This is a genomic window from Dolichospermum sp. UHCC 0406, assembly GCF_009712025.1.
GTDB lineage: Bacteria > Cyanobacteriota > Cyanobacteriia > Cyanobacteriales > Nostocaceae > Dolichospermum > Dolichospermum lemmermannii.
Genome location: NZ_VILA01000001.1, coordinates 237,760 through 295,430 on the forward strand (window position 1 = coordinate 237,760; position 57,671 = coordinate 295,430).

Here is a 57,671-nt window from a genome sequence, read left to right on the forward strand (position 1 = left end):
TTCCCCTGCTTCCCCTGCTTTCTTCACTGTCACCTGTCACCTGTCACCTGTCACCTATTTCGGTCCTAAACCAACAGTACCAGCATAGACGGCGCGATCGCCTAATTCATGCTCAATGCGGAGGAGGCGATTGTATTTTGCTACCCGTTCACTGCGACACAGAGAACCGGTTTTAATTTGACCGGCGCGAGTAGCTACAGCTAAATCAGCAATTGTTGTATCTTCAGTTTCACCAGAACGATGGCTAATTACTGAACGGAAACCGTTGCGAGTGGCTAAATCAATGGTTTCCAAAGTTTCAGTTAGAGAACCGATTTGATTCAATTTAATCAAGATTGAGTTAGCGGCTTTTTCTTGGATACCTTTTTGTAAGCGGGTAGCGTTAGTTACAAATAAATCATCACCCACTAATTGTACTTTTGAGCCGATTTTCTGAGTTAGTAATTGCCAACTTTGCCAATCTTCCTCATGTAAACCATCTTCAATAGATACAATGGGATATTGGTCAACCAACTGACCTAAATAATCAATAAACTCAACAGGACTATGGGGTTTACCATCATAAACATATTGTCCATTTTTGTAAAATTCACTTGCAGCCACGTCTAAGGCTAAAGCTACTTCTTCACCGGGTTTGTAACCAGCTTGTTTAATTGCAGCTACCAACAATTCTAAAGCCACTTGGTTAGATTCTAGGTTAGGTGCAAAACCACCTTCATCACCCACACCAGTCAGCAAACCTTTATCATCTAACACTTTGCTGAGAGTTGCAAACACTTCCGCACCCCAACGCAAAGCTTCTTTAAAAGAAGGCGCACCGATAGGAACAATCATAAACTCTTGAAAGTCTACGTTATTGGCTGCGTGCGCTCCACCATTGATCACATTCATTAAGGGGACTGGCAATAAATTTGCCAAAGGTCCACCCAAATAGCGATAGAGAGGAATATCTAAAGCTGCTGCACCTGCTTTGGCTGCTGCTAAGGAAATACCTAAAATGGCATTTGCGCCTAAATTAGATTTGTTAGGTGAACCGTCTGTAGCAATCATTGTCCGGTCTAACAATTCTTGGTTGAGGACATCCAACCCTAATAATTTGGGTGCTAATATCTCATTGGCGTTTTTTACCGCCGTGAGGACTCCTTTACCACCATAACGGCTTTTATCCCCATCCCGCAGTTCATGGGCTTCAAATGTGCCTGTAGAAGCCCCGCTAGGAACTTGTGCGAGTCCGACTGCACCACCAGCTAAATGTACTTCCGCTTCTAGTGTAGGTCTTCCCCGTGAGTCGAGGATTTCGCGGGAGACAATGGCTTCAATAGCGGTGTCTAGAAATTTAGTCATTCGTGGTTTGTCCTTGATTTTGAGTATGTCGTCAGGGTTAACCTTTACAGTTTACTAATAACCCAATCGCTAGTTTATGTGTTTCTGGGGGAAAATCGGCTGACATTAAAGAAGATTTCCAATCGTGACGGGTGATAATGCTCGCTGAGTATGGAAGGAAACATGGAATTTGTCAGAATCAGGATTTTTAGGATTAAAGGATGTACAGGATTATTTATTGATACTTTATTTTGTCAGAATCAGGATTTCTAGGATTAAAGAATGTACAGGATTCTTTATTGATAGTTTGCTTGTTTTGAATACATAAATTGCCATTTTTAATATTTATGTACAAAATTCTGTAAATCCTCACATCCTGGACATCCTGATTCAGACAGATATTCCTAAATCGGTATTTTGTCAATAAGATTTAGATGCGTTTCCCCTGGGTTTTATTGGGAAGTTTGAAAGCAGTAGATATGTGGTGTCATGTAACTGCTGTAGGGTTAACGGTAGCAGCTAATTCTGTTGCTGTCAGACAAACTAGCCTATTGATGGGTGTAGGATTCGGTTATCTGATATTTAAGGAAAAAAACATCAGAACAAGGTTGTTCGGTAGTGCAATTATGGTGTTAGGAATTTGTTTATTAACTTTCTCCTAATCTGTATCTTGTGGATTTAAAGCGATCGCTCTTGTTCAAGAGGGTGATGTGCCTAGCTCACCGAAGGAATCATATTTGAACCTACATTTCCATTTCACAAATATGGATATATTATGCACAAACAAAATTTTACAGATAACCTAAAAAAATTAATTGGAATGGCTTTTGAGTATCTTTTAGAAAGTAATAAAAATGCAAAAACTGGAAATACAATAGATCCAAAACCTACTAATGATTTATTTTGTTTGAATTGTGGTAGTACCAGCGTAAATCTTCACCCAAAACAAGGGGCAGAAAAATACACAGCAGACTGTAGAACTTGTCGACATCAAACACACATAAACTATTGCTGAAAGTGTCATACACAACTATTTAAACATGGCTATTATTGGGACTATCATAAAACATCTGTTTGGAGTAGCTTTGATATTCATTGTCCCAATTGCGGTATGGCATTTGCAGATAAACCGTGAAATTTGCAGATGAACTGATTTTTGACATCTGACGCACCGTAGTAATGGCTGTGTTCTAAGCCACAGAAAAATCTGTAAACTGCCGATATTCAGGACGAATAAACCCTAAAATAATATCATCCTTTCCTACTCCTAATTCCAATAATTCCGCAGTTATACCCCTTTCCGTACCATCCCATTCAATGCAGATTTTCCCATCAATAATTCGCAAATGAAACACCACTGCATGAACTCTACCTGTTTTATCCCAACCTGTATCCATTAACAAATAATTATCAGATTCTTGATCACAAATACATAAAGCCTCAATTTTTCCATGACTAGGTTTATACTTAGCGTGATTTCCAACAATACTAATTATAATTCTTCTGTATTTTTCTAACTTATCCATTGTACAATTACCTCCTGAATTGGATCGAAAATAATGTAATTAATCTGCTGTTGATCACTTAAAATATCTTGAATAGCTGGTTTAAGAAAAAAGTCTTGATAAGCAGCTTCAGGAATCGCTAAATATAATTTACGTTCTGGATTGATTCTTTTTATTAAACTAACATAAATATTATATTGTCCTAATGTTTTTTCTAATTCTGTAATTAAAGAAGGACTATTAAAAACTTTTATCTCAATCACAATCTTTTGCTGCATTTTCTGAGCAGCAAATAACTTTTCTGCTCCTAAATCAGCATATAAACGCAAGCCTTTATATTCTAGTATAAAGGGATCATCTGTAATTACCCATCCATCTTTGGTTAGAGCATTTTTAACTTGATTGTGATATAAATCGTACTGTGGCATTACTAAATCAAAAATATTAACTTTAGCTTAACAAAAACCACCTTCATCACCCACACCTGTCAGCAAACCTTTATCATCTAACACCTTGCTGAGAGTGGCAAATACTTCCGCACCCCAACGCAATGCTTCTTTAAAAGAAGGCGCACCGATAGGAACAATCATAAACTCTTGAAAATCAACGTTATTAGATGCGTGCGCTCCACCATTGATCACGTTCATTAAGGGGACTGGCAATAAATTCGCCAAAAGTCCACCCAAATAGCGATAGAGAGGAATATCCAAAGCTACTGCACCTGCTTTGGCTGCTGCTAAAGAAATACCTCAAATGTGCCTGTAGAAGCCCCGCTAGGAACTTGTGCGAGTCCCACTGCACCACCAGCTAAATGTACTTCTGCTTCTAGGGTAGGTCTTCCCCGTGAGTCAAGGATTTCGCGGGAGATAATGGCTTCAATAGCGGTGTCTAGAAATTTAGTCATTCGTGGTTTGTCCTTGATTTTGAGTATGTCGTCAGGGTTTAACCTTTACAGTTTACTAATAACCCAATCGCTAGTTTATGTGTTTCTGGGGGAAAATCGGCTGACATTAAAGAAGATTTCCAATCACGACGGGTGACAATGATCCCTGATTCTGACATATATTTCTACATTTTTGTATGTTATAATTTTCAGAAAATAGCAAAGATTATTTATGAATACAGTAGAAATTCGTCAACAAATTCAAGAATATGTTGATAAACTGTCACCAGAAAGATTATTAGTGGCTGTTGATTTTTTGGCGTATTTGGCAGATAAACAAGATAATGATGCTACTGAAGAGTTATTGAAAATTCAAGGATTTAAAGAAGATTTTGCTAAAGCGAAAGAAAATGTTAAAGAAGGTAAGGTAATTTCTGTTAATCAACTTAAACGAAAATATTAACTATACGGTTGTTATTGGCATTGATGCTCAAGATTTTTTTGAATCTGCTTCTGCTACTTTACAAAAGAAGTTAGACAGATGTTTTGAAATTTTAAAGATTGAGCCGCGTAATTATCCTAATATAAAAGCACTGAAAGGTGAATTCTCAGGTTATTATCGTTATCGAGTGGGTGACTATCGAGTGATTTATGAAATTGATGATAATTCAAAGCTGGTAACTATTTTGCTGATTGCACATCGAAGTAAAGTTTATGAGTAGTTGCAATAAATATTCGTCCCTTCCCACCGTAACTTATCTCATTTGTAAATACTCTTTAAATACAGCAGATAAATTAAATAAAACTTTTTCTTGGACAACTGTTTTCAGTAAATATTGAATGTGAGATAATTCTTCATCTTCAAAGTCCATATCTGCACATTTTTCTTGAGTGATTAAAATTAAACTACTTTGATGTTCAACTTCTGTTATCATTGTGAAAAAATTTTGATAATTTTTATATTCATTTTGATAACTTCCTGCAAATTGACCACTAGCAAAAATATTTTCCAGATTATCAATTAGGTATAAGTGCGATTACAGCAGAACAAGTAATTACTGTCAGGTCTGTACGTCAGAGACTAGGAGGAAAAACAACATCTGTACCAAGTTCTAATTTTGAGAATTCAGTTCCATCTTCTTCATCTTCTTTAAGTTATAAAACCGATGATAAAGCAGTAAAGAAGCTGTAGCCAAATTATTCAATCCGATTAGAAAATTAGATGCAGAAAAAACCCCTATCGCGTTGATATATAATTCTGAAAAATGCTATGATATAAGCCAATCCCAAGCATTGTTATCAATTTAATTACTACCAAATTTTCCCCATATTCAAAACAAACCCTGGTAAAACAGATTCAAAACTCACAGTGTCAGGATTTTCTAAACACTCTTCTATTTGTCCAGGACGATAAATATAAACTCGGCGATTTTTGCGGTCAATTAATAACCCTAATTGGATTCCTGGTTCTTGCATATATTCCTGCATTTTCTCTTTTAAAGGCTGCAAATTATCAGAATTTGACCTTAATTCAATGACAAAATCAGGACAAATAGGTGCAAATTTCTGTTGTTGTGCAGGTGTAAGTTGATTCCATCTTGCTAACTTCATACAGGAAGCATCAGGAGAACGTATTGCACCTGTGGAAAGTGTAAATCCCGCACTGGAAGAAAAGCCAATTCCTGAACCATTTTCATCTGACCAAATTGCTAACTGTCCAATAATATGAAATTCTCGATTTCCCGTTTCTGAATCAACAGGTGGCATAATTAATATATTTCCGAATTCATTCCTCTCAATGCGTAAATCACGGTTTTCTTGACAGAAATCAAAAAATTCTTCATCTGTCATTTGCATTGATGAGGGAAAATGTAATATCAAAGGTGATGAAATCATAATTATTTCCTCCATCTGAAATTAAAATCAATTTTATCACAATCTCTTGCTGAAATTGGTCAAGATAGAATTATCAACGATTTGGCAATCAAAAGCAGGATTAAACGCAAGTATCGTGAAAATTCCTGATCAGATATAAGATATAAAATATAAGAATTGAATAAAGGGTAAATATGCGATTACTACATACAATGCTGCGGGTAGGTAATTTAGAAGAGTCCTTAACATTTTACTGTGATGTACTGGGAATGAAGTTACTCCGTCGGAAAGATTATCCAGCGGGAGAATTTACCCTGGCTTTTGTCGGTTATGGAGAAGAAAGTGATCATTCAGTTTTAGAACTCACCCACAACTGGGGCGTAGAAAAGTATGATTTAGGTAGTGCCTATGGTCATATCGCCTTGGGTGTGCATAATATTTACGCTACCTGTGAGACCATTGGACAACTGGGTGGTAAAGTAGTCCGAGAACCAGGACCAATGAAACATGGTTCAACGGTAATTGCTTTTGTGGAAGATCCAGATGGTTATAAAGTTGAATTGATTCAATTAAAAACTCCAGAATAATTTAGGGTAGAGGGTAGGAAGATAACTTCTTTATCCATTACCCAATTCCCCCCTAAACTTAAATTACAAGTCTAAAATCTAAAATTTTACAAATGCAGCCTACAGATCCTGATAAATTTACTGATACAGCCTGGGAAGCGGTAACAAAATCCCAAGACGTGGTTCGTGCTTATAAACAACAACAATTAGAAGTTGAACATTTAATTCTCGCCCTTTTAGAAGAACCTACCAGCCTAGCTACAGCCATTCTCACCCGTGCGGAAGTTGATTCAGTCCGATTCAAACAACAACTAGAGGCTTTTACCCAACGTCAACCCAAGGTTGGAAAAAGTGATCAACTTTACCTGGGGCGAAATTTAGATTTACTTTTAGATAAAGCCGATGAAATTAGAGCCAAAATGAGAGAGGAGGAAATCTCAGAAGGGCATATAATTTTAGCGTTTGGTAATGATGAACGGGTTGGTAGAAGATTATTTAAAAGCTTAAATATAGATATTGCTCAAGTAGAACTTGGGGTTAAATCTGTTCGCGCTACTCCCAAAATCAAAGCATCTCCAAAAGCAGAAGCGGATGTGCAAGAGGAAGCTTTAAAAAGATTTGGACGAGATTTGACAGAACAAGCCAAAGCAGGAAAATTAGATCCTGTGATTGGGAGAGATGATGAAATTCGCCGGGTAATTCAGGTATTGTCTCGACGTAGTAAAAATAACCCTGTGTTAATTGGTGAGCCAGGAGTTGGCAAAACTGCGATCGCTGAAGCATTAGCCCAAAGAATGGTAAATGGCGACGTTCCTGAGTCTTTAAAGAATCGCCAATTGATTTCCTTGGATATCGGTAGTTTGATTGCAGGAGCAAAATACAGAGGTGAATTTGAAGACCGTTTAAAAAATGTCCTCCGTGAAGTTACGGAATCAAACGGGCAAGTAGTTTTATTTATTGATGAACTGCATACCGTTGTTGGGGCTGGTTCTAATCAACAAGGGTCAATGGATGCCGGAAATTTGCTTAAACCTATGTTGGCGCGGGGTGAATTGCGTTGTATTGGGGCAACTACCTTAGATGAATATCGCAAATTTATTGAAAAAGATGCAGCATTAGAAAGACGTTTTCAACAAGTATATGTAGATCAACCAACAGTAGAAAATACAATTTCGATTTTGCGAGGTTTGAAAGGGCGTTATGAAGTGCATCATAACGTCAAAATTTCCGATTCCGCTTTAGTGGCTGCCGCAACTTTATCAGCGCGTTACATTGCTGATAGATTTCTACCAGACAAAGCTATTGACCTAGTTGATGAAGCCGCAGCGAAATTAAAAATGGAGATTACATCCAAACCTGCGGAATTAGAAACCATTGACCGGCGCTTAATGCAGCTAGAAATGGAAAAGCTGTCATTATCTGGAGAAGAACAGAGTATTTCTCCAACTAGAGAACGATTAGAACGAATTGAACAAGAAATTGCCAGTTTAACAGTTAAACAGCAAATATTTAATGAACAATGGCAAGGGGAAAAGCAGATTTTAGAATCTATCAGCGGGTTAAAGAAAGAAGAAGATGCCATGCGGGTGCAAATTGAACAAGCAGAACGAGACTATGATTTAAACAAAGCCGCTCAATTGAAGTACGGTAAGTTAGAAGGTGTGCAACGAGAACGAGAAGTTAAAGAAGCGAAACTTTTAGAAATGCAAACCCAAGGTTCGACTTTGTTGCGCGAACAGGTCACCGAAGCCGATATTGCCGAAATTGTCGCTAAATGGACAGGAATCCCTGTAAATCGCCTTTTGGAATCAGAACGGCAAAAATTACTGCAATTAGAAAGTCATTTGCATGAACGGGTAATTGGTCAAGAAGAAGCCGTTTCCGCCGTCTCTGCGGCTATCCGTCGCGCCCGTGCGGGGATGAAAGACCCCTCACGTCCTATTGGTTCATTCTTGTTTATGGGACCAACTGGCGTGGGTAAAACCGAACTCGCCCGCGCCTTAGCTCAATTTCTCTTTGATTCGGATGATGCTTTGGTGCGTTTGGATATGTCCGAGTACATGGAAAAACATTCAGTTTCCCGCCTTGTGGGTGCGCCTCCCGGATATGTGGGTTATGAAGAAGGGGGACAACTTTCCGAAGCGATTCGCAGACATCCTTACTCGGTGGTGCTGTTAGATGAAGTGGAAAAAGCCCACCCCGATGTATTTAATATCTTGTTGCAAGTTTTAGATGATGGTAGAGTTACTGATTCCCAAGGACGGGCTGTAGATTTTCGGAATACTGTCATAGTCATGACTAGCAACATCGGCAGTGAACATATTTTGGATGTATCTGGGGATGATTCTAAGTATGATTTGATGCGTAATAAGGTGATGGAAGGTTTGCGAAGTCACTTCCGTCCCGAATTTCTCAACCGCATAGATGACTTAATTCTTTTCCACGCTCTTAATCGTTCAGAAATGGGGCATATTATCCGTATTCAACTCAAACGGGTGGAAAATCTGCTCAAAGAACAGAAAATCTCTTTCGAGATATCCCAGTCCGCTTGTGATCATCTTGTGGAAGCTGGTTATGATCCAGTTTATGGCGCACGTCCATTAAAACGGTCAATTCAACGCGAGGTAGAAAATCCTCTGGCTACGAAGTTACTGGAAAATACTTTTGTTTCTGGTGATACTATCATCATTGATAAGGTTGAAACTGGGTTAAGTTTTAGTAAAAAACTTTAAGCATTTTCATTAGTAAATAGGGGGCTTTCTATGGAATTGATTTCTTCTTTAGGGATTACAAGTTCGCAATATCTTTCCAAGGAAAGATTTATTAGTTATCATCATCAGTCGCGGTTATTGTTTTCCTTGGGTAGTCAAGTTAAAAATGTTCTAGAAATTGGTATTTTTAATTCTTTGCTTACAGAAATACTCCGACAAAGTAATTATAATGTAACTACGGCGGATATTGATCCTAGTCTCAAACCAGATATAATGTTGGATTTGACGGCGGACTTTATACTACCAAAAGATAAGTTTGATGCAATTGTTCTGTTTCAGGTATTAGAACATTTTCCTTATGAAAAATCTGAATTAGCATTGCAAAAACTCGCCGCAATTACTAAGAAATATTTGGTGATTTCGATTCCCAATGCTACTGAATATCTATCATTGCAAATCAAAACTTCTTTTCTACTTAAAGCCAGACATTTACTCTGGGAAATTCCCCAATTTTGGAGTACAACACCACTTTGTGATGAACATTATTGGGAATTGGGATTGAAAGGATATCCCAAAAAGCGGTTTTTGGAATCTGTTGCTAAAGCTGGTTTGATAGTGAGGGAAGAATATGTTGATCCTACTTTCCCATATCACTACTTTTTGATCTTAGAAAAAATATAAGTGCGATCGCTTGTCTAATACCAATTCTGTATAAAGATGCCCCAAATTTAGAAAGGAACGAACCACAGAGGCACAGAGAACACAGAGGAGGAAAAGACAAGGTTACAAAATTCAACGCAGCTTCATAAAGAAATGGTATAAGATCATGAGAATATCCTACTCGGTTTTCTTTTTGGTGGGACGTTTCCGTTCTGATTTCTTCTTGAAACCTACTGCTTGGGCTGCATCACTATCTGAACCAAATTGACCTTTTACTGCTTCTTTCATGGCTAAAACAGCATTATGGAACTCCCATTCTGCTTGTTTGGCTGCATCTGCGGAGGCTTTAAATAATGCTTGTTTTTCGGTTTCTTCTTGTTGTCTTGTCACCATTTCTGCATAAGCTTTTTGTAATGCTTCTGGTGTGGCTGCTACACGAGCAGTGGTATAACCAGTTACGGCTTTGAGTCCGTTGTAAGAATCTATATCTTGCTGGAGGTTGCTAGGGGTGATGCGGCGACTAGTATCTGGAGCTGGCATGATAACTTTGTTGTTAAAAATATTTGTATCAGTTTACTATACAATGTGTATTTATGGCAATACGTTATTTAGATTTTTTATTTGAGTAGATTTGGATTGCTAAACAATGCTTATGTATTGATATCTAATATTTTTGTTTTTTATGCAATGCTTAAAGAATAGATGACAATGGTTTAAAATTACAATTTAATCTTTTTAGCATTGTTAACATTAAGTCATCAGCTATCTGTTTATTGTGGTTTCTGTTGCTTTAACCAGGTTTCTAAATCAGCAACTTGTGAAAAATCTAACAAAGCATCTGCTAAATTTTCCAGTTGTTCTATAGACAATGATTGAATTTGCTCGATTAATGATAATTTAATTTCACCAAATCGGCGAATTGGTCATGGATAAAGCGGGTCACAATTGGTTCTATTTAGATTCTGAAGATAGATTTTGTTGATTAAGTTTACAATAACAGGTATTAAATCATAAAATAAAAACTATAATTAAGTAAGACTACAAATAAAAACAATCCTTAAATTACTATACAATAAACAGGTACTAAAAATAAAATGCCAAAAACAAACATCATTAATCCAGAACAGTCTTATACTTTTGCTGATTATTTTAAACTTAACTTTGCTCCACAAGATATTTTAGCTTATTTTAATGTTTCTCTTCAACGTCGCTCTTTAAAATTACCTCAATCTACTCATACTTTTGATCGTTTAACTGATCTAAAAGCACGTATTGAAGAAGTTTTACCTCGTCTTAGTTTGACTAGTGAAATGGCCAGAAGGGAATTTCTTATTGCTCCAGTTTTAACGGACGTACTGCACTATACTCAAGCTACGCTTAATATTGAATATCCGATTGTTGTTAATAATCAATTAAAAGGTTCTTTAGATTATTTAATGCAAAATTGCCAAGTTTTTCTAGTTGTTGAAGCTAAAAATGAAGACTTAGAAAAAGGTTTTTTGCAATTAGCAATTGAACTAATTGCTCTTGATCAATGGATTGAATCAGACAAGAATATTTTACACGGTGCAGTTTCTACAGGCAATATTTGGCAGTTTGGGCAATTTGATCGTCTGTCTCGTACAGTAACTCAAGACCTTGATTTATATCGTGTTCCGGCTGACTTGGAGGATTTATTACGAATTTTAGTGGAAATTTTGGAATCTTAATGATTTTTATACTACTTCATTTTAAAAATTATTTAAGATGGTTCTTCCTTGTCAAGTTCAGGATAACATATTTTAAATGAGATGTCAATAAGTTTATTACCTTTTTTCGGGAGTTAATGTTTTATTGTTTTGGTGTATTGGTTGATGATTTTTTTCGCGCAAAGTCGCAAAGGAGCAAAGGGTTATTTTGTCTATTTGCAAAATGGTTCTTCCTTATCAAGTTCAGGATAACATATTTTAAATGAGATGTCAATAGGTTTATTACCTTTTTTCGGGAGTTAATGTTTTATTGTTTTGGTGTATTGGTTGATGGTTTTTTTCGCGCAAAGTCGCAAAGGAGCAAAGGGTTATTTTGTCTATATTTATTTAACTCAAGCATAAGCTTATTCAGGATTTTAGTAATTTACCAAGCATTTTGACACTTACAATCCTGTAAATCCTTAAATCCTGGATATCCTGATTCAGACAATTTCATGATTGCATTACAAACCTGTTTTTATGTATTGCCATCAGATACTTCTGTTTGTTGTTGCAAAGACTCTCGAATAGATGACAATAGCTCAGGATTGCTTTCTATCATTTATAGCAAGGATAATGCTGTTTTTGTATTTAGTTCGGGAAAGTCTGCTTATTGAACTAACCTTTCAGCATCATTGTACTTTCCTTGAGATTCATACAATGCTGCTAAATTATTAAGACTAGTAGCGACGGAAGGATGGTCATCACCAAGTTGGCGTTTTTTGATATCTAAAGATTGTAAAAAAAGAAGTTCAGCATCATTATAGCGTCCTTGAGATTCATACAATCCTGCCAAATTATTGAGACTAGAAGCGACGGAAGGATGGTCATCACCAAGTTGGCGTTTATAGATATCTAAAGATTGTAAAAAAAGAGGTTCAGCATCATTGTACTTTCCTTGAACTCTATATAATGCTGCCAAATTATTGAGACTAGAAGCGACGGAAGGATGATCATCACCAAGTTGGCGTTTTTTGATATCTAAAGATTGTAAAAAAAGAAGTTCAGCATCATTATAGCGTCCTTGAGATTCATACAATCCTGCCAAATTATTTAGACTGGTAGCAACATCGGGATGATCATCACCTAATTGGTGTTTTCTGATATCTAAAGATTGCAAATAAAGAGGTTCAGCATCGTTGTAACGTCCTTGAGACTCATACAATCCTGCCAAATTATTTAGACTGGAAGCAACAAAGGGATGATCATCACCTAATTGGTGTTTTCTGATATCTAAAGATTGCAAATAAAGAGGTTCAGCATCGTTGTAACGTCCTTGAGACTCATACAATCCTGCCAAATTATTTAGACTATTTGCAAGAGCATCTTGTTGTTGAAATTGAGTTTGTAAAACTATTGCTTGATTCAAATATTTTTGAGCTAGTGCTAATTCCCTTTCTCTATCTGCTGATTTTCCTGATTTTACTCTTGCAGCATACAAATTACCTAGCTGGCTATAGAGAGTTTCTAGTTTGCTACTATTTGCTCCCCATTGGTTAATCGCTTCAGCTAAAGATGCTTCTAATTGTTCTGGGGAAAAAATCGAACTTGCTTGATTATCTAGAATTACCTCAGAATTGCAATTGATTAATAACTCATTTGTCACTAAAGACGGTTCAAGCTGAAAATGAAATACACCATTACGCCAACTCCAGAAATCAGGTGCTTGCTTGGCAATTTGAGCATAAATGCGTGATGGTATCCATAAAATAATCGGCATTTTTAGTTCTCGCAATGCTTCTCGCGTCCATTGCAAATAACCAAAAAACTTTTTCAACAATTCATCTTGATTGAATGATCCTAATTTTTCTGCACCTAATACTGTGGCTATGGCATTTTCTTTTAATGTAACTTGTTGTGTGATAGCTTGCTTTAAACTAGGTTCTTGACTATCAAGATAAACTCGATAAATATTGTCAATATATGCTAATTCTTTTTCATAATTAGCTATAATATTTTCACGCTGACGATCTGCATCACACACAGCAATGAAAATCTGTAACATCCCAATGCCAGCTTCAATTGAAACTAACAAACTTATATAAGTCTGTTCATTTGCTTTGATAATGGATTCATTGGTTAAGGTGTTCATTAAATTAACTCTTCTAACTTTAACTGTTGAATTACAAGAGGATGAAGATCATACCAACTCTCAGCATTTCTATATTCAATCACATAAACATTGTGGAGCAAATCAAGAAATTCTTGCTGTTTAGGATCATCAGGGCGATAATTCGTATATGTTTGTTGTAAAATCTCCCGGTCAGTTTTGCTCAAAGTAATTGTCATATCATTTCGCAAAATATCAAGTGCTTGCTGCAAAATTGTCGCATCAATTTGCACATCATCAATCGGTTCTAGCTTTCTGGCTTTTTTTCTTAACTCTACTAATACTAAACTACAACATTTTATCTCGTTCCCAATCTCAGACTGGGAATGCCATCATCGAGGCTCTGCCTCTGATATTATTGAAGTCAGAGACTTCTAGATTCATTCCCATACAGAGTATGGGAACGAGAAGACGAGAAATAGGAACGAGAAAATTATTGTTGTCTATATGACATTTTCTAAGATTAAAGCAATAGCCTGTTGTAATATCATTTCTTTATCTACCATTGCTGCTAATTCTTCAGTTTCATATTTACCTTCAAATGCTTCTTTGGCTGCACCATTTAATGACAACTCATAGGCATCTTCTAGGGTTTCTCGCAATTCTTCAGTTGTAAAGTACATTCCCCCAGATTTACGACGTTTGTTTGTGCGTTGAATTTCTTTCACTGCATTAGCAATAGACAAATTCCATGATCTAGTTGTTCGGTTTTCCGCAGCTTGCTTAATTAGATGCAGAAGAATAATTTTGCCAAAACTAAAAATCTTATTCAGTTTATCATCTTTGCTCATTTCAGTCATCTCTTCAACTAGCAGCAATGCACCAGGAATATTGCCATTAATCAGCAATTGTTGAAGTTCTAGTAATTCTTCCATAACTCAAACCTCCTGAATTAAATTTCTCACTTTAAAACTTCTACCCCAATATGGGTTAGATAAAATTCCTCACCCCGCAAGGAACTCAAGTTCCTTACTAATAGCGAAAGTTGTCTTTTGATAACTAAACACTAGGAAATTATATTTAAAGATTGCAAATAAAAAGGTTCGGCATCATTATATTATGTTTCATTTCTCTATAACTCTGCCAAACCCCTATATGCTAAGTAGTATAATTTCATTGATATAATTAGTTGATGCCAGGTGGCAAGTACAGATCATCTGCTGGTAATCTTCTTTCCTGAATTTCTTTTCTGCTCTCAGCTAAAAACGGTTCTAATCTTTCACCAAATTTTTGGTTGTATTCTTCCTCTGTGCGTTTAAATTTAAAGGCTGTATCTGCTCGTCGTTCAATTGATTCTACCAGTGCAGCTTGGACAATCCCCTGTGCTATTAGATTACCTCTGATAGTATGGTAGAGCCAGTATGCTGTAGCTAGTTCTACAGGTACAGATTTGATATAGCCACCATATTCTTCTACCTCTAGTCCTTTTAATAAGTTTTTATTCTTGTATGGCAAAGCTTGTGGGGATTTTCCTGACAAAAAACTTCGTAAGTCATTATTAGGTTTACCAATAGCAGAAGTAATTGATTCAACGTATAGTTTATAACTACCATCCGGCATTTGATAAACATCCACAGGGATAGATCCTAGCTTTATAGTGGCTTTTACTGCGGTTACAGCTTGTTCAAATTTTGACATATTCTATTTGATTTATAATGTGTGATTTCTCATTTTTGCATAATATAACTTATCAGTATCTTTCATGTTTACTAACCTGCAAAAATCACACCTATAAACTTTATTTCCTAATCCCCAGTCCCTTGGTAGTGTAATCCGAATCATAATGAAGAGGTATTCCTGACCCCAAAAGCGATAAAATCACGGAAAATTGATTTTCATAAAATATATCTGCAAGTAAAACCGACGGATAACTATGTTAGAACAAGGCAATATCAGTATTCATACCGATAATATTTTCCCGATTATCAAGAAGTCTCTCTACTCAGATCATCAAATCTTCTTGCGGGAACTGGTATCCAACGCAGTAGACGCTATCCAAAAGTTAAACATGGTATCCCGTGCTGGGGAATACAATGGGGAAATTGGTGAACCAGAAATTACCATTAGCATTGATAAAGACAACAAAACCCTCTCAATAGCTGATAATGGCATTGGAATGACCGCAGAGGAAGTCAAAAAATATATTAACCAAGTTGCTTTCTCTAGTGCTGAAGAATTTATTCACAAGTATGAAGGTAAGGCAGATCAACCTATTATCGGTCATTTCGGTTTAGGTTTCTACTCTTCCTTCATGGTAGCGAAGCAAGTAGAGATTGATACTCTTTCCTATCAAGAAGGCGCACAAGCTGTGCGTTGGAGTTGTGATGGTTCACCCAAATTTGTTTTAGATGAATCTCCTCGCACCACTCGTGGAACTACAATTATTCTCACATTGGAAGGAGAAGAAGAGGAGTTTCTCGAACCAGCACGAATTAGGAATCTTGTCAAGACTTACTGCGATTTCATGTCAGTTCCCATTAAAATGGATGGGGAAGTTTTAAATAAACAACAAGCTGCATGGCGTGAATCTCCCAGTAATCTTAAAGAGGAAGATTATTTAGAGTTTTACCGCTATTTGTATCCTTTCCAAGAAGAACCCTTGCTGTGGGTGCATTTGAATACAGATTATCCCTTTGTGATTAACGGGATTTTGTATTTCCCGAAAATGCGTCCTGATGTAGATGTTACCAAAGGACAAATTAAATTATTCTGCAATCAGGTGTTTGTCAGTGATAACTGTGAGGAAATTATTCCCCAGTTTTTAATGCCCATGCGGGGCGTGATTGATAGCACTGATATACCTTTGAACGTTTCTCGAAGTGCATTACAAGGCGATCGCACTATTAAGAGAATAGGAGATTATATCGCCAAAAAAGTCGGCGATAGACTCAAAGAATTATACCGCGATAACCGCGAACAATACGTAACAGCCTGGAAAGACTTGGGAACATTCGTGAAATTTGGCGTTCTCAACGATGATAAATTCAAAAAACAAGTTGAAGACATCATCATCTTCCGCAGTACAGCCAAATTAGAAGCCCCTGTAGCCGACACCGCAGCCGTTGAAGTTCAATCTACCGATGGTGATGTTTGGCAAGATGTTACCCCAGCAAACGCGACTAGCATCCCCTACACCACCCTGAAAGAATACTTAGAACGGAACAAAGAACGTCACGAAAACAAGGTATTCTACAGCACCGATGCAGCTACTCAATCCACATACATAGAACTGCACAAAAATCAAGGTTTAGAAGTCCTCTTTATGGACTCCTTCATTGATACCCACTTCATTAACTTCCTAGAACAAGAATATCGGGATGTTAAATTTACACGGGTAGACTCTGACCTCGATAATACCCTCCTCGATGACAAAACCAGCGAAATTGTTGACCCCACCACCAACAAGACCAAAGGAGAAGTCATTAAAGAACTATTTGAGAAAGCCCTCAACAAGCCAAAACTCAACATCCGCACCGAGTCCTTAAAATCAGATGACCCACAGGGAACACCACCAGCAATGGTATTATTACCCGAATTTCTCCGGCGGATGCGAGAAATGAGTGCTATGATGCAGCAACAAAACGCTGAATTTCCCGAAGAACATATTTTACTAGTAAATACTGCTCACCCGTTAATTCAAAACTTGGTTAATCTCAGTCAAGGCAGTATTATTCAAGGTGATGGTGAATCCCCATCCAGTCAATTAGTTAATATGATGTGTCAGCACGTTTATGATTTGGCACTTATATCGCAAAAAGGCTTTGATGCAGATGGGATGAAATCCTTTGTCGAACGTTCTAATGACGTACTCACCAAGCTAACAGAACAAGCCAGCAAATAGAAATTACTCTCGATTATTTCAATGTAGAGACGTTTCATGAAACGTCTCTACTACATATTTTGCTCATTACCTTTTTCAATGATTTCCAGTCATCTAGCCTGGTTTGCAGATATAATAGGAAGGTTGTCTTTAAATAACACTCTAGGAGATACTTATTATGTCCCGTCGTTGTCAACTAACTGGTAAAAAAGCCAATAACGCTTGTTCCGTTTCCCACTCCAACCGTCACACCAACCGTCTACAACACGTTAATCTGCAAAACAAGCGGGTTTGGTGGGCTGCTGGTAACCGTTGGGTGAAATTGAAACTTTCCACCAAAGCTATCAAAACCTTAGAATTCAAAGGTTTAGACGCAATGGCAAAAGAAGCAGGAATCAACCTCAACCATTACTAAATAGCAGGGAATAGGGAACAGGGAACAGGAAACAGGGGAAGGAAAAGTTTTTTGATTATACTTCTTTTCTTTCTTCTTTCTAACTCCTGACTCCTGACTCCTGACTCCTTTCATTAAACACTTTTTAACTTAATTACACCCCGATCAAAAACGCGATTATTAGTACCAATAGCACTCACTTCCATTCTATCTGCATACACATCATAGGCCGCAAAACTCAAATCACTGGTTGAATATTCTGTCCATTGAGAACGGCCAACCGGACGATTACCGGCACCAGCGCCACAGATTAAATAGGTAGTTCCATTAATAGCGCGAGTTCGTTCATAATTATGTTCATGACCATTGATATAAAGCTGAACATTGTATTTTTTAAACAAAGGAGTAAAGGTTTTAATAAAACTTTTATTATTCCCATAATGACCAGATGAATAAATAGGATGATGACCAAAAACAACTTTCCAAGGGGCTTTACTCAGACTTAATTCTTGATCTAACCAAATTAATTGATTTTTCCAATCAGCATTACCATTAGTATCTAAAGCAAAAAACTGAACTTTATTTTGACTAAATGTGTAATAACGTCCCTGCATATTAAAACCAGGATATTTAACTTGGGGAACACCATTATCAGTGCGAATATCATGATTACCTAAACAAGCATGAAACTTGACACCATTTTTTAGTAAAGCTTGATAGGGACGTTCAAAAACTTCATTTATTTTCTCAATTTCCCCATTATTATAGATGTTATCACCAGCTAAAATCACCAAATTATAAGGATTTTGCTGATGATAAAAATTCATAGCATTAGCTACAGCATATTGTCCTTTTGTGCCAGTTCCCGTATCAGCAACGGAGACAAAACGCAATAATAAATCTTTTTTGACTGGTTTAGCGGCTATTGCTGATTCTATGAGAGAATTTGTATTTAATAATTTCCCACCCAAAAATCCAGATCCTATGGTGCTGATTCCACTTAAAAACAAAAATTGACGGCGGTTAATATTCATAATTCATTAAATGTCACAATAATTGATTATAGTCAAAATATGTTTTCTCTGTTTTTGATTTACTAATTTGGGTAAAAGTTCCATGTCAGGAGAAAAACGTAGAAAATCAAGAAATGAACCCGCAGCTATACTTTATCAAAAAAATCAACCAATTTGGAAAACGACAATTATCCAAGTTTTGCGGGGAACAATTGGTGTTTTAGAAACTACAGTAGTGAAACTGGAGACAGAAACACCCGCTGATACTCAGAAAAAAACTAATTTTTTATCGCGTTGGGATGGATTTTTAAGGACATTCCGCTTATTTTTACCATCAAATATATCTAACAATGTATCAGATACGGTGCTGACAGGAATTTTTGCTGTAATTTTTGTGGTGACAATAGGGATAAGTACATTTACATTTATTCCTAAATCTGCTGAAGTTGCAACTGTTCCCCCAGTAGAGGAAGTTATCCCCCCAAAATCAGTTATAGAACCGGAAGTAATACCAACCCCAGTTGTCGAACCGGAAGTAATACCAACTCCAGTTGTCGAACCGGAAGCAATACCAACTCCAGTTATAGAACCGGAAGCAATACCAACTCCAGTTATAGAAACTGAACCAACTCCAATTCCAGTTGTTGAATTAACACCTGAACAAGCTTTACTAGCAGCAATTGAAAATCAGTTTTCAGAAATTAGCGTTTCTGTTAAGAATACCAAAGACAAAAATATTATTTCTCAACTCATAAAACCTCTTCAAGCTAATTTCCGTACTAGTGATTTAACTGTGAAAATTAGTGATATTTGGTATAACCTGGAAAAATCCCAACAGGATAAACTAGCTGCGGAAATATTACAACGTTCTCAAGAACTGAATTTTATCCATTTAGAAGTTGTTGATTTTCAAGAGAAAATAATTGCCCGGAGTCCAGTGGTGGGTAATGAAATGATAATTTTTAACCGCTGAAATTTGATAGATGTTTGTTTTATTAAGAAATGTTAATATCACAAAACATTTCATCTTGATTTCATACTGCCATGAAAAGCTATAATTACAGTTAAACACATAACTGGGTGAAAGTATTTGCAATAGTTAGGTTTGATGACTTTTACTATTAAATCTTCATATTCTCAAAGAAAAACAAGTTATGAAAAGCAAAAATTTAATTTATGGTTTGATTGGGTTAGTAAGTAGTAGTGCTGTGAGTGGATTATTACTCGTCAGTAACACACAAGCACAAAGTCCCAATTCTGAACACAGTTCTCATCATTCATCTAAACAAGCTAATCCCCCCAAAAAAGGGATGATGATGCAAACAGATCAGCATTTTATCGAAATGATGATTCCACACCATCAGCAAGCAGTAGAAATGGCTGATATCGCATTCACTCGCGCACAACATCCAGAAATTAAGAACCTCGCGGTTGCTATTAAAAAAGATCAAACCAGCGAAATTGAACAACTGCGAACCTGGTATAAGAAATGGTACGGTAAAGAAGTACCTGTAATGGCTATGACTGATCAAGGAATGATGGCAAATCATGGAAATATGGGACAACAGATGAACCCAGACATGATGAAAATGCCGATGAATTGCAAAATGCAGTGCATGAATATGGATTTAGAAACATTAAAAAATGCACCAGATTTTGACCAAGAATTTATCCGTCAAATGATTCCTCATCATCGGATGGCTGTACAAATGTCGCAGATGATTGCTAAAAAAACTACCAAACCACAAATCCGTAATTTAGCCAAGTCTATCATTAAAAGTCAAACAGCGGAAATTAGGCAGATGGAACAATGGTATCAAAATTGGTATAAGTCCCAGCCTCTGTAAAACATTGTGAAAACCGGACTCGAAAATTTTAGGGTGTTTTCGACTCGATAATTGAGGTAAATTTGATAAAGTTTCATATCTGATTCACCCTAATAATTAGTATTATTAAATATACCTTTTATATATGCGGTTATTATTAGTTGAAGATGAACATGATTTAGGAACTAGTATTCATCATGCTCTTACCCAGCGTGATTATATAGTAGATTGGGTTGAAGATGGACAAACGGCTTGGGATTATCTGAATACAGTACCACAAAGGTATGAAATTGCAATTTTAGATTGGATGTTACCCAAGTTATCAGGATTGGAATTATGTCAAAGATTAAGAGGGCAAAAAAATCAATTACCAATTATGCTATTAACAGCTAGAGATAGCATGAATGATCGGGTTACGGGTTTAGATGCGGGTGCTGATGATTATCTTGTTAAACCTTTTGGGATGGCAGAATTATTGGCACGGGTAAGGGCATTACAAAGAAGATTACCAAATTTCCAACCACCGCAATTACAAATAGGTTCATTAATGTTAGATTATAGTAATTTTTCAGTTGTGAATTTAGGATTAGAACCTTCTTTACCAATTATCCTTACAGCCAAAGAATTTCAACTACTAGAATATTTAATGCAGCATCCTCAACAAATCCTAACTCATGAACAAATTCGCGCTAGATTGTGGGATTTTGAAAGTGATACAGTGAGTAATGTTGTGGCTGCACAAGTGAGATTACTAAGACGCAAATTATTAGAATGTGGTTTTCCTAAAGCTATTGAAACTATGCGAGGTTTTGGTTATCGTTTTTGTGGATAATGGATGGTGTGTTACCAGGGTTGAGATCCCCGACTTCTGACATTAATTGATAATTTATTAACAAGATAAAAAAAGAAGTCGGGGATCTTATATTTACAAAATATCAAATTAGATGAATAATAATTCAATCTTTAATAATTCTCGGTTAAAATTAGCCTTTACCTATGCTGGTGTGATGGGTGCAACTTTATTAATATGTGGTTATGTTGCTCATATTGTGATGATTCAAGCTTTTACTCGCACTGTTGATCGAGAGTTAGAAGTTTTTGGCAAGGTATTTGAGGATAAATTAAAGACAGAGTTAAAAGTTCCTGGAGAATTATCTATTACAACTCAGAAATCTTTGCCAGGAATTTGTTTTAAACAAAAATCTTGTTTACCAATTAAATCAGAATCAGAGTTACTGGGTTTATTATCAGAAGGATATTATCTCCGGTTTTTAACACTATCAGGAGAAGTAATTGCAGCTATTGGTAATAATCCCGATGAGTTTCCTCCTAATCTACAAATTCATCATTCTTACGATATTCAAAATCGCAATGGTGAACTATATCATTTACATTTAATGCCCTTAAAAATCAAAGGGAATCAATTGTGGGGATACTTACAAGTAGGGCGATCTATACAACGATTAAATGACTATATGAATAGTCTACATTGGTTATTAGGATTGGGTGTTCCCTTTTCTATGATCTTAATTGGTGGTGCTGGTTGGTGGTTAGCAGGTTTAGCTATGCGACCAATTGAAAAATCCTATCAACAATTACAAAAATTTACGGCTGACGCAGCCCATGAATTAAGAACTCCGATTACATCTTTACAAACAATTGTCGAAACAAATTCAATTAATCAAGAAACTCAAAAAGCTTTGGAGAGACAAATCAAAAGATTAGTAACTTTAACCCAGGATTTGTTATTATTGTCTAGGGTAGAAAGTGGTTTACAAGAAGCAAAATGGCAGGAAATTTGTTTAAATGATTTAGTGGCAGATGTGGAAGAAGAATTAATGCCAGTAGCCATGAATGCCCAAGTTTTATTATCTAGTAATATTCCGATTGAATCTTATTTCTATATTCAAGGTAATGAAGGTCAAATTTATCGAATGTTGTTGAATTTAGTTAGTAATGCTATTAAATACACTCCTGAATCTGGGGAAGTAAAAATTAATCTGACAACTAATGATCATCAAGGTTTAATTACTATCAAAGATACAGGTATTGGTATTCCTACTTCAGATATTCCCCACATTTTTAATCGCTTTTATCGAGTTCATGCAGATCGTTCTCGTCATACAGGAGGATCTGGATTAGGTTTAGCGATCGCTTTAGCAATTGTCCAAAATCACAAAGGCAAATTAGAAGTACAAAGTGATGTAAATAATGGCAGTACATTTACTGTAATTTTGCCACTCTTTTCCAAAGTAAACAGCTAATTTCAACTAACATAGATGTAATCATGGCAATAGCAGCGGCCATTGCGCCATTCATACCTTTGTTAATAGCAAAAGTGGAAATTATTAATAAAGTTCCTGTTCCCAACCATGTAGATAGATTCACATGACCTGTCCGATTTTCACTGACTAAAAACCCCTGAATTGCATTCTGTAAGGCCACAAATAATGGCACAATTGCACAAATCAAAAGTACAGGTTTAATACTTTTAGCTAAGGTAAGATCATTGCCGATAAAACTTTGGACAATGCGATCGCCGATAGGTGTTACACTCATTAATAATAGTAGGCTGGAACAAGCAGCACCCACACTCATAGCAAAAGTCAGTAATTGCTTATCGCTCACTTGATGACGATATTTAATCACCATTTGCTGTACCATCCGGGTAGAATTGGCAATTACCAGAACTAATCCCCAAGCCGCAGACCAAGCAGCAATAGCAATTGTCGAATCTTCAGCGCGGGCAAGAATGCTAATTAATATCGCCCTTCCGCCCCAAACCACCATCATCGAATTAGCTAGGGGGAGATAGAATTTCCATACCTGTGCTAAATTGCGGGGTAAATTAGGTTGTTCTATTTGTGGTGGTAAAATTGCCCCACTGCGACGGGCAAAAATTGTCACAACGATAGCCTCGACTATCACCCCGCCCATAAGTCCCAAGCCAGCAATTACGCCCCCAGATAGTTGGTAGAAAAACCCGAATGTGAGGATTACGGCTAAAGTCAATAACCTGCAAATACTAGCTTTAGCCACAGCACCGGACTGACCATGATAAATTAATAGTCCTTGAAAATAACGCCGCCAAGCGATCGCAAATGGCCAACCTCCCATTAGTAATAATACTTGACTAACTGTAGCTAACATTGCCGAGGGAATACCCAACAGACTCACACCGACAAAATTAAATATGATCGGTAGTCCCAACAAACTTAATAAAAAAGTTAATCCTCCACCTACCAATAATGTAAATCGCCACAATGCCTTGCGTGAATCTTGAGAACCCGCTAAAGCATTAGCAGCGTGCAAAATCATAATAATTGGACTTTCAAAAAATATCGCCAAAGATTTAGCAATACCTACAGCCGCTAAGTTAATTTGAGCATCAGGAAGATGAGCCAATGTAGTAGTCATCATCGGATCACCACAGGCCATAGTTACATCACTGAGGGATAAAGGCAAAAATTCCCGCCATAAAGTCCCTAAACTAACTGATTGAGATTCTTGTAATTTCACTCTTGACTCCTACCAACAATATCCAATGGTACAGGTAGAAGATTAGTAATTGCTGCGGTGAGATGGGAATGTTGAAGGATGTTGATATTTTGTGCTGTTAACCAATCGGCATTGTAAACTGTTTCCAAATAGCGATCGCCCCGGTCAGGATTAAGTAGTAACATAGTTTGGGGTTTAGTAAATCTTCGGGCATCTGCTAAAGCAGCAGCCACAATTGCACCAGTGGAAGCACCTAAAAGCATACCTTCCTGTTTAGCCAAACCATGACAAACAGAAAACGCCAAACCATCATCCACGCTATAAGCCGCGTCTAACATTTGCGGGTCAAAATTGGGGGGAACGAAAGATAAACCCAGTCCAGTCATCTTATAGGGGTGTCTGGGAGTCCCAAAAATTGCCGATCCTGCCACATCTACACCGATAATTCTTGTTTGGGGATAATACCGTTTAAAATAGCGACTGATACCGCCTAACTGTCCGGCTGTACTGACTCCAATCACTATAGCATCCGGCGCACCGCCAAAAGCAGCTTCAATTTCCCGCGCTGTCCAAATTGCATGGGCATCAGTATTACTAGGATTTTTATGTTGACAGGGATACCAAGCACCAGCAATATTTGCAGCTAATTCCTGGGCTTTTGCCATTCTTGCTACCTGCATTGAACCCTGACTATCAGCCTCACTCAAAGGCACTTCTACCAATTCTGCACCATAAGCAGTAAGCATTCTTCGCATTGTTACAGGGGTTTTGGCATCAATCACAATCATCACCCTGTATCCCTTAGTTGCGCCTACAATTGCTAACCCAATCCCAAAGTTACCAGAACTAGATTCAACAATTGTCCCACCTGAGCGCAATAAACCTTGTTTTTCGGCTTCATTCACCAGATAAGCCGCATTTTTTTCCTTAATACTCCCACCAGGATTACAAGATTCTAGTTTGAGATATAAATGATGATCTTCACAACTTGGGTGAATTCGATTTAATCGGACAATGGGAACTTTACCTAATGCTTCTGTCACCGTGGCAAATAGCGGTGATGCTGGTAAGCTAGTTTTCAGGGTTAGTTCTGGGGAGCAAGTAACCATCATTAATAACCAAATACTGTTCATCTCTAAGGATGCCAACCTTAGATGAAATAGAGATGAAATCAGACACGCCAGGGAATAACGAACCACAGAGGCACAGAGGTCACGGAGAAATGAGGGTTATCTCGTTCCCAGTCTCTGGCTGGGAATGTGGGCTAGAAGGCTCTGCCTTCAATAAGATTAGAGACAGAGCCTCATCAACTGCATTCCTAGTCAGAGTCTAGGAACGAGATATGGTAAAGATTTGAGCTTAAATTGACACCAATGAACATTGCTAAACTCTTACAGATACAGCAGTTTCCGCTCTTATGAGGTACAAAGTTGAATCATGAAACTCTTGTAGTGCGGGCATCTTGCCCGCTAGATATGTACCTCATAACACCGGGAAGTGCTGTAAGTTTAATTTTCTAATGTAGAAATATAAGCTTTAACTAACAAATCAATTCCGGTAATTGCCCCACCCACAACCACAGCATTAGCCCCCAAATCTAAGGCTTTTCTCGCCATTTCTGGTGAAGAAACACCTCCTTCACAAATCACAAAAGTATCAAGATTTTCGATGATTTGGGTGAGTAATTCCCAACCAGGAGGAGAGAAATTTTTAGTTTGGGCAGTATAGCCAAATAGAGTAGTTCCCACAAGATCTGCACCTGCATTCACAGCTAATTGTGCAGCTTCATAGGTATCTACATCTGCCATAACTGGCTGATTTAATTGCTGATGAATCAAATTAATAATATCTGCTAACTTTTCATCACCAGGACGATTTCTAGTAGTAGCATCTATGGCAATAATATCAGCACCTGCTTCAGCTACGGCCACAGCATGATGAAACTGTGGTGTAATATAAACATCAGAACCTGTGATTATTTGTTTCCAAAGTCCGATAATGGGAACTTGGACTTTTTTCCGCACCGCTTCGATATGAATAGGTGTGTCAATTCTCACTGCTACAGCCCCATTATTCACTGCTGCTTGTGCCATTGCGGAAATTACATAAGGATCATGTAATGGGGAGTTTACAGGCGCTTGACAGGAAACGATTAATCCTTTTGGTAAATTAGTCATGTTTGATATTGTCTAAAAGTTGTAATAAAATACTGTCAGTAATGCTTTATTTCTTGAATAATGCTGAGTAATTCAGTTGGACTATAAATAGGCAAACTAGCAGTTTTAAAATCCTTGCTATTTCGAGTTACAAAACCATCAACACCCGCATAAATGCCTGAATGATATAAAACAGCATCCTCAAAATCAGGAAAATCTGAATTTATCGCCGCTTTCAATATCACATCATTAACCTCCGATATCGCAAATAAATTAAGCAATTGATTAATAGAAACCTTGGCTGACTGCTTTCCTATTGATTTAGTTAACAAATAATCAATCGTAGTTATCGTTGTCGCACAAAGATAACCTTGAATAATTTGCTGCTCAACAGCATTAAATAAATTAATAGAGAAGCTAACGAAAGGCTCACGCTCTAGCAAAATATCAAGAACAATATTGGTATCAAATACAATTTTCAAAGATACTTCTCCTCTAAATGTTTTTTATAGTCTGCTACATCAACATGATAACCTTTCAATATACCAACTAGCGATCGCGTAATTGGCAAAATTTCATCATTGCTAGTTTGGTGTAACAATTCTCTCTGTTCAACTAATAAATCATGGGTGGCTCGTCTGCTTTGCTCTTCTAATAATATTTTTTCCACAGCTTTCTGTATTAATAGCTGCATATCAGGCATTTCCAAAAGTTGTTTTCCCAATTCATCAGGTAACTCAATTTTAACTTGCATAAAATCCTCCATTAAAACGGCGGTTTAATTCCTAATTCTTCACAGAATAATCCAATTATAGCATCTGTGACCTGACTTTCTTGTTCAATGGCTTCTTTAGGTTATGGGGGTATTCTGTATAGTTAAAGTTTACCCATTGTTGATCTAGACTGTGCGATCGCATTCTTTTAATGGCGCGACTCAGAAAGAATTAGTCTTCACCAAAGTACAAATATGCTGGCATAGTGGTATGTCAATTGTATTGTCGTACATGAACATAAGCTCTAAACCTACTATTTAAATTTTATTTCATTGTAAATACCTATTTTGTGTATTATTTATATAATAATCTCATCCTCTCTTGTATATGCCAGTAGAAGCTAAAGTTTATCGAGTTCTCATTGCTAGTCCCAGAGATGTTGAAAAAGAAGAAAAAATCATCAGAGAGCAAAGTTATAAATGGAATGCTGCCAATACTACGGGTATGAAAATAATTTTAATAGTTATTGGAGCTAATGATGTTTTTGATACTGAACTGGGAGAAATTATTAAATCCTCTAGCGTTCAAGGTCAATTTCTCAAACAAATTTACAAAGGTAAACAGGATGAGCTAGATGTAGATATTGAAACTGCTCTTCAAGAATACATTGGTAATCGCAACTTAGACCCTGATAAAAAACGTGGGAAAGCTTGGCGTTATCCCATTGGCACTACAATCACGCTTGGTTCTTATGAAAAACGCTATTTCCTAACTGCCTACGGATAGATGAGAAATAATTTAACAGTCAAGTCAAATTCTGATTATATTTCAACTTCGCTAGATAACCTCTGGCAAGAAGTTCGTCTGAAATCCCACGGGACAGATGTAGTAATACCAATTATAGGTTCTGATCTGGCTCGTAGTGGTTTTTCTCGAATGCAGCTATCTAAGCTGATAATAACTTCATTCGTAGTGGCATCAAAAAGAGAATTTATTACCAGAAAACTGACGTTAATGATTTATCCAAAAGATTTAGATTCTATAGATTTTTATGAACTTGAGGACTTTATTAAGTCAATTTGCTTTTGAGCTTTATATGTCCGAGATGCTTGTTCATTAAATTAATATCTATATAAATTATTCCCCCAACCAAAGGGGGAATACTAATGTGAAAGCAGAAGTTTAATTTCTTTGCATAAATTCCCGCAATTCATCAAGACTATTGACAGTTAAAATGCTCCTTTGGATGTTTTTTAACCGTTCTAAATCAGCAACCTGTGATATTTTGGGCATAAATTGTAAACCTTCTTGACTAAATTTTATCTCTAAACTTAGTTCAATAGATGACAGTATAGCTTGTCTTTCACCCCGTTTTTCACCTTCTCTGAAAATCTGTTGATACCAAGGAGACTCTTGTAATATTGCCATATCCCACCTCATAATTTGTTGAACTAAGGCGCTATCTAATACGAAGGTAGCAAAAAAAGCCATAACTGTTTCCAACTGGCTTAATTTTTCATCAGCACGAAGCATTTGCAATGCTTGTCTAACTGTTGATTCTTCTCCACCACCTTTGAGAATTGGTACAAAGGGAAGCAGCGAGGGAATAGGTTGACTCAAAGCTATTTTTACATCAACTTCCCAAAGATTTATCACATGATAGTCTTGTCGCGCTTGTAAGCCAGCAAACTCTGATTCATAGCGTTTGGGAATTTCTGTTTCACTTTCTTTGAGAATGTTAATTAATACAGGGTATGTGGGAAGATCATATTTTTCCTCTGCTAATGCCGCATAAGCCCGCATTCTTTTGGGCATTTCTGGCTTATACCGTAATTGTAACTCATTGAGAACAAGGAATTCGCCGTACTGGGGACTGGTGGCTTTGACTAATACATCACTTTCTCTGCTTATCCATTGAAATTCGGAATTAAGAATTTCTCCGGTGGTAATGTCGGGGATTTGTGTCACCCATTTTACCCAATTTTCGGGACTGAGGCTGATTAATTTTTTAGTGCTGATATCGGCTTTTTTGACCATCAGGGATTACTATAAATTACTGAGTATGGTTTTAAATTTATCAGATAAATTTGCAAGCTGTTATCAATGTTAAACTAATATTTACTGATGAATTTATTTATTGCCTTATTTAAAAATAACGTAAAAAAGCCCAAGTTTTAAACTCAAAATTTCCATTATTAATTACCAACTATGCACAGAATCAGCGCCACACCAGGCGGATTAAATCAGTCTGAAGGTTTATTTTTCCTCGAACAAACTCCCGCCCCTTTCGTGTTGATTACAGCAGCCGATACTGATATTCAAACCCTAGCGGCTGTAGTTCCCAAATTACCTAGAGAATTCCCTGAACTCCGAGTAGCCAACTTATTACAACTACAGCAACAAATAAGTATAGATGCTTATGGTGAGCAAGTTTTAGAATCTGCCCAAATAATTGTGCTTCGTCTCATAGGAGGAAGTTCCTACTGGGCTTATGGTTTAGAAGTAGTCCAGGAAATTGTCCAACGTAATGGCACAACTTTGATTGTGATGCCAGGGGATGACGGATTTGATCCTGATCTTATTTCCAAATCTACAGTTTCTCAAGAAATTGTTCAGAAAATTTGGCAATACTTTCAAGAAGGTGGCATAGAAAATTTCTTCAACGCGTTGCAATTTATCACTGATACAGTCCTATCAACAGCATTTAATCCACCAGCACCCCAATCTGTTCCCCGCGTGGGATTGTATGAGAGGAGTCAGGAGAAGAAAGAAGAAGAAAGAAAGAATCAGCCTAAAGTTGGGATTTTGTTTTATCGCGCTCATTATTTAGCAGGAAATACCAAAGTTATTGATGCTTTATGTAATGCTTTAATAGAGAAAAATTTACAACCTGTACCTGTTTTTGTTTCTTCATTACGTGAACCTGGTGTCAGCGATAAGTTATGTGAATTGTTTGCAGAAGAAAATAATAATCATGTTAGTTTATTGATGAATACTACTAGTTTTTCCCTAGCAAGTTTAGAAACAGAAACACCACAAACTGAAATTTGGGAAAAATTAAATGTACCTGTTTTACAAGTAATTCTTTCCGCTAGTTCCGTTGAACAATGGGAATCACAATCACAAGGTTTAACACCCCGTGATATGGCGATAAATGTGGCATTACCAGAAGTAGACGGGAGAATTATTAGCCGGGCTGTGTCTTTCAAAACTTTGCAAACTCGGAATCATAAACTAGAAACCGATGTCGTAGTTTATGAACCTGTGAGCGATCGCATTGAATTTGTCGCCCAACTGGCTGCAAACTGGGTACGATTGCGGGTAAAACAGCCCCAAGAACGCCGCATAGCCCTAATTTTAGCAAATTACCCCAACACCAACGGCCGCCTCGCCAACGGCGTAGGATTGGACACTCCTGCCAGTTGTGTAGAAATTCTCAAAGCTTTAAAATTAGCTGGTTATGAACTGGGAAATACTTGTACTGAGCGAAGTCGAAGTATTCCCGAAACCGGAGACGAATTAATTCAAATTCTCACATCCAGCGTTACCAATGATCCAGAAGGAAAAGATTGGAAACCAATCAACCAAAGTTTATCAACAACAGAATATAAAAACTATTTTTCTACCCTACCTATAAACATTCAAAAACAAATTATCGAACGTTGGGGAGAAAATTTTTCCCAATCACCAATCACCAATCACCAATCACCATTTCCCATTTCTGGAATTCAATTTGGTAATGTTTTCGTCGGTATTCAACCATCAAGAGGTTATGATCTCGACCCTAGTTTAAATTATCATGCGCCAGATTTAGAACCAACTCATAATTATTTAGCCTTTTATTATTGGGTACGAGAATCTTTTCATGCTGATGCCATAGTTCATGTCGGCAAACATGGCAACTTAGAATGGCTACCGGGAAAAAGTGTCGCTTTATCTAATACTTGTTATCCAGAAATTGCCTTGGGACCAATGCCCCATTTATATCCATTTATTGTTAATGATCCAGGAGAAGGTTCACAGGCAAAAAGACGCGCCCAAGCCGTAATAATTGATCATTTAACCCCACCAATGACCCGCGCCCAATTATATGGACCATTGCAACAGGTAGAAAACCTAATTGATGAATATTACGAAGCCGAAAGTTTAGATCCTTCCCGTTTACCAACAATACGAGATCGTATTCAAGAATTAGTCATCAAAGAAAACCTATATAAAGACTTAGGAATTACCAACCCCAAAGACATCACCAACTTTGAAACCTTAATCTTAAACTCCCTAGACGGTTACTTGTGCGAACTCAAAGAAGCCCAAATCCGTGACGGCTTACACATATTCGGCCAATGTCCCCAAGGAACACAACTGCGAGACTTAATAGTAGCGATCGCCCGCATCCCCAACCGCCATTATATCGGCATTACCAGAGCGATCGCCAAACAATGGCAAATAGACATAGACCCCCTCACAGACAACCTCTCAACCCCCTTCACCCCACCGATAACCCACTTTGCTCCTTTGCGCCTTTGCGCGAAACTTAAATCCTGTCATATCATCGGCGATGTCATCGAACTCCTAGAAATAGAAGCAGCCCACTTAGTAGAACAAATAATCGAGGGAACAGAAACCCAAAATTGGATCAGTGAAAAACTCCTCCCAGCCCTGCGAAAAACCAGCGAAGAAACCACCAACCTATTACGGGGACTTGATGGCAAATACGTCAAGAGCGGTGCTTCTGGCGCACCCACCCGCGGCCGCCCGGAAGTCCTGCCCACAGGTAAAAACTTTTACGCCGTTGATATTCGCGCCATACCCACAGAAACTGCCTGGGATATTGGCAGAAAAGCCGCTGAAACCCTGATTGAAACCTACACCCAAGAACATGGAGAATATCCCAAAACCCTGGGTTTATCCCTGTGGGGGACAGCTACCATGCGGACTGGTGGTGATGATATAGCCGAAGCTTTAGCTTTACTTGGTGTTCAACCCGTTTGGGATGGTGCAGCGCGACGAGTAGTAGATTTTGAAATTTTACCTTTATCCATTGTCGGTCGTCCCCGTGTGGATGTCACCCTGAGAATTTCTGGCTTTTTCCGGGATGCTTTTCCTAATTTAATCACCTTATTTGATCAAGCTGTGAAAGCGGTTTCGGCTTTAGATGAACCAGCAGATCAAAATCCTCTAGCAGATACAGTTCGCAAAGAAACTGAACAATGGACTCAAGAAGGTTTATCTTTAGAAGTAGCAGCCGAGCGATCGCAATATCGCGTTTTTGGTTCAAAACCAGGGGCTTATGGTGCAGGACTCCAAGGACTAATGGCCTCCCAAAACTGGGAAAATGATCAGGACTTAGCCCAAGCTTACACAAATTGGAGTGCTTACGCCTACTCCTCTAGTCAGGAAACAGGGAGCAATAATGTGGAAGCTTTTGAACAACGCTTGAAGCAAATGCAAATTGTCCTGCATAATCAAGACAATCGAGAACATGATTTACTCGATTCCGACGATTATTATCAATTTCAGGGTGGTTTAACCGCAGCGGTGCGTTCTCTTCAAGGTAAAAATCCTGAAACTTATTTTGGTGATAATTCCAACACATCCCAGCCCAAAGTCCGTCAACTTAGTTCAGAAATTGCCAGGGTTTATCGTTCTCGCGTGGTTAATCCTAAATGGATAGCTGGAGTTATGCGTCATGGTTATAAAGGTGCATTTGAAATGGCTGCAACCGTAGATTTTCTCTTCGCTTACGATGCTACCGCCCAATGTGTTGAAGATTATATGTATCAAGGTGTTGTTGAAGCATATTTAGAAGATGCTGCCGTTTGTGAATTTATCCAAGATAAAAATCCTTGGGCATTACGCGATATTGCAGAAAGACTACTAGAAGCAAATCAGCGCGGGTTATGGCAAGATGTAAGTATACAAACTTTAGAAAATCTCCGCAATTTAGTCCATCAGGCAGAAGCAACTATCGAAGAAAAATAATTTAATTTAGGAAACGAACATGGAAAACCTTGCGTATTTACATTTAGCCTTTGCCAATGAAGACATAGAAACCACTGAGTTAATATCTCTCAGTTCTTTATTCAAAAAAGCAGCAGCACCAAATTGGCAACTCTTTTCCAGCAATGCGTGGAAATACATGATTCCTCTGGTTCTTACTTTATCTATTCTTAATAGTGTTAGTAGTGTTTTCGCACTCGAAACCGAAAATAACAGCAATTCTGTCGGCAATCTAGAACAAAATTCGACATCTCAGGTTGAAACCGAAAATAACGGTGATGTTGTGAAAAATCTAGCACAAAATTCGACATCTCAGGTTGAAAAAAGCAACAAACAATTTATCAGTACAGCCCCTACAACCCTCACTACGCCACATAATATCATTTCTGTAAGCAACAAACGCAAAAACCCCAATTTCTTTGTTAAAGGTGATGAAGGTGCCGATGTCAAAGTTTTACAAGAACGCTTGAAAATCGCTGGTTTCTATTATGGCAATTCCACAGGGATTTTTGGTCCAATTACTCAAGAATCTGTCAAACGATTCCAAAAAGCTTATAACCTCACAGTTGATGGCATTGTTGGTAAATCCACATTAGCGAAATTACCAGCGGTGACTGATGAAAATGACATAACTACTTCCCAAAAATCAGATAATCAAGATACACTTAGTTTAGGCGATCGCGGTGAAGCCGTCAGAATTCTCCAAGAACAATTAATCATAGCCGGATTCTTAAAAAATCAGCCCAATGGTTACTATGGTTCTAACACAGTTGATGCTGTAAATCGCTTTCAAAAACAGCACAAACTAGAAGCTAGTGGTATGGCTGGACAAACCACCCGTTCTAAGTTATATAGTTTAGTTAAAAATTCTGCCAAAAGTGATTTTACCACTTTAGAAATTCAAAGACGACTACATGAAAAAGGTTTCTATAAAGGTCAAATCAACGGCATGATGGCATCTGATACCAAAAAAGCAATTAGTCGCGCTCAAGAATTTTATGGTATCAGCCTTAAAGATGTTAAAAGCGGAAGTTTTTAATCCCGCTTTTTCAATGCAGTTAGATTCCCGCACTACTTGATTCATCTTCCAAAATTGCAGATGTCTATCCGTTCTATAAAACTTACCCAAAATTACCAAAGTCTAGACACATCTGGACAGCGATAACCTTAGTGTTTACTTCCTGCTTCATCACGGTCTTAGAATGGCTTCTAAGAGGTTTTTCCGCTCCACAGGCAATCTCGGTAGAACTTACCGTTTCTGACCGTAGTTCCTAAAAGGAACCCTATAATACCAAGTTCCTAGTTATCTAAATAGGCATTAATGCCCTTTGGCACTTAGGACATACAGCATGAATTGTCATTTGACAATCTAATAAATGGAAACCTTCTTTTTGGGCTGTTTTTCCGCCAATCTTTAAAATTGAGTCATTTTTAAACTCAATAGTCGCATTACAGCGGACACAAATTAAGTGATGATGGTGATGGGGATAAGGCTGATTAATTTCATAATGTTTATGCCCTTCACCTAATTCCAACTCCCGCAAAATCCCCATTCTCGCCATCAACTTTAAAGTGCGATAAATAGTTGATAAACTAATTCCTTCACTGTCAGCTTCTAAGCGATGATATAGATCCTCTGCGCTTAAATGCTCACCTTGGGGGAGTTCTTGAAAAATATGCAGAATTGTTTCGCGTTGTGGAGTTAAACGCCAGCCACGGTCGTTTAATTCCGCCTTGAGTGAACCAGTTGTGTAGACAGTCATACTAAATTTTCTCAACAAAGCTCATTAATTGAGAATATAACAAATGTTGGGGTTGATTTGCAACAATCATTGCCTATTGAGAATATTTGCTGATTGTCAGTTGTCAGTAGAAAATATCTTTCTATTGCCTCCTGCCTCCTGCCCCCTGCCTTCTGCCTCCTAACTTAATGACTCTAGATAGTCGCGGACTAGGTTACGGCGTTTGGGTTGGCGGAGTTTTTGCAAAGCCTTGGATTCAATTTGTCTGACTCTTTCCCGTGATAAATCAAGGGCGCGGCCAATTTCTGCTAAAGAGTAAGCATGACCATCGGATAAGCCAAAGCGCATTAAAATCACATCACGTTCCCGACCAGTTAAATCATCTAGAAGACTATGCAAATCTTTATGTAAAGATTCCCGCATTAACATCTCCTCTGGAGTAATCGTATCAGTCTCTAACAATTCTCCTAATTCAGTATCTTTATCCTTCCCTACCTTGGTTTCTAAAGACACAGAACGAGGAACTCTCAATAATACTTCCCGGACTTGGGCAGGTGTCATATCTAACTCAATTCCCAGGTCTTCTAAAGTCGGGGTACGACCTTTTTCTTGGGCAATTTTCCGTTGCGCCTTTTTAATTTTGTTGAGCTTTTCGGTAATATGAACAGGCAGGCGAATAGTCCGGCTAGAAGTAGCGATCGCCCTGGTAATACCTTGACGAATCCACCAGTAAGCATAGGTACTAAAACGATAGCCCTTGGTGGGGTCAAATTTCTCCACGGCTCGTTCTAAACCTAAAGTCCCTTCTTGAACCAAATCCAACAATTCCAAACCCCGATTTTGATACTTTTTAGCGACAGATACCACTAAACGCAAATTCGCCTTAATCATGTGGGATTTGGCTTGCAGTCCTTGAGTTTGAACTTGTTCTAGTTCTTCTACTGTTAAATTAGCAATTTCGGCCCAGCGTCTTTTGCCATTGGCTAGGGTAGGTTTAAGATCAGGTAAACTTATGCCCGCAGTAGTCGCCCACCGTTCTAAAGAAGGGCGGTGTCCTAATTCCGCTTTCAACCGCTCCTGTACCTCCATTAACCGCGAATAGGGGATAATTACAGCATCTCCTTCAGCAGCAGCAGCACTAAGCATTAATCGCATTCGTAAGTATCGCTGTACTTTTTGGGCTTCAGCAACTTCTTCATCTCGTCCCAATAACCGGACTCGGCCAATTTCTTGCAGATAGAGACGCACTAAGTCGGTACTGCGTCTGGTACTTTGCGCGGCTAAAGCTAAATCAGATTCAATCGCAGCCATGTCTAAATCTGGCAAATCATCATCATTATTGATTTCAATCTCCAAAGGTGGACTAGGATTTTGCCCGTCGTGGGCGGCATTTTTATAAAAGGATGTTGCTGGCATGATGTCTCAAATTACTCCAGGTAACAATAGATTATGGTTAGCTAAAATTACGGTTATCTAATCAACTGTTGCTATTCCGTAACTCGTCATCAAATAACACGGTTTGGGTTTCGATGTACAATTCTTTGCAAAACTTTGTACTAGTCCAAGCGCGGAGGAGAGGAGAAAACTTAATTTATCAACTTTTGGACTGTTTTAACTGGATAGTTATTTTCGTCACAGTTTACTAGTTTGAAATAATACATTTTCAATGAGTCGTTTGTTGCTAGTATCCGTGTGATTAAACAAATAGCTATGGAAATCTTTAGCCAGATTTTCAATTATGATTTAACTGGTCAATAATACCATGCTTAGGAATATTAACGGTTATTTTTTTAACTGATTATAAACTCACTTCTAATTATGATGATGTTTATAAACTACATAGTCATATTTACATCACTCAAAAAGTAATTTCCTGACAATTTGACAAATTTTTTCTAGGGATTTTGCGGTAGTCATTTAATTTTAATTGGACACCTTATCCTGTCAGCATTTCTCCCTTATTTACCAGATTTGTTCTGTGGGAAAATTATCAAATTCAGGTTTGATATCTCGGATCATCAGTTTATCTAACGCTTGTCTGGGTGTAACTGCTCCTTCAAGTAGTTGATAAACTTGTTCAGTAATGGGAATAGCAATACCTCGTTGTTGGGCAATTTCCATTAATACCCGACAAGTGTTCACACCTTCGGCTGTACCTGGAAGATTTGCCAGAACTCCAGGCAGCGTTTGTCCATTGGCTAATTGATAACCAACTTGATAATTACGGCTTAAAGGGCTGTTGCAGGTTGCTAATAAGTCCCCTAGACCAGATAAACCATAAAATGTTTCCGTTTTCGCACCTAAAGTATTACCGATTCGTACCATTTCGGTTAACCCACGGGTGACTAGGGCAGCTTTGGCATTTGTGCCTAAGTGTAACCCATCACATACACCAGCGGCGATCGCTATCACATTTTTCAGTGTTCCTCCTAATTCTACGCCCACAGGGTCAGGGTTAGTATAGACACGAAAGCGACTGGAGGAAAATACCAATTGGACTGTTTGGGCAGCATTGGTATTTTTACTCGCTACTACCGTTGCTGCTGGTAATTCCTGGGCAATTTCCTGGGATAAATTCGGACCCGATAAGACCACAACAGGAGAATTAGGAAAAGCTGCTTGCCAAATTTGCGAAGGTGTGTATGTAGTTTGTGGTTCTAGTCCCTTAGTTGCAGTCACAAAGATTGTCTGTGGAGACAGGGGGCAAGATTGCACCATAGAGGCCACATCTCTGACCCCTTTCATAGAAATAGCCGACAAGACTATTTGAGCATTTTTATTTTCTAATACTTTTTCTAGAGGTTGCGAGTCAGAACGTGACCATAAATGCACCTGATAATCATTAATAGCTGCTAATTTAGCCAAGGCTGCACCCCAAGCCCCCGCACCAAGAATAACGACAGATTTTGAATTTGGTAATTGGTGATTGGTCATTGGTGATTGGTGATTGGTGATTGGTGATTGGTGATTGGGGTAGAACAACTGACCACTGACCACTGACAACGAACAACTGACTATCTGGGATAACGTTTCATTAATTCTCTGACTTGTTCTGCATGATAGGAGCTTCTTGTCAAGGGTGAAGAAACAACTTGTAAAAATCCTAGTTCTTCCCCAAAAGTTTGCCAGGCGGCAAATTGCTCAGGTGTTACAAAATCAGATACTTGTAAGTGTTTTTGACTGGGTTGGAGATATTGCCCAATTGTCAAAATATCACAATCTACTCTTCGTAGGTCTTCCATGACTTGGCAAATTTCTGCATCTGTTTCACCCAAGCCGACCATAATACCAGATTTGGTGTAAGTGCTGGGAGAAATTTGGCGCGAGCGCTGTAATAATTCCATTGTCCGCTCATAATTTCCTTGGGGACGCACACGGCGGTATAAGCGGGAGATGGTTTCTGTGTTGTGGTTAATTACTTCTGGTTTAGCTTGGAGAATGATTTCTAAAGCTTGCCAATTACCGCATAAGTCGGGAATTAATACTTCTATTGTTGTATGAGGCGAAACTTCATGAATAGCATTAATACAGTGGACAAATTGAGATGCACCACCATCAGGTAAATCATCTCGGTTAACGGAAGTAATCACGACGTGATTAAGCTGCATTCGCCGCACTGCTTCTGCTAGTCGTGTCGGTTCGGTGGGATCTAATGCTTGGGGTTTCTTTTCAAAATCAATATCACAGTAAGGACAAGCCCTGGTGCAAGCTGGACCCATAATCAAAAATGTGGCAGTACCCGCGTTGAAGCATTCCCCAATATTGGGACAGGAAGCCTCTTCGCAAACGGTATTCAGGGCTAAATCCCGCAAAATTTCTTTAACGTTACCAACACGCTCCCATTGAGGCGCTTTTACTCGCAACCAGTCTGGTTTTACAGTCACAGTCTACTTTTACCATTTTAGTTATACAAATCTTATGGTAGCAAGCAAAGACCTTTGTGGAAAAGAGAAAGTTTGTTATTTTCTGCTGATTGTGGTAATATCTTTTTATAATGCCATTTTTGTGGCGGGATGTGGCGCAGCTTGGTAGCGCACTTCGTTCGGGACGAAGGGGCCGCTGGTTCGAATCCAGTCATCCCGATTTTAGACTTTATCTGTAGTGGTGGCTGTTTTTAAAGGCAACTCGTTGATTATAAATTAACTATACAACAATTTATGGCAGTATAAATTATGTTATGCCTACGGCACGCTGCGCGAACGCGCAGAGGTACAAAGGAGCAAAGGCGCAAAGGTTAAGATTTTTATTTAACCTTGTAGGTGTAGAATTTTAGTCAAGTTATTAATAATAGAAGTTCTAGAATAAAGCTAAATGTTTGAACAAACTTTTAAAAATATTGATGATGTTCTCTGGAAAGAGGCAGGTTGTACTACAGAATTAGATTACACTGAGCAAACTTCATGGCTACTGTTTTTGAAGTATTTGGATGATTTGGAGCAGGACAGAGAAGACAAAGCCAAATTAGCGGGGGATTCCTATCAGTTTATCATTGATGAAACCCATCGTTGGTCTGTTTGGGCTGCACCTAAAGATCAAAATGGGAAATTAGATCAAAATCATGCGCTGACTGGTGATGATTTGATTGATTATGTCAACCGCAAGTTATTTCCATATTTACAGGGTTTTAAGGAACGAGCTACTAGTCCAGATACGATAGAATATAAGATTGGCGAGATTTTTAGCGAAATTAAAAATAGGTTTCAAAGTGGTTATAGTTTGCGGGATGCTTTGGAATATATTGATGAATTAAGATTTAGATCCCAACAGGAAAAACATGAGTTATCCCATCTCTATGAAGCGAAAATCAAGAATATGGGCAATGCGGGGCGTAATGGTGGGGAATATTATACACCACGTCCTTTAATTCGGGCAATTATTCAGGTTGTTAAGCCGAAAATTGGGGAAAAAATTTATGATGGTGCTTGCGGTTCGGCGGGTTTTTTATGTGAAAGTTACGACTATTTAAGACAGGGGAAATTAACTACTAAACAACTGGAAATACTCCAGAAAAATACTTTTACGGGTAAGGAAAAGAAGAGTTTGGCTTATGTCATTGCGATCATGAATTTGATTTTACATGGCATTGATGCGCCGAATATTATTCATACTAATACTTTGACGGAAAATCTTAGTGATGTTCAAGATAAAGATCGTTTTGATGTGATTTTAGCAAATCCGCCATTTGGAGGGAAGGAACGGAAGGAAGTACAGAATAATTTTAATATTAAAACTGGGGAAACGGCGTTTTTATTTTTGCAGCATTTTATCAAAATGTTGAAGGTTGGCGGTAGGGCGGCGGTAGTTATTAAAAATACCTTTCTTTCTAATTCTGATAATGCTTCGCGGGCTTTGCGTCAAGAGCTTTTGAGTAGTTGTAATTTACATTCTATTTTAGATTGTCCTGGGGGGACTTTTATCGGGGCGGGGGTGAAAACTGTTGTTTTATTCTTTGAAAAGGGAGAACCTGTAGACGCGATTCAGACAACACCGATTTTTAATCAAGGGAAGTCTATAAATGAACAAATGGCGACTCGGAAAATTTGGTATTATCAATTAGATCCGGGGCGGAATATGGGGAAAACTAATTCCCTGAATGATGATGATTTACGGGAGTTTGTGGAGTTACAATCCACTTTTTCGGAATCGGAAAAGTCTTGGTTGGTGGATGTTACCGATATTGATCAGGAGAGTTTTGATCTGTCGGTGAAAAATCCGCATAAGGCTGAGGAAGTAGCTTTACGAGAACCCCAGGAAATTTTGGATGAAATTGCAGTTTTGGATGGGGAAAGTGCGGAGATTTTGGCAAGTATTTTACAGTTGACAGTTAACAGTTGATGGACTGTGTTAGGCTTATTTTTGGTGTCTTTTTTTTGTTCTAAGGTACTATGAAAAATATCAAAATCATTGTCGAAAAACACCCTGATGGTTATGTTGCTTATCCTTTAGGTATTCAGGGGGTTGTAGTGGGTGAGGGTGATACTTATGAAGAGGCTTTAAATGATGTGCGTTCGGCTATTTTATTTCATATTGAAACTTTTGGAGAATCGGTGCTTGAATCTGAATCTTCAATACTAGAGGCTTTTGTGGCAGAGGCAACGGTATAATGACAAAGTTTCCGGTTGATGCTCCTAAAGCAAAAGTGATTAAGGTGCTTGAAAGTTTTGGATTTTCAATAGTACGAGAAAAAGAGCATATTTCTATGATTAGACAAAATTCTGATGGCACAAATACTCCTTTAACTTTACCAAATCATAAACTTATTAAAGGTTCTACTCTCAGAAGTATCTGTACTCAATCTGGTATCTCACGGGATGATTTTATTGCTGCTTATGAACAAGATTAGAAATATATTTGCTCTGATTGGGGGATGTTGTGAGTGAGATAAGTTCTCAGGATTATGCTAATTTCTGCTATGAGATTAAACAGCGAATCCGCGATCGCCAATTGGCAGCTTTACGCAGTGTAAATCGGGAATTAGTGCGGCTATATTGGGAAATTGGCGAGTTAATTCATCACAAGCAGCAAACCCTGGGCTGGGGTAAATCTCAGGGGAAACGCATCTAAATTTTATTGACAAAACACCATTTTTGTGTATAAACGAAGGAATCGGTATTTATCCTTTGATTGATTTTTTGAGAGTCATCGTGATGGTTTAAATCATTGTCAATAAGTAGACGTTAATGCGAATTTTTGGGTCATTATTGAGATTAAATAGTCCTTATTGATAAGATGCGTTTCCCCTGGGGTAAATCTGTGGTGGAAACTCTAGCGCGAGATTTACAAAGTGAGTTCCCAGGACGGAATGGGTTTTCGGCGGCAAATTTATGGTTTATGCGCCAGTTTTACGGTGAATATGTGGATAAGCCAAATCTCCAACCATTGGTTAGAGAAATTAGTTGGACGAAAAATCTGATTATTTTTAGTCGTTGTAAGTATTGGGGGATGTTATGAAAGTAGAATGGCAGATAAAGAAGATAGGAGAAATTTGCACTTTAAAGAGTGGAACAACAGTAAACAAAAGTCTTGAAGAAACTTATGGAGACATTCCATACCTAAAAGTTGCGGATATGAATCTTTCTGAAAATGATACTGAAATTGTTACATCATCACGATTCTTGAATCAAGAATCTCTTAAAGAAAACTCTATTTTCCCAGTTGGAACGACAATTTTTCCAAAACGAGGTGGAGCGATTCTAACTAATAAGAAAAGATTAACTTCTGTACCAATATGTACAGATTTAAATATTATGGGAGTCATCCCATCAAATATTTTACTTCCTAAGTATTTGTATTTTTACTTCTTAAATATAGACATGAGGAAACTAGGAAGTGGATCATCCATACCTCAAATTAATAACTATGATATTGAGCCACTAATTATATCTTTTCCCCCACTTCCCGAACAAAAGCGAATTGTGGCGATCGCAGATGAAGCATTTGAGGGGATTGATAGAGCGATTCGTAATACGGAAAAAAACCTCTCTAATGCCCGCGAATTATTTGAAAGTTATCTAAATTCAATCTTTACCCAAAAAGGCGACGGGTGGGAAGAGAAGAAGTTAGGGGATGTATGTCAAGTAAAAGATGGAACACATTTTTCCCCAAAAAATAGTGAAGATGGCAAGTATATGTATATAACAGCCAAAAACATTAAACCTTATTATATAGATTTGACTAAAATCACTTTTATATCAGAGGAAGACCATCAAAAAATTTATTCAAGATGTCCTGTAAAAAAAGGTGATGTTTTATATATAAAAGATGGTGCAACAGCAGGTATTGCGGCAATTAATAATTTTGAAGAAGAATTTTCCTTATTATCAAGTGTTGCAGTATTTAAAACTTCTTCACAGATTTTAAATACATATCTTGTACATTATGCTAATAGCAACTTAGGTAGGAAAAATTTTCTAGGATATATTGATGGTGCAGCAATAACAAGGCTTACTTTAACAAAATTAAATAACGTTTTTATTCCTATCGCTCCATTATATGCACAACAAGAAATAGTCACCAAATTGGACGAACTATCAGCCGAAACCCAACGCCTCGAAAACATCTACCGCCAAAAAATCGCCGCATTAAAAGAACTAAAACAATCCATCCTACAAAAAGCATTTACAGGAGAACTCACCGCAGATAAAGGGGAAAAATAGAAAAGATGATAAAAATATTTTGTCTGAATCAGGATGCTCAGGATTTAAGGATGTACAGGATGTTTATTGATATAATCAAATAGTATTTATTTCTGACAGAAAACGAATAAATCAATCCTGAAAATCCTCTAATCCTGGAAATCCTGATATGGCTAACGCCACGCTACGCTATCAGACAAAAAATGTCCTGGCTGTTTATTGATATTATAAAATAGTATTTATTTCTGACAGAAAACGAGGAAATCAATCCTGAAAATCCTCTAATCCTGGAAATCCTGATTCAGAGGGTGTTTGAAAAGTTTTAGGCTGTGATTTTAGGCAATTACAGATCCCCCCTAACCCCCCTTGCTAAGGGGGGAACTAGAGTCAAAGTCCCCCTTTTCAAGGGGGATTTAGGGGGATCTAAAAATATTTGATACACCATGAGGGACTTTTCAAACATCCTCTCAGACAAAAAATGTACAGGATGTTTATTGATATAATCAAATAGTATTTATTTCCGACAGAAAACGAATAAATCAATCCTGAAAATCCTCAAATCCTGGAAATCCTGATATGGCTAACGCCACGCTACGCTATCAGACAAAAAATGTCCAGGCTGTTTATTGATATTATCAAATAGTATTTATTTCTGACAGAAAACGAGGAAATCAATCCTGAAAATCCTCAAATCCTGGAAATCCTGATTCAGAGGGTGTTTGAAAAGTTTTAGGCTGTGATTTTAGGCAATTACAGATCCCCCCTAACCCCCCTTGCTAAGGGGGGAACTAGAGTCAAAGTCCCCCTTTTCAAGGGGGATTTAGGGGGATCTAAAAATATTTGATACACCATGAGGGACTTTTCAAACATCCTCTCAGACAAAAAATGTACAGGATGTTTATTGATATAATCAAATAGTATTTATTTCTGACAGAAAACAAGTAAATCAATCCTGAAAATCCTCAAATCCTGGAAATCCTGATTCAGACAAAAAATAATGAACGAAGCAGAAACCCGCGCCGAATTAATAGATCCTGCCCTCACAGCCGCAGGTTGGGGAGTTATTGAAAATAGCCGTATTCGCCGCGAAGTCATCGCCCCTGGTCGTTTAATTGGCAACAGTAAACGGGCAAAAGCAGACATCGCCGATTATGTATTAGTTTATCGTGGGGAAAAACTCGCCGTTATTGAAGCCAAAAAACGCGACTTACCCGACACCGAAGGTTTAGGACAGGCGAAAAAATACGCCGAAAAATTACAAACTCGCTTTGCTTACTCTACCAATGATATTGGCATCTACCAAGTAGATATGCACACCGGGAAAGAAAGTTATATAAATCAATATCCCACCCCCCATGAGCTATGGGAAGCCACCTTTAATGAGTTCCCTGAGCGACTTGCCCTGAGCGAAGTCGAAGGGAGTCGAAGGGAAGCAAATACATGGCGCGATCTTTTTGCAGCTATCCCCTTTGAAGACAAAAGCGGTACGTGGGAGGCTCGATATTATCAACATAATGCTATCAAATATGTTTTAGAAGCGATCGCCCAAGGACAAACCCGCATCTTATTAACCATGGCCACAGGTACAGGTAAAACCTTTATCGCCTTCCAACTGGCATGGAAACTGTTTCAAAGTCGCTGGAATCTCAGTCAAAAACCCACACACCGCCCGCGAATCCTGTTTTTAGCAGATCGCAACATTTTAGCCAATCAAGCCTACAATTCCTTTTCCGCCTTTCCTGATGATGCCCTAGTCCGCATAGACCCTGAAGAGATTCGCAAGAAAAAACGAGTCCCCAAAAATGGCAGCGTCTTCTTTACCATTTTCCAAACCTTCATGACCGGAAAAGATCAAGAAGGTAATCCCACTCCCAAATTTAACGACTATCCTCCCAACTTCTTTGATTTTATCATTATTGACGAATGCCATCGAGGAGGAGCAAAAGACGAAAGCACCTGGCGAGGCATATTAGAATACTTCTCACCCGCTGTACAACTGGGACTCACAGCCACCCCCAAACGCGAACACAACGCCGATACCTACGCTTATTTTGGTGATCCAGTTTATATCTACGCCCTCAAAGACGGCATTAACGACGGGTTTTTAACTCCCTTCAAAGTCAGACAAATCGAAACTACCCTAGATGAATATACTTACAGCTTTTGGAGTCCAGACGGTAAACCCATGAGCGCGGAAGAATTTATAGAACGTCTTTTTGGGGAAATTCCCGAATTATTCAAAAATGAAGCCGAATTAAGAACTATTTGGAGTCGTCCAGATACTCGTAAAGCCCTATTAGCAGGTTTATCAGAAAGGGGTTATGATTCAGAACAATTAACAGAAATTAGTCGGTTAATTAATGCTGAAAAAAGTGATTTATATGATGTATTAGCTTATATTGCTTATGATTCCACACCTATTAGCCGCAAAGAACGAGTTTTAGCCCATAAATCCTTAATTTTCTCTCGATATATTGGTAAACAGCAGGAGTTTTTGAACTTTGTTCTAGATCAATATATTAAAGATGGAGTAGAGGAATTAGATCGGGCTAAATTACCACAACTGTTAGAGTTGAAATATCATACTGTTAGAGATGCTGTGACACAATTAGGAAGCGTTGCTAATATCAGCGAAGTATTTATCGAGTTTCAACAATATTTGTATTCTCAGAACAAAGCAGCTTAATACAGCACTTCCCGGTGTTATGAGGTACTTATCTAGCGGGCAAGATGCCCGCACTACAAGAGTTTCATGATTCAACTTTGTACCTCATAAGAGCGGAAACCGCTGTATTTTAGATCAGTGGTTCTCTTCATTCTATGTGAATTATTTGCTTTCCGATAATCCCAAGGATCAATAAATTTTCGATCACTCCAAATACCAATCCTTTGTTTTTGCGCTTGTGCTTCGGCTTGTTGAATAATATCCCTACTAGGACATTTGCTTAAATAGGGACGATATACTTTAGCTAATCCTTCTTTTAACAAGACTTCCTGTAAAAACGTACCATCTTTTGAACGAACTTCAGCAACTTTTCTCCCATAGCGATCGCTATCTGTAATATTTAACTTTACACGATTATCTGTTTGTTTAATCAGTTCCTCTATCCGTGTTTTCGCTTTCATACCCCAAACAAACTGATTGACATCTTGAGTAATTTTACTCTTCTTTTCTGTCTGAGAATGCGCTATTTCTGGAGCATCAATACAAGCAAACCGCACCGTGAACTTTTTACCATCAGCACTTTTCAATATTAATGTATCACCATCACTTACTCGTTCCACTAGCTCACCTTGAGGAGCAAACAAACTATCACACGCTATTAAGCTAACTGCAATCATAGCTGCACCTAGCCAAACTAATCCTTGTTTCACTAATTTATTCATTAGACATCTCCAAAGACAATTTAGCCTGTTATTGTGTAAAATTGCGCTAAGTGGGTCAACATAATAAAACCAAATTGTGTAAAGAAAAGTAAAATCTCCAAAAACCTCTTCACTCTTGCCTCTTGCCTCTGGTTACTGAGCGAAGTCGAAGTATTGCCTCTTGTCTTTCCACAACGATAATTTTTAACGCCGACCTACTTAGAATTTATTCAACTGTTACCGATTTCGCCAAATTCCTGGGTTGATCTACATCCAAACCCCGCCGCGCCGCAATATGATAAGCTAACAATTGCAACGGAATAACCGTGAGAATTGGAGACAGAATTTCCTCAACTTCAGAAACCGGAATTAAATCATTAAAAATCTCCGCCGCTTCCCCATCTTTAACAGAAGTTATCCCAATTAACCGGGAATCTCTGGCTTTTGCTTCTTGAGCGTTAGAAATTACCTTTTCATATACACTACCAGGAACAGCGATCGCTACTACCGGAACTTTCGCATCTAACAACGCAATTGGTCCATGTTTCATTTCCCCTGCTGGATATCCTTCCGCATGAATATAACTAATTTCCTTTAATTTCAAAGCCCCTTCTAACGCAATGGGAAAATTAATTCCCCTACCAATAAAGATAAAATCTTTGGTTTCTGAAAAATCATGTACTAAATGTTCAATATAACGTTCTTGCGTTTCTAAAATCGCTTCAATTTCCCCTGGTAACTGACGTAAACCTGTAAGAATTTCCTCAAATCTCGAATCACTAATTTCCTGACGACGATAAGCTAAATCTAAAGCCAAAGCATAAAACGCCATTAATTGTGCCACAAAAGTTTTCGTTGCCGCCACACCAATTTCAATTCCCCCATGAGTATTGATAATATTCGCCACCATATTACCTAAACTACTTTCTGGACGATTAGTAATCCCCAAAAGTCGTACTTGATACTTAGCTTCCTTCCCTTGTCGGCGGTCTTTTTCCATAGACAAAGCTGCCAAAGTATCAGCAGTTTCTCCAGATTGAGTTACGCCAATAGTCAAAGTATGAGGCGTTAGCGGTGATGGTGCATACCGAAATTCCGAAGCATATTGTACCTGAGTAGGAATTCCTGCCAATTGTTCTAATAAGTATTTACCTACTAATGCAGCGTGCCAACTTGTACCACAAGCGACAATTTGAATTTGTTCTAAATCTGCATAAAAATCTGCCGGTAAATCTAATTTTACTGGTGATTCCGAACTAGCAGGGAAATAAGCCTCCAAACAATCCCGCACTACTCCCGGTTGTTCATAGATTTCCTTGAGCATAAAATGTTTGAATCCCTGTTTTTCCACCATAATGGGATTCCAGTTCAAAGTGCGGGGATGCTTTTTTAAGCGATGTCCAGCGAAGTTATAGACCTCCACGCCTAAAGGAGTCAAACGAGCAATTTCGCCGTTTTCTAGGGACAATACAGCGCGGGTATAGGGGGCAATCGCCGGGGTATCGGAAGCACAGAAAAACTCACCTTGGCCAAAACCAATGACTAAAGGCGCTTGTTGGCGAACTACAATCAACTCATCGGGGTAGTCAGCAGAAATAGCCGCAATAGCATAAGCCCCCTCTAATTTACTGACAGCTTCCTGCACAGCGTCTAAAAATACTGAAGGGGAAAGAGGATTTTCAGGAGAATGCTTTAAACACTCAGCAATCAAATGGGGAATTACTTCTGTATCTGTTTCTGAACGGAATTCATGTCCTAATGCTTTTAAGTGTTCCCGCAATTCTCGATAGTTCTCAATTATCCCATTTTGTACCACTGCTATCCGCAATGCCGTATCTAAATGAGGATGGGCATTATACTCTTCTGGTTTACCATGAGTTGCCCAGCGTGTGTGACCAATCCCTATTTGGGCAGGATTTTCGATTTGTTCCAGTTTAGAACGCAGGTTGAGTAATTTGCCTTTAGCTCGGACACAATGCACGTCACCTGCCAAAATAGTGGCAATTCCGGCTGAATCGTAACCTCTATATTCTAATTTTTCTAGTCCAGCCAGTAAAATATCTGTCGCTGGCTGAGTGCCTATATATCCAACTATTCCACACATTGCTTAAACCACTCCGGTTTCAGGATGATTAAATTTTAAGTATAGTTGCTGGAATTGGTGATTGGTCATTGACAACTGACAACTGTACGGGCGAAGCATTTGGAAGATAAATTATTGGTAGTTGCGAGACATGCTTCTCCAAATGCTTCGCCCCTACCAACTGACAACTGTACGGGCGAAGCATTTGGAAGATAAATTATTGGTAGTTGCGAGACATGCTTCTCCAAATGCTTCGCCCCTACCAACTGACAACTGTACGGGCGAAGCATTTGGAAGATAAATTATCGGTAGTTGCGAGACATGCTTCTCCAAATGCTTCGCCCCTACCAACTGACAAAAAATGCTGAGGAATGAGGAAAGAATCTTGATGTTTCTCCCGTTTTCACTCCTCAGCACTAAAGTACCAAGAATTTAGAAATGAAATTCTTAGTAAGCCAAGCCCATGCTGCGAGTTGTTTCAGCGCCTAGATAAACGCGAATACTCAAGAAGTCGGTGGGGCAAGCAGTTTCACAACGCTTACAACCTACACAGTCTTCGGTGCGGGGAGAAGCAGCCACTTGAGCGGCTTTACAGCCATCCCAAGGAACCATTTCTAGCACGTCCGTAGGGCAAGCGCGGACGCATTGTGTACAGCCAATGCAGGTGTCGTAGATTTTAACGGTATGAGACATTTAAAAAACTGCTCCTTGCGGGTGTTCTTCTGGAGTGAAAGAATCATAATCAAGGCATAGTTTACCCCAGGGCTTGATAGCTTGTAAGCAAAAGGCTACATAACTTTAAACAATGTAATAGACACTTTAGATAATTTATCTACTAAGATCGCTGTTATATGGCTGTAATCAGGAACATCGCCATCAAGTGTTTACCCAACCCCCTCTCTTTCCCAGATGGCGAATTGTAAAGATGTGTAAATTAATAGTCGTTTTTTAGAGGTTATCTATCATACCCATTATCTATAATCTATAGATTGATTAATCCTGGTCGAGTTATGATGAATCCCCAACAATATCAAAGGTTATAAAATAATTAATTATGAGTGAAGCTTTATTGAGTGTTGAAAATCTCCGTGTGGCTTATCCGCGACGGAGTGGAGAGGTAGAAAGCTGGGCGATTGATGGTGTATCTTTTATTCTCAAGCCTGGCGAAAGAATGGGATTGGTGGGAGAGTCCGGTTGTGGTAAATCCACTATTGGAAGAGCGATAATGCGTTTATTGCCTGCCTCTAGTCGCGTTGAAGGAATAGTAAATTTTCAAGGGGAATCAGTATTAGATTTGACACCAATTCAGATGCAAAAGTTTCGAGGTGAAGCGGTAGCTTTGATTTTTCAAGACCCCAGGACGCGCCTTGATCCATTGATGACAATTGGGAATCACTGTATTGAAACTCTACAAGCCCATTTACCGGAATTATCGAAACAGCAAGCGAAGGAAAAGGCTTTAGCGACTTTGGCAAAGGTGAAAATTCCCGCTAGTCGTTGGAGTCAGTACCCCCATGAGTTTAGCGGGGGAATGCGTCAACGGGTAGCTATTGCTTTAGCTTTACTTTTAAGTCCTAAGTTAATTGTGGCTGATGAACCAACGACTAGTTTAGATGTGACTGTTTCTGCTCAGATTCTCCAAGAACTAACGCGATTGTGTGCAGAGGAAAATATGGGATTATTATTAATTTCCCATGATTTAGCAATGGTGGGGGAATATTGCGATCGCATTGGGGTAATGTATCAGGGTAAAATGGTGGAAATGGGAAAAACGGAAACTGTATTTGCTCATCCACAACATGAATATACTCAATCTTTATTAAAAGCCGCTTTACATATTCAAAAGGAAGAGGGAACAGGGAAAAGAGAACAGGGAACAGAAAAGGCAAATCCCATTTTAAAAATTACAGAACTCAAGCAACATTATACTATAGAACCGAATTTTATTGAACGGATATTTAAAGGAGAAGGACAAACGGTTAAAGCTGTAGATGGGATTAACTTAGAATTGTATGCTGGGGAAATTTTAGGATTAGTTGGAGAGTCTGGTTGTGGGAAAAGTACACTTTCGAGAACTATCTTACAATTAATTAGTCCGACATCGGGAAAAGTCGAATTTTTAGGACAGGAATTAACCAGTTTATCTCGGCAAAAAATCCGCTCTTCTCGGAGACAAATCCAAATGATATTTCAAGATCCTCATGCTTGTTTAAATCCAGCTATGACGGTAGGACAAAGTATAGCAGATCCTTTATTAATTCATAATTTAGCTAATGCTGTAAAAGCTAAAGAACAGGTTTTATGGATGTTGGAAAAAGTGGGTTTAACCCCAGCAGAACTCTATTATCACCGTTATCCCGCCGATTTATCTGGAGGACAACAACAACGGGTAGCTATAGCCAGGGCTTTAATTACTCGGCCAAAACTGGTAATATGTGATGAACCAGTGAGTATGTTAGATGCCAGTGTGCAAACACAAATTCTCGATTTGATGTTACAACTAAAAGATGAATTTAAATTAACCTATTTGTTCATTACCCATGATTTGTGGTTAGCGCGGTTTTTGTGCGATCGCATTGCCGTAATGAATGGTGGTAAAATAGTTGAATTAGGACAGACTAAGCAAATTTTTGCTCATCCTCAACATCCCTACACCCAAACCCTCTTAGCTGCTGCACCTTTATTAGCAAAAGCTTAATAACAACTAACAACTGTACGGGCGAAGCATTTGGAGAACTATTTTTGGCAATGACCGATAATTTATCTTCCAAATGTTTCGCCCCTACTAACAACTGACAACTGTACGGGCGAAGCATTTGGAGAACTATTTTTGGCAATGACTGATAATTTATCTTCCAAATGCTTCGCCCCTACTGACAACTGTACGGGCGAAGCATTTGGAGAACTATTTTTGGCAATGACTGATAATTTATCTTCCAAATGCTTCGCCCCTACTAACAACTGAAAACTGTACGGGCGAAGCATTTGGAGAACTATTTTTGGCAATGACTGATAATTTATCTTCCAAATGCTTCGCCCCTACTGACAACTGTACGGGCGAAGCATTTGGAGAACTATTTTTGGCAATGACTGATAATTTATCTTCCAAATGCTTCGCCCCTACTGACAACTGTACGGGCGAAGCATTTGGAGAACTATTTTTGGCAATGACCGATAATTTATCTTCCAAATGCTTCGCCCCTACTAACAACTGACAAAAATAATTAATGTCTAAAAATTTGCCTTCTAATTCTTATCAAAGAAATAGCTATTCCTCAGATAAATGGCAAGAGAGAATAGGACAAATAGCATATCGCTTTAATCATCAATATCAAAATCAGAAATTTGCAGTTCCCGACGAAGTAGAAGCAATGCCAATATTTCGAGAATGGATTAATGGCAGATTAAGTGAGAGAATAGTTTCACCATTTTGGGAAATTGCTCAACCTCAAAAAAACGAACATTGTTTAGATATTGGTTGCGGTGTCAGTTTTTTAATCTATCCTTGGAGAGATTGGCAAGCATTCTTTTATGGGCAAGAAATTAGTAATATAGCCAAAGACACCCTTAACTCCCGTGGTTCACAGTTAAACTCAAAATTATTCAAAGGTGTAGAATTAGGACCGGCTCACCATTTAAACTATGATCAAAGTCAATTTGATTTAGTCATTGCTACAGGATTTAGTTGCTATTTTCCTCTAGAATATTGGCAAGCTGTCTTGGTGGAAGTCAAACGAGTATTGAAACCAGGGGGACATTTTGTATTTGATATTCTTAATTCAGAACAGCCTTTAGCTGAAGATTGGGCTGTACTAGAAACCTATTTAGGTGCAGAGGTATTTCTAGAAACTGTCGCGGAGTGGGAAAAAACCATTAAAGTTGGAGGTGCTAAAATCGTTAAACGGCAATTAGGAGAATTATTCGAGTTGTACAAAGTTCGGTTTTAAGATAAAACTATCGAATAAATAGCCTCTTAACGCTGTATTATTTGGAAAGATTTTATCAAGAATTTTGCCCAAATAGCCGCAATGATGATCCGCCATGCCCTAGAATCTGATTTACCCGCCATTGTCGCCATTTACAACGCTGCTGTTCCTAGTCGCATGGCTACCGCTGACTTAGAACCTGTGTCTGTGGAAAGTCGTTTAGCTTGGTTTCAAGGACGAGTCCCCTCACAACGTCCCCTGTGGGTAGTGGACACGGATGGTGTAATTGCTGGATGGTTGAGTTTTCAATCATTCTACGGCAGACCAGCCTATTATTCTACCGCGGAAATTAGTATTTATATTTCCCCAGATTTTCAAGGACGTGGTTTGGGAAAACAACTTTTAGAAAAAGCCATCCAAGAAAGTCCCAATTTAGGTTTAAAGACGTTAGTTAGTTTTATTTTCGCTCATAATCAACCCAGTTTAAAATTATTTGCCTGGTTCGGTTTTCAAGCCTGGGGGAATTTACCGAAAATTGCTGATTTGGACGGAGTGGAACGAGATTTGATGATTTTAGGTTTGCGGGTAATGTAGTCAGGAAAGCCTTCAAACAAATATTCAGCCCCAGTGCTATAAATGACTGAAGGCTGAAACTATTGTATATGATATTGTTTTTAATGGCTCAGGTCAGATTTGAACTGACGACCCCAGGCTTATGAGTCCCGTACTCTAACCAACTGAGCTACTGAGCCACGTTGTTTTATCAACTTATATTAAGATAGCATAGAAATTTGCATCTGACAACTATCAATTTCCAAATTTTTGCCCCAAAAATAAAAAGAGGGAGTTTACCTCCCTCCATTAACCAGAGAATCACTTAATTCCAGATTATCTGCAATTAAATCCGATTTGGTAAGAAAGCGATAGGGTTAACAGCACCCTTGCCAGATGGATGAACTTCAAAATGAGTGTGAGGACCAGTGCTAAAACCAGTGCTACCCATAGCCGCAATTGTCTGACCTTGTTGCACTCGTTGACCAGGTTGCACCAAAATCCGGCTGTTGTGTCCATAGCGAGTTAAACTACCATCCTCATGGCGGATATCCACAACGTTACCGTAACCACCGCTATTCCAGCCAGCCTTCTCGACTGTACCAGCAGATGCAGCGTAAATGGGTGTGCCTGTTGAGTTAGCAATATCAATCCCTCTGTGCATTCTTCCCCAGCGCCAGCCATAGCCAGAGGTCAGAACTCCCTTAGCTGGCCAAATGTAGCCTGTAGCGGCAGAATTAGAGGGGAAACTGGGATTGTCTTCAGTGGTTTGAGGCAAGTGTATATCTACTGCTGCTATAGGTGGTAAAGCTGGAGAAACAGAAGTTCCTCGCAATTTTCCTAAAGAGTCAGACGCATTAGCACGAGCAGGAGGCACTGTCAACTTAATACCAGATGAATTGCGGGGAGAATTCCATCTCGCACCAGTTTTACCGGGCAGGAATTCTGGGTTAATCGGCTCATTGGTGGGAGCAGATGCTGTTACTAGAGTCTTGAGCGGTTGATGACTATAACTTGGCAATATTGCTTGAGGTACAGCAATCTGGATGGCATTGGCTTGAGACACTACCGAATTATTGGATGATTCAATAGCAACAGGTACAGACTGACTATTGTTTTCAGATCCTGTAACAGCCACACCAGCTTGTTGAGCGCGGTATTTATATCGCAATCTCTCAATTTCTGCTTGCAAGCTGCGGATACGTTCATTACCTTTGGCTTTAGATACCTTTTGCACTGGTTTTTGTGACCCATGCTTTTGGTAAGAAGCTCTTGGTAATGGAGCATCACCACCTAAGCCATAAGAGTCACTGGGTGTAGGTAAAGCTTGTGGGACAACAATAGAAATAGCAGTCTGTCCTTGGCTGTCTGTCTCTATTGGTGCAGGAACATTAATCCGGTTAGCGATACTAGGATAATTTTTCCGTTCTTGCTCACCTGTCACCACTGGGACTGGGATAGTCACACCAGGAGTTTCCGTCTGTTCTAGCGGCTCTATTACTCTTGGTGGAGGAACAGGAACGCTGGTATTGTTAGCAACGAATGATCTGGGGTTAAAACTAGGATTATTTAAAGAAGAATCATCTACCCGGCCAGAGGTTTCTAATATCTTGTTCGTAGGAATAATTAACCTTTGATTAATTTGCAGTTGATTAGGATCACTCAGATCATTAGCTCTAACTAGCTCAGAAACTGAAGTACCGTAATTGTTAGCAATTTCCGCTAAGGTGTCTCCAGGCTTAACTTGATATGTTGAGGGAGACAATTGTGCGACAACTTTTGTTGATGCTGATGCAGGTATGGGTATTTCCTGTATCGTCGGACTTGTTTGTTTATTCGGTTTCAACCGAGAAATAAGCTCGGATTGTTGAGAATCAGTCAAATTTTCCGATTGTTCTGGTACGGATTTATTAGCTACAGTGGTTGGTTGTGCTTCCTTAATCCCAGTTTTTAATAGATCTTGGGTTTGTTCAGACCGCAAATCTGCCAAACTATTTCTTAACCGAGTTGATTTTTCCTGTAAGCGATTCAGGGCAAACTCTTGCTGTGCTTTGAGTTGAGCATTAACATTACCGCTGGCTAACTCCCCTGCTGGCAAATTTTGGGTACTGCCAGTTACCGCTTCCACTTTAGACAACTGTGGCGCTGTCTCAGGCAGTTGGTTATTTATTGGTAATGTCGCTTGAACTGGACGATAGCTCACTTCCTGCCCTAGTTGAACAGAATTTCTATCAGCGGGATTGGCTGGGGAAATTACATTGGATGCAGTGCCTTCGACGGCTATGTTTTTGGTGGCAATTTGCCATTTAGCTTCAAGCCCAGGTACTTGTGAAACCACTGTTGGTTCCAATATAACGGGAGTTGCTACCGCGCCTGTTGGTGAGATGCTTGGGGACTCCAGTTTGGAGGTGGCAAATTTCATCTCAGTCTCGGAAACAACCGGCATTGTTGAAGCTGCTTTTTGACTGCCAACAGGAGCCGCTGCTTGGGCTTGATCGCTTTGTCGAGTCACCAAAAGGCTGGTTGCTCCCATTGATATTGCCAAGCCAACCATAGCTGCCCGATGAGTCCGCGCCCGGCGGGTCATTTTGGGATTGATCTCATAATTTGTTTGCTCTACCTGGGCATCATCGCCGCTGGGGGTATTGTTCAACACAGCCTTATCTCTTTTTTTCAATGCTCGTTTCAAAGACGACCTCCTAATGATCACTAGCGTTTAACTGATCTCGATTTTTAAGTTGGATATTAATTCATGATTGATCTCACATCAAACCATATATCAAGATCACATTCACCAGAGACACTTACGCAAGATTAACGTGCTTCTCTGATTTAAACAAGTTCTACACCTGACTAAACTTTCAAGTTTTTGGTGCTGTCTTGTCTAAGTCACTCCTCACAACCTAAAAATTCTCACTCTTGAGAGTTATCTCCACTCATTTTGCTACAAAACCACTGAACTAAACAAATATCATAACTTGGCTAGGTCTATTGTCTTTATTAGTTCATGAGCTTGGACAACTTCTGCAATAGCAATGATCCCGCTGTAGACGTTTTCAAGATTTTTTGACTAAATCCGTTTTATCAATAGGACACTTTACTTTTATTTTTCCCTAAAAAACAACCGTATACAACATCTGCAATTTTCGCATTATTTTGTTGTATTTCTGGATACAAAGTTATCCAAATCATTGAGAGTAATGGTTTTCGGTAATTTTCCTGTTTCGAGTCATCATCTAAAGAATTAACTAAATTCTATCCTTGGTGGTTAGATCACCCTGAAAATATCTATACAAATTTCTTATGTCATGTTAGCGGAGCTTATCAGTATTTATCACTATTCACCTTTTGCTTATGTATGTTATACAACATTATTATAGCAAGTTTTGGTGTGATTGATCTGATAGATATGTTTCTATCACACTTAATCCTAAATTTTTGTTGGTGAATATGAATTATTGTAAATAGCCTAACTGACGACGACATTCAAATAAACCTATGGCCACACTGACTGATAGATTCAGGCTACGAACACCAGGTTCATACATGGGAATATATAAGGTAGAGTCACAAGTTGAGAGAGTAGCTGCTGGTAAACCTGCTGTTTCACTGCCAAAAAGCAGCCAATCATCCGCTTGGAATTCAAAATTAATGTAGTTAAAATCACCACGAACACTAAAACCTAAGCATCTACCCCCACGTTGTTTTTGTACGCTTTGAAATACTTCTATGGAGTCATGATAATGGAATTTAACGTAAGGCCAATAATCTAACCCGGCTCGTTTCAGATAGCGATCGCTAATTTCAAATCCCAAAGGACCGACCAAATGTAATTCCGTGCCTGTAGCGGCACAAGTCCGGGCAATATTGCCAGTATTCGGAGGAATTTGTGGGTTCACTAAAACTATCTGGGGCATCTTTTGCAAATCTAAATTGTATATTAGGAAATTTCTTGCTGTCTAAAAATCTACCAAAATGTAGAGGCGATATATAGTTTTTTTTAATATGTTACGAAGTATTTTCCATTGATTATTTTTTTTAATCATTTCAGCGAGAGGAAATAAGAATCTGAGTGAGGAGAATATGTATCTTTGCCTATTCCCTCTTGCCTATTCCCTCTTGTCTGGTGTCTATTCCCGCACAGATGAACATAGTTTACTTTCTAGTTCGGTTTCCCGTTCTTGGGTAGAAATAATGGCTTGGGCAATTACACGCTGAATATCAACGCCTATTTTGTGTAGTTGTAACCATTGTTGAGCTTCATTACCTTCTCGGAGAATTTTTTGCAAGGGGGAGAGGAAACAACTAAAGCCCTGTTGTTTGGCAATACTCCAAACTTCATCATATATTTCTGCTATCCAATCTCTGGCAAGAATACTCCTACCATCTTGCCATCGCTGCAATCTTCCATCAAGACTGTCAGTAGCAGCGGCCATTTCGTTTTTCATGGTTAAGGTGATCAATTCTTCGGGAGAAAACGGACTTTGAGTTAAAGGATCAATAGCTGGGTTATTGATAATTTGGATTAACCGCGCTTCTAATAAAGCTGTCATTGCTAACAAAGCCATGGGATCTGTTACCAAGTCACAAATTCGCAGTTCTAAGCGATTTAAATCATAAGGACGGCGATCGCCATTTGGACGCACTGATACCCACAAATGCCGGACATTTTGCATTGTCCCAGATGCTAACTGTTCATTTACCCATTGAATATGATCCGCATGACTAGCAAATAAGGGGACATGATGGGGAGTTTGGGGAAATAGTCCCCAGCGGGTGGAATGATAACCAGTAGTTTTACTATTTAGGAAAGGAGATGAGGCACTCATAGCTAGGAATAGAGGTGCTTCCATTCTCATGATCCGACAGGCACGCATTAATACCTCTGGGTCACTGATACCAACATTGATATGGACGCTGGCAGTAACTACCTTTGTGCCATAGGTTTGTTCAATGTAATCATGATAGGGATTGGTGGGGTCAGAACGCAAAAAGAGATCGCTTCCTTGCAAAGATAATGTACTACCCGGTATCAAAGTATAATTATCCAAGCTTTGGAGATAGTTCCGCAACTCTTTTCTAGGACG

Annotated in this window: 59 protein-coding genes, 2 tRNA genes and 2 pseudogenes (1 of these 63 running past the window's edge); 28 read left to right on the plus strand and 35 right to left on the minus strand. The window is 38.5% G+C overall.

From position 1 onward, the window contains the following. Positions 1-54: 54 nt before the first annotated feature. Positions 55-1,344 carry a phosphopyruvate hydratase gene (gene eno / locus FJR09_RS01070; RefSeq protein WP_168653210.1) on the minus strand — a complete coding sequence of 430 codons (1,290 nt, stop codon included), beginning with the start codon at positions 1,342-1,344 and terminating at the stop codon, positions 55-57. A gap of 413 nt (positions 1,345-1,757) precedes the next feature. Between eno (FJR09_RS01070) and FJR09_RS01075 the strand changes: the two genes are divergently transcribed. Next, entirely contained in the window at positions 1,758-1,985 is a 228-nt protein-coding gene (locus tag FJR09_RS01075; RefSeq protein ID WP_217357027.1) for a hypothetical protein, read from the plus strand. 113 nt (positions 1,986-2,098) lie between these two features. Continuing rightward, entirely contained in the window at positions 2,099-2,338 is a 240-nt protein-coding gene (locus FJR09_RS01080) for a hypothetical protein (RefSeq protein WP_168653209.1), read from the plus strand. 19 nt (positions 2,339-2,357) lie between these two features. Here the strand turns inward: FJR09_RS01080 and FJR09_RS25685 are convergent, their stop codons facing one another. The 4 genes and pseudogenes from FJR09_RS25685 to eno (FJR09_RS01095) form a co-directional block, all read right to left on the minus strand. Beyond that, a complete protein-coding gene (locus tag FJR09_RS25685) occupies positions 2,358-2,486 on the minus strand; it encodes a hypothetical protein (protein WP_256369520.1) in 129 nt (42 codons plus the stop codon). Positions 2,487-2,513: 27 nt separating this feature from the next. Then, a complete protein-coding gene (locus FJR09_RS01085; RefSeq protein ID WP_168653208.1) occupies positions 2,514-2,849 on the minus strand; it encodes a XisI protein in 336 nt (111 codons plus the stop codon). Next, entirely contained in the window at positions 2,837-3,256 is a 420-nt protein-coding gene (locus tag FJR09_RS01090; RefSeq protein WP_027400758.1) for an element excision factor XisH family protein, read from the minus strand. Before FJR09_RS01090 ends, FJR09_RS01085 begins: the two co-directional genes overlap by 13 nt. A gap of 33 nt (positions 3,257-3,289) precedes the next feature. Then, positions 3,290-3,732 (minus strand): annotated as a pseudogene (gene eno, locus FJR09_RS01095) (phosphopyruvate hydratase); the annotation flags it as partial. A gap of 211 nt (positions 3,733-3,943) precedes the next feature. Here eno (FJR09_RS01095) and FJR09_RS01100 point away from each other — a divergent pair. After that, positions 3,944-4,174 (plus strand): hypothetical protein, encoded by a 231-nt coding sequence (locus FJR09_RS01100; protein ID WP_015080230.1) that lies wholly within the window; start codon positions 3,944-3,946, stop codon positions 4,172-4,174. Positions 4,175-4,193: 19 nt separating this feature from the next. Continuing rightward, positions 4,194-4,433 (plus strand): type II toxin-antitoxin system RelE/ParE family toxin, encoded by a 240-nt coding sequence (locus FJR09_RS01105; protein WP_256380206.1) that lies wholly within the window; start codon positions 4,194-4,196, stop codon positions 4,431-4,433. 33 nt (positions 4,434-4,466) lie between these two features. Here the strand turns inward: FJR09_RS01105 and FJR09_RS01110 are convergent, their stop codons facing one another. Then, positions 4,467-4,646, minus strand: coding sequence for a hypothetical protein (locus FJR09_RS01110; RefSeq protein WP_041458002.1), 180 nt, complete (start codon positions 4,644-4,646; stop codon positions 4,467-4,469). Between the two features lie 376 nt (positions 4,647-5,022). Then, positions 5,023-5,607: a Uma2 family endonuclease gene (locus FJR09_RS01115; protein WP_168653207.1), complete on the minus strand. Its 585-nt coding sequence runs from the start codon at positions 5,605-5,607 to the stop codon at positions 5,023-5,025. 173 nt (positions 5,608-5,780) lie between these two features. On the opposite strand from FJR09_RS01115, the gene gloA reads away from it, so the two are divergent. The 3 genes from gloA to FJR09_RS01130 all read left to right on the plus strand — a co-directional run bounded on the left by gloA (position 5,781) and on the right by FJR09_RS01130 (position 9,544). Further along, positions 5,781-6,173 (plus strand): lactoylglutathione lyase, encoded by a 393-nt coding sequence (gene gloA / locus FJR09_RS01120; RefSeq protein ID WP_015080233.1) that lies wholly within the window; start codon positions 5,781-5,783, stop codon positions 6,171-6,173. Positions 6,174-6,265: 92 nt separating this feature from the next. Then, on the plus strand, positions 6,266-8,884 hold the full coding sequence (clpB, locus tag FJR09_RS01125; RefSeq protein ID WP_168653206.1) for an ATP-dependent chaperone ClpB: 2,619 nt from the start codon (positions 6,266-6,268) through the stop codon (positions 8,882-8,884). Between the two features lie 30 nt (positions 8,885-8,914). Further along, positions 8,915-9,544 (plus strand): methyltransferase domain-containing protein, encoded by a 630-nt coding sequence (locus FJR09_RS01130; RefSeq protein ID WP_168653205.1) that lies wholly within the window; start codon positions 8,915-8,917, stop codon positions 9,542-9,544. A 156-nt stretch (positions 9,545-9,700) separates the two neighbouring features. On the opposite strand, the gene FJR09_RS01135 is transcribed toward FJR09_RS01130, so the two are convergent. Further along, positions 9,701-10,063 carry a hypothetical protein gene (locus FJR09_RS01135; protein WP_015080236.1) on the minus strand — a complete coding sequence of 121 codons (363 nt, stop codon included), beginning with the start codon at positions 10,061-10,063 and terminating at the stop codon, positions 9,701-9,703. 230 nt (positions 10,064-10,293) lie between these two features. Next, complete coding sequence (locus FJR09_RS01140) at positions 10,294-10,443, minus strand: DUF4351 domain-containing protein (protein ID WP_168653221.1); 150 nt, start codon at positions 10,441-10,443, stop codon at positions 10,294-10,296. A 174-nt stretch (positions 10,444-10,617) separates the two neighbouring features. Here FJR09_RS01140 and FJR09_RS01145 point away from each other — a divergent pair, with 174 nt between their 5' ends. After that, on the plus strand, positions 10,618-11,232 hold the full coding sequence (locus tag FJR09_RS01145) for a hypothetical protein (protein WP_148760268.1): 615 nt from the start codon (positions 10,618-10,620) through the stop codon (positions 11,230-11,232). A 628-nt stretch (positions 11,233-11,860) separates the two neighbouring features. On the opposite strand, the gene FJR09_RS01150 is transcribed toward FJR09_RS01145, so the two are convergent. The 4 genes from FJR09_RS01150 to FJR09_RS01165 all read right to left on the minus strand — a co-directional run bounded on the left by FJR09_RS01150 (position 11,861) and on the right by FJR09_RS01165 (position 14,998). Continuing rightward, positions 11,861-13,342, minus strand: a complete 1,482-nt coding sequence (locus FJR09_RS01150) for a tetratricopeptide repeat protein (RefSeq protein WP_168654001.1) — start codon at positions 13,340-13,342, stop codon at positions 11,861-11,863. Beyond that, complete coding sequence (locus tag FJR09_RS01155) at positions 13,342-13,593, minus strand: hypothetical protein (RefSeq protein ID WP_174782896.1); 252 nt, start codon at positions 13,591-13,593, stop codon at positions 13,342-13,344. Before FJR09_RS01155 ends, FJR09_RS01150 begins: the two co-directional genes overlap by 1 nt. A 210-nt stretch (positions 13,594-13,803) precedes the next feature. Further along, on the minus strand, positions 13,804-14,235 hold the full coding sequence (locus FJR09_RS01160; RefSeq protein ID WP_168653203.1) for a DUF29 family protein: 432 nt from the start codon (positions 14,233-14,235) through the stop codon (positions 13,804-13,806). A 250-nt stretch (positions 14,236-14,485) separates the two neighbouring features. Next, the gene (locus FJR09_RS01165; RefSeq protein ID WP_168653202.1) at positions 14,486-14,998 is read right to left on the minus strand and encodes a hypothetical protein; all 513 of its coding nucleotides are present in this window, start codon (positions 14,996-14,998) and stop codon (positions 14,486-14,488) included. A 235-nt stretch (positions 14,999-15,233) separates the two neighbouring features. Here FJR09_RS01165 and htpG point away from each other — a divergent pair, with 235 nt between their 5' ends. Both htpG and rpmB read left to right on the plus strand, forming a co-directional pair. Continuing rightward, positions 15,234-17,201, plus strand: coding sequence for a molecular chaperone HtpG (gene htpG, locus FJR09_RS01170; protein WP_168653201.1), 1,968 nt, complete (start codon positions 15,234-15,236; stop codon positions 17,199-17,201). Positions 17,202-17,358: 157 nt separating this feature from the next. After that, entirely contained in the window at positions 17,359-17,595 is a 237-nt protein-coding gene (gene rpmB, locus FJR09_RS01175) for a 50S ribosomal protein L28 (protein ID WP_015080243.1), read from the plus strand. Positions 17,596-17,708: 113 nt separating this feature from the next. Here rpmB and FJR09_RS01180 read toward each other — a convergent pair whose 3' ends face one another. Continuing rightward, positions 17,709-18,608, minus strand: a complete 900-nt coding sequence (locus tag FJR09_RS01180) for a metallophosphoesterase (RefSeq protein ID WP_015080244.1) — start codon at positions 18,606-18,608, stop codon at positions 17,709-17,711. Positions 18,609-18,690: 82 nt separating this feature from the next. On the opposite strand from FJR09_RS01180, the gene FJR09_RS01185 reads away from it, so the two are divergent. The 4 genes from FJR09_RS01185 to rppB all read left to right on the plus strand — a co-directional run bounded on the left by FJR09_RS01185 (position 18,691) and on the right by rppB (position 22,677). Continuing rightward, complete coding sequence (locus FJR09_RS01185; protein WP_015080245.1) at positions 18,691-19,560, plus strand: hypothetical protein; 870 nt, start codon at positions 18,691-18,693, stop codon at positions 19,558-19,560. Between the two features lie 181 nt (positions 19,561-19,741). Beyond that, positions 19,742-20,434: a DUF305 domain-containing protein gene (locus FJR09_RS01190; RefSeq protein WP_015080246.1), complete on the plus strand. Its 693-nt coding sequence runs from the start codon at positions 19,742-19,744 to the stop codon at positions 20,432-20,434. Positions 20,435-20,558: 124 nt separating this feature from the next. After that, a complete protein-coding gene (rppA, locus tag FJR09_RS01195; RefSeq protein ID WP_015080247.1) occupies positions 20,559-21,245 on the plus strand; it encodes a two-component system response regulator RppA in 687 nt (228 codons plus the stop codon). A gap of 112 nt (positions 21,246-21,357) precedes the next feature. Then, positions 21,358-22,677, plus strand: a complete 1,320-nt coding sequence (rppB, locus tag FJR09_RS01200) for a two-component system sensor histidine kinase RppB (protein WP_015080248.1) — start codon at positions 21,358-21,360, stop codon at positions 22,675-22,677. On the opposite strand, the gene FJR09_RS01205 is transcribed toward rppB, so the two are convergent. From FJR09_RS01205 to FJR09_RS01225, 5 genes are all read right to left on the minus strand, one after another. Beyond that, positions 22,637-23,932 (minus strand): hypothetical protein, encoded by a 1,296-nt coding sequence (locus FJR09_RS01205; protein WP_015080249.1) that lies wholly within the window; start codon positions 23,930-23,932, stop codon positions 22,637-22,639. The genes rppB and FJR09_RS01205 overlap by 41 nt on opposite strands. Then, on the minus strand, positions 23,929-25,044 hold the full coding sequence (locus FJR09_RS01210) for a cysteine synthase family protein (protein WP_015080250.1): 1,116 nt from the start codon (positions 25,042-25,044) through the stop codon (positions 23,929-23,931). Before FJR09_RS01210 ends, FJR09_RS01205 begins: the two co-directional genes overlap by 4 nt. A 375-nt stretch (positions 25,045-25,419) precedes the next feature. Next, positions 25,420-26,088 carry an N-acetylmannosamine-6-phosphate 2-epimerase gene (locus FJR09_RS01215; protein ID WP_015080251.1) on the minus strand — a complete coding sequence of 223 codons (669 nt, stop codon included), beginning with the start codon at positions 26,086-26,088 and terminating at the stop codon, positions 25,420-25,422. Between the two features lie 35 nt (positions 26,089-26,123). Then, positions 26,124-26,549 (minus strand): PIN domain-containing protein, encoded by a 426-nt coding sequence (locus tag FJR09_RS01220; RefSeq protein ID WP_168632093.1) that lies wholly within the window; start codon positions 26,547-26,549, stop codon positions 26,124-26,126. Further along, complete coding sequence (locus tag FJR09_RS01225) at positions 26,546-26,821, minus strand: hypothetical protein (RefSeq protein ID WP_015080252.1); 276 nt, start codon at positions 26,819-26,821, stop codon at positions 26,546-26,548. Before FJR09_RS01225 ends, FJR09_RS01220 begins: the two co-directional genes overlap by 4 nt. Before the next feature lie 463 nt (positions 26,822-27,284). Here FJR09_RS01225 and FJR09_RS24905 point away from each other — a divergent pair. Beyond that, positions 27,285-27,869 (plus strand): annotated as a pseudogene (locus FJR09_RS24905) (macro domain-containing protein). Positions 27,870-27,962: 93 nt separating this feature from the next. On the opposite strand, the gene FJR09_RS01245 reads toward FJR09_RS24905, so the two are convergent. Continuing rightward, positions 27,963-28,817 carry an Rpn family recombination-promoting nuclease/putative transposase gene (locus tag FJR09_RS01245; RefSeq protein WP_168652231.1) on the minus strand — a complete coding sequence of 285 codons (855 nt, stop codon included), beginning with the start codon at positions 28,815-28,817 and terminating at the stop codon, positions 27,963-27,965. Positions 28,818-28,988: 171 nt separating this feature from the next. Between FJR09_RS01245 and cobN the strand changes: the two genes are divergently transcribed. Together cobN and FJR09_RS01255 are read left to right on the plus strand one after the other, a co-directional pair. Next, positions 28,989-32,762, plus strand: coding sequence for a cobaltochelatase subunit CobN (cobN, locus tag FJR09_RS01250; protein ID WP_168653199.1), 3,774 nt, complete (start codon positions 28,989-28,991; stop codon positions 32,760-32,762). A 19-nt stretch (positions 32,763-32,781) separates the two neighbouring features. Next, positions 32,782-33,819, plus strand: a complete 1,038-nt coding sequence (locus FJR09_RS01255) for a peptidoglycan-binding protein (protein ID WP_168653198.1) — start codon at positions 32,782-32,784, stop codon at positions 33,817-33,819. Between the two features lie 268 nt (positions 33,820-34,087). Here the strand turns inward: FJR09_RS01255 and FJR09_RS01260 are convergent, their stop codons facing one another. From FJR09_RS01260 to lipA, 4 genes are all read right to left on the minus strand, one after another. After that, positions 34,088-34,543, minus strand: coding sequence for a Fur family transcriptional regulator (locus FJR09_RS01260; RefSeq protein ID WP_015080256.1), 456 nt, complete (start codon positions 34,541-34,543; stop codon positions 34,088-34,090). Positions 34,544-34,702: 159 nt separating this feature from the next. After that, positions 34,703-35,938, minus strand: coding sequence for an RNA polymerase sigma factor SigC (gene sigC, locus FJR09_RS01265; protein WP_015080257.1), 1,236 nt, complete (start codon positions 35,936-35,938; stop codon positions 34,703-34,705). Positions 35,939-36,484: 546 nt separating this feature from the next. Then, complete coding sequence (locus FJR09_RS01270) at positions 36,485-37,456, minus strand: NAD(P)H-dependent glycerol-3-phosphate dehydrogenase (RefSeq protein WP_168653197.1); 972 nt, start codon at positions 37,454-37,456, stop codon at positions 36,485-36,487. 80 nt (positions 37,457-37,536) lie between these two features. Then, positions 37,537-38,406 carry a lipoyl synthase gene (gene lipA / locus FJR09_RS01275; RefSeq protein WP_015080259.1) on the minus strand — a complete coding sequence of 290 codons (870 nt, stop codon included), beginning with the start codon at positions 38,404-38,406 and terminating at the stop codon, positions 37,537-37,539. 125 nt (positions 38,407-38,531) lie between these two features. Between lipA and FJR09_RS01280 the strand changes: the two genes are divergently transcribed. The 8 genes from FJR09_RS01280 (at position 38,532) to FJR09_RS01315 (ending at position 45,343) form a co-directional block, all read left to right on the plus strand. Further along, a tRNA-Pro gene (locus tag FJR09_RS01280) sits at positions 38,532-38,605 on the plus strand. 228 nt (positions 38,606-38,833) lie between these two features. Continuing rightward, positions 38,834-40,357, plus strand: coding sequence for an N-6 DNA methylase (locus FJR09_RS01285; protein ID WP_168653196.1), 1,524 nt, complete (start codon positions 38,834-38,836; stop codon positions 40,355-40,357). Positions 40,358-40,407: 50 nt separating this feature from the next. Further along, positions 40,408-40,626 carry a type II toxin-antitoxin system HicB family antitoxin gene (locus tag FJR09_RS01290; RefSeq protein ID WP_039204653.1) on the plus strand — a complete coding sequence of 73 codons (219 nt, stop codon included), beginning with the start codon at positions 40,408-40,410 and terminating at the stop codon, positions 40,624-40,626. Beyond that, positions 40,626-40,865, plus strand: coding sequence for a type II toxin-antitoxin system HicA family toxin (locus FJR09_RS01295; protein ID WP_168653195.1), 240 nt, complete (start codon positions 40,626-40,628; stop codon positions 40,863-40,865). Before FJR09_RS01290 ends, FJR09_RS01295 begins: the two co-directional genes overlap by 1 nt. A gap of 29 nt (positions 40,866-40,894) precedes the next feature. After that, entirely contained in the window at positions 40,895-41,086 is a 192-nt protein-coding gene (locus FJR09_RS25690) for a DUF1016 N-terminal domain-containing protein (protein WP_371416413.1), read from the plus strand. 165 nt (positions 41,087-41,251) lie between these two features. After that, positions 41,252-41,473 carry a DUF1016 N-terminal domain-containing protein gene (locus FJR09_RS01305; protein WP_217357026.1) on the plus strand — a complete coding sequence of 74 codons (222 nt, stop codon included), beginning with the start codon at positions 41,252-41,254 and terminating at the stop codon, positions 41,471-41,473. After that, on the plus strand, positions 41,470-42,678 hold the full coding sequence (locus FJR09_RS24515) for a restriction endonuclease subunit S (protein WP_168653194.1): 1,209 nt from the start codon (positions 41,470-41,472) through the stop codon (positions 42,676-42,678). The genes FJR09_RS01305 and FJR09_RS24515 overlap by 4 nt, the downstream gene beginning before the upstream one ends. Positions 42,679-43,654: 976 nt before the next feature. After that, positions 43,655-45,343: a type I restriction endonuclease subunit R gene (locus tag FJR09_RS01315; protein ID WP_168653582.1), complete on the plus strand. Its 1,689-nt coding sequence runs from the start codon at positions 43,655-43,657 to the stop codon at positions 45,341-45,343. 71 nt (positions 45,344-45,414) lie between these two features. Here the strand turns inward: FJR09_RS01315 and FJR09_RS01320 are convergent, their stop codons facing one another. The 4 genes from FJR09_RS01320 to psaC all read right to left on the minus strand — a co-directional run bounded on the left by FJR09_RS01320 (position 45,415) and on the right by psaC (position 48,799). Then, complete coding sequence (locus FJR09_RS01320) at positions 45,415-46,044, minus strand: thermonuclease family protein (RefSeq protein WP_015080267.1); 630 nt, start codon at positions 46,042-46,044, stop codon at positions 45,415-45,417. 205 nt (positions 46,045-46,249) lie between these two features. Further along, positions 46,250-48,127 carry a glutamine--fructose-6-phosphate transaminase (isomerizing) gene (glmS, locus tag FJR09_RS01325; protein ID WP_168632106.1) on the minus strand — a complete coding sequence of 626 codons (1,878 nt, stop codon included), beginning with the start codon at positions 48,125-48,127 and terminating at the stop codon, positions 46,250-46,252. 28 nt (positions 48,128-48,155) lie between these two features. Beyond that, the gene (locus tag FJR09_RS24915) at positions 48,156-48,311 is read right to left on the minus strand and encodes a hypothetical protein (protein ID WP_168651943.1); all 156 of its coding nucleotides are present in this window, start codon (positions 48,309-48,311) and stop codon (positions 48,156-48,158) included. A 242-nt stretch (positions 48,312-48,553) separates the two neighbouring features. Beyond that, entirely contained in the window at positions 48,554-48,799 is a 246-nt protein-coding gene (gene psaC, locus FJR09_RS01335) for a photosystem I iron-sulfur center protein PsaC (protein ID WP_015080270.1), read from the minus strand. A 361-nt stretch (positions 48,800-49,160) separates the two neighbouring features. Between psaC and FJR09_RS01340 the strand changes: the two genes are divergently transcribed. After that, entirely contained in the window at positions 49,161-50,804 is a 1,644-nt protein-coding gene (locus FJR09_RS01340; protein WP_168653581.1) for an ABC transporter ATP-binding protein, read from the plus strand. Here the strand turns inward: FJR09_RS01340 and FJR09_RS24920 are convergent. Genes FJR09_RS24920 through FJR09_RS01355 form a run of 3 tightly spaced genes read right to left on the minus strand, consistent with a single transcriptional unit; the run spans position 50,725 to position 51,317 of the window. Continuing rightward, positions 50,725-50,922: a hypothetical protein gene (locus FJR09_RS24920; protein WP_235081818.1), complete on the minus strand. Its 198-nt coding sequence runs from the start codon at positions 50,920-50,922 to the stop codon at positions 50,725-50,727. The two genes, FJR09_RS01340 and FJR09_RS24920, sit on opposite strands and share 80 nt — an antisense overlap. After that, positions 50,867-51,091 (minus strand): hypothetical protein, encoded by a 225-nt coding sequence (locus tag FJR09_RS01350; protein WP_168654002.1) that lies wholly within the window; start codon positions 51,089-51,091, stop codon positions 50,867-50,869. Before FJR09_RS01350 ends, FJR09_RS24920 begins: the two co-directional genes overlap by 56 nt. Continuing rightward, entirely contained in the window at positions 51,036-51,317 is a 282-nt protein-coding gene (locus FJR09_RS01355; protein ID WP_174783225.1) for a hypothetical protein, read from the minus strand. The genes FJR09_RS01350 and FJR09_RS01355 overlap by 56 nt, the downstream gene beginning before the upstream one ends. Before the next feature lie 16 nt (positions 51,318-51,333). On the opposite strand from FJR09_RS01355, the gene FJR09_RS01360 reads away from it, so the two are divergent. Beyond that, on the plus strand, positions 51,334-52,053 hold the full coding sequence (locus tag FJR09_RS01360; RefSeq protein ID WP_015080272.1) for a class I SAM-dependent methyltransferase: 720 nt from the start codon (positions 51,334-51,336) through the stop codon (positions 52,051-52,053). 81 nt (positions 52,054-52,134) lie between these two features. Further along, positions 52,135-52,626, plus strand: a complete 492-nt coding sequence (locus FJR09_RS01365; RefSeq protein WP_015080273.1) for a GNAT family N-acetyltransferase — start codon at positions 52,135-52,137, stop codon at positions 52,624-52,626. Between the two features lie 84 nt (positions 52,627-52,710). On the opposite strand, the gene FJR09_RS01370 is transcribed toward FJR09_RS01365, so the two are convergent. From FJR09_RS01370 to gshA, 4 genes are all read right to left on the minus strand, one after another. Continuing rightward, a tRNA-Met gene (locus FJR09_RS01370) sits at positions 52,711-52,784 on the minus strand. A gap of 146 nt (positions 52,785-52,930) precedes the next feature. After that, complete coding sequence (locus tag FJR09_RS01375) at positions 52,931-55,273, minus strand: peptidoglycan DD-metalloendopeptidase family protein (RefSeq protein WP_168651630.1); 2,343 nt, start codon at positions 55,271-55,273, stop codon at positions 52,931-52,933. A 766-nt stretch (positions 55,274-56,039) separates the two neighbouring features. Beyond that, positions 56,040-56,501 carry a tRNA (cytidine(34)-2'-O)-methyltransferase gene (locus tag FJR09_RS01380; RefSeq protein WP_015080275.1) on the minus strand — a complete coding sequence of 154 codons (462 nt, stop codon included), beginning with the start codon at positions 56,499-56,501 and terminating at the stop codon, positions 56,040-56,042. A gap of 213 nt (positions 56,502-56,714) precedes the next feature. Continuing rightward, on the minus strand, positions 56,715-57,671 hold the 3' portion of the coding sequence (gene gshA, locus FJR09_RS01385; RefSeq protein ID WP_168653252.1) for a glutamate--cysteine ligase. Its footprint extends 183 nt past the window's final position; only the last 957 of its 1,140 coding nucleotides appear in the window; the start codon falls outside the window, past its right edge; its stop codon occupies positions 56,715-56,717.

Bases quoted from the DNA above. Each gene is read 5' to 3' on its own strand.
- FJR09_RS01100 (WP_015080230.1), top strand. From the start codon at position 3,944: ATGAATACAGTAGAAATTCGTCAACAAATTCAAGAATATGTTGATAAA.
- eno (WP_168653210.1), bottom strand. From the start codon at position 1,344: ATGACTAAATTTCTAGACACCGCTATTGAAGCCATTGTCTCCCGCGAA.
- FJR09_RS01285 (WP_168653196.1), top strand. From the start codon at position 38,834: ATGTTTGAACAAACTTTTAAAAATATTGATGATGTTCTCTGGAAAGAG.
- FJR09_RS01150 (WP_168654001.1), bottom strand. From the start codon at position 13,342: ATGAACACCTTAACCAATGAATCCATTATCAAAGCAAATGAACAGACT.
- FJR09_RS01115 (WP_168653207.1), bottom strand. From the start codon at position 5,607: ATGATTTCATCACCTTTGATATTACATTTTCCCTCATCAATGCAAATG.
- cobN (WP_168653199.1), top strand. From the start codon at position 28,989: ATGCACAGAATCAGCGCCACACCAGGCGGATTAAATCAGTCTGAAGGT.
- FJR09_RS01255 (WP_168653198.1), top strand. From the start codon at position 32,782: ATGGAAAACCTTGCGTATTTACATTTAGCCTTTGCCAATGAAGACATA.
- FJR09_RS24920 (WP_235081818.1), bottom strand. From the start codon at position 50,922: ATGCTTCGCCCGTACAGTTGTCAGTTGTTAGTAGGGGCGAAACATTTG.
- FJR09_RS01160 (WP_168653203.1), bottom strand. From the start codon at position 14,235: ATGGAAGAATTACTAGAACTTCAACAATTGCTGATTAATGGCAATATT.
- FJR09_RS01185 (WP_015080245.1), top strand. From the start codon at position 18,691: ATGTCAGGAGAAAAACGTAGAAAATCAAGAAATGAACCCGCAGCTATA.
- rppB (WP_015080248.1), top strand. From the start codon at position 21,358: ATGAATAATAATTCAATCTTTAATAATTCTCGGTTAAAATTAGCCTTT.
- FJR09_RS01245 (WP_168652231.1), bottom strand. From the start codon at position 28,817: ATGGTCAAAAAAGCCGATATCAGCACTAAAAAATTAATCAGCCTCAGT.
- FJR09_RS01145 (WP_148760268.1), top strand. From the start codon at position 10,618: ATGCCAAAAACAAACATCATTAATCCAGAACAGTCTTATACTTTTGCT.
- FJR09_RS01075 (WP_217357027.1), top strand. From the start codon at position 1,758: ATGCGTTTCCCCTGGGTTTTATTGGGAAGTTTGAAAGCAGTAGATATG.
- FJR09_RS01380 (WP_015080275.1), bottom strand. From the start codon at position 56,501: ATGCCCCAGATAGTTTTAGTGAACCCACAAATTCCTCCGAATACTGGC.
- FJR09_RS01135 (WP_015080236.1), bottom strand. From the start codon at position 10,063: ATGCCAGCTCCAGATACTAGTCGCCGCATCACCCCTAGCAACCTCCAG.
- htpG (WP_168653201.1), top strand. From the start codon at position 15,234: ATGTTAGAACAAGGCAATATCAGTATTCATACCGATAATATTTTCCCG.
- FJR09_RS24515 (WP_168653194.1), top strand. From the start codon at position 41,470: ATGAAAGTAGAATGGCAGATAAAGAAGATAGGAGAAATTTGCACTTTA.
- FJR09_RS24915 (WP_168651943.1), bottom strand. From the start codon at position 48,311: ATGCTTCGCCCGTACAGTTGTCAGTTGGTAGGGGCGAAGCATTTGGAG.
- FJR09_RS01340 (WP_168653581.1), top strand. From the start codon at position 49,161: ATGAGTGAAGCTTTATTGAGTGTTGAAAATCTCCGTGTGGCTTATCCG.
- psaC (WP_015080270.1), bottom strand. From the start codon at position 48,799: ATGTCTCATACCGTTAAAATCTACGACACCTGCATTGGCTGTACACAA.
- FJR09_RS01080 (WP_168653209.1), top strand. From the start codon at position 2,099: ATGCACAAACAAAATTTTACAGATAACCTAAAAAAATTAATTGGAATG.
- gloA (WP_015080233.1), top strand. From the start codon at position 5,781: ATGCGATTACTACATACAATGCTGCGGGTAGGTAATTTAGAAGAGTCC.
- FJR09_RS01305 (WP_217357026.1), top strand. From the start codon at position 41,252: ATGCGTTTCCCCTGGGGTAAATCTGTGGTGGAAACTCTAGCGCGAGAT.
- FJR09_RS01190 (WP_015080246.1), top strand. From the start codon at position 19,742: ATGAAAAGCAAAAATTTAATTTATGGTTTGATTGGGTTAGTAAGTAGT.
- rpmB (WP_015080243.1), top strand. From the start codon at position 17,359: ATGTCCCGTCGTTGTCAACTAACTGGTAAAAAAGCCAATAACGCTTGT.
- FJR09_RS01365 (WP_015080273.1), top strand. From the start codon at position 52,135: ATGATGATCCGCCATGCCCTAGAATCTGATTTACCCGCCATTGTCGCC.
- FJR09_RS01270 (WP_168653197.1), bottom strand. From the start codon at position 37,456: ATGACCAATCACCAATTACCAAATTCAAAATCTGTCGTTATTCTTGGT.
- FJR09_RS01165 (WP_168653202.1), bottom strand. From the start codon at position 14,998: ATGTCAAAATTTGAACAAGCTGTAACCGCAGTAAAAGCCACTATAAAG.
- FJR09_RS01130 (WP_168653205.1), top strand. From the start codon at position 8,915: ATGGAATTGATTTCTTCTTTAGGGATTACAAGTTCGCAATATCTTTCC.
- sigC (WP_015080257.1), bottom strand. From the start codon at position 35,938: ATGCCAGCAACATCCTTTTATAAAAATGCCGCCCACGACGGGCAAAAT.
- FJR09_RS01210 (WP_015080250.1), bottom strand. From the start codon at position 25,044: ATGAACAGTATTTGGTTATTAATGATGGTTACTTGCTCCCCAGAACTA.
- FJR09_RS01225 (WP_015080252.1), bottom strand. From the start codon at position 26,821: ATGCAAGTTAAAATTGAGTTACCTGATGAATTGGGAAAACAACTTTTG.
- FJR09_RS01260 (WP_015080256.1), bottom strand. From the start codon at position 34,543: ATGACTGTCTACACAACTGGTTCACTCAAGGCGGAATTAAACGACCGT.
- FJR09_RS01085 (WP_168653208.1), bottom strand. From the start codon at position 2,849: ATGGATAAGTTAGAAAAATACAGAAGAATTATAATTAGTATTGTTGGA.
- FJR09_RS01315 (WP_168653582.1), top strand. From the start codon at position 43,655: ATGAACGAAGCAGAAACCCGCGCCGAATTAATAGATCCTGCCCTCACA.
- FJR09_RS25685 (WP_256369520.1), bottom strand. From the start codon at position 2,486: ATGTCAAAAATCAGTTCATCTGCAAATTTCACGGTTTATCTGCAAATG.
- FJR09_RS01320 (WP_015080267.1), bottom strand. From the start codon at position 46,044: ATGAATAAATTAGTGAAACAAGGATTAGTTTGGCTAGGTGCAGCTATG.
- FJR09_RS01350 (WP_168654002.1), bottom strand. From the start codon at position 51,091: ATGCTTCGCCCGTACAGTTTTCAGTTGTTAGTAGGGGCGAAGCATTTG.
- FJR09_RS01090 (WP_027400758.1), bottom strand. From the start codon at position 3,256: ATGCCACAGTACGATTTATATCACAATCAAGTTAAAAATGCTCTAACC.
- glmS (WP_168632106.1), bottom strand. From the start codon at position 48,127: ATGTGTGGAATAGTTGGATATATAGGCACTCAGCCAGCGACAGATATT.
- clpB (WP_168653206.1), top strand. From the start codon at position 6,266: ATGCAGCCTACAGATCCTGATAAATTTACTGATACAGCCTGGGAAGCG.
- FJR09_RS01290 (WP_039204653.1), top strand. From the start codon at position 40,408: ATGAAAAATATCAAAATCATTGTCGAAAAACACCCTGATGGTTATGTT.
- FJR09_RS01215 (WP_015080251.1), bottom strand. From the start codon at position 26,088: ATGACTAATTTACCAAAAGGATTAATCGTTTCCTGTCAAGCGCCTGTA.
- rppA (WP_015080247.1), top strand. From the start codon at position 20,559: ATGCGGTTATTATTAGTTGAAGATGAACATGATTTAGGAACTAGTATT.
- FJR09_RS01360 (WP_015080272.1), top strand. From the start codon at position 51,334: ATGTCTAAAAATTTGCCTTCTAATTCTTATCAAAGAAATAGCTATTCC.
- FJR09_RS01180 (WP_015080244.1), bottom strand. From the start codon at position 18,608: ATGAATATTAACCGCCGTCAATTTTTGTTTTTAAGTGGAATCAGCACC.
- FJR09_RS01110 (WP_041458002.1), bottom strand. From the start codon at position 4,646: ATGATAACAGAAGTTGAACATCAAAGTAGTTTAATTTTAATCACTCAA.
- FJR09_RS01295 (WP_168653195.1), top strand. From the start codon at position 40,626: ATGACAAAGTTTCCGGTTGATGCTCCTAAAGCAAAAGTGATTAAGGTG.